At 41.2% G+C, this 57,671-nt stretch carries 53 protein-coding genes (2 of these 53 cut by a window edge); 28 read left to right on the top strand and 25 right to left on the bottom strand.

All coding sequences use genetic code 11. The features are described 5' to 3' along the window. The 5 genes in view from DCO56_RS13040 to DCO56_RS13060 are tightly spaced (at most 11 nt apart) and all read right to left on the bottom strand, a layout consistent with a single transcriptional unit that may run on beyond the window. Window positions 1–515 carry the 5' end (the start) of a glycosyltransferase family 9 protein gene (locus DCO56_RS13040; RefSeq protein WP_108634204.1) on the bottom strand. It extends 586 nt beyond the left edge of the window, so the window shows 515 of its 1,101 coding nt (coding positions 1–515); its start codon is at window positions 513–515; its stop codon lies beyond the left edge, outside the window. A 1-nt stretch (window position 516) separates the two neighbouring features. Continuing rightward, the gene (locus tag DCO56_RS13045; protein ID WP_108634205.1) at window positions 517–2,007 is read right to left on the bottom strand and encodes a PfkB family carbohydrate kinase; all 1,491 of its coding nucleotides are present in this window, start codon (window positions 2,005–2,007) and stop codon (window positions 517–519) included. Continuing rightward, complete coding sequence (locus DCO56_RS13050) at window positions 1,985–2,566, bottom strand: D-glycero-alpha-D-manno-heptose-1,7-bisphosphate 7-phosphatase (RefSeq protein WP_108634206.1); 582 nt, start codon at window positions 2,564–2,566, stop codon at window positions 1,985–1,987. Before DCO56_RS13050 ends, DCO56_RS13045 begins: the two co-directional genes overlap by 23 nt. 3 nt (window positions 2,567–2,569) lie before the next feature. Further along, window positions 2,570–4,426 carry a glycosyltransferase gene (locus DCO56_RS13055; protein ID WP_108634207.1) on the bottom strand — a complete coding sequence of 619 codons (1,857 nt, stop codon included), beginning with the start codon at window positions 4,424–4,426 and terminating at the stop codon, window positions 2,570–2,572. 11 nt (window positions 4,427–4,437) lie between these two features. Further along, complete coding sequence (locus DCO56_RS13060; protein WP_108634208.1) at window positions 4,438–5,379, bottom strand: glycosyltransferase; 942 nt, start codon at window positions 5,377–5,379, stop codon at window positions 4,438–4,440. 188 nt (window positions 5,380–5,567) lie between these two features. On the opposite strand from DCO56_RS13060, the gene DCO56_RS13065 reads away from it, so the two are divergent. Further along, window positions 5,568–7,085, top strand: a complete 1,518-nt coding sequence (locus DCO56_RS13065) for an MFS transporter (protein ID WP_245935835.1) — start codon at window positions 5,568–5,570, stop codon at window positions 7,083–7,085. A 36-nt stretch (window positions 7,086–7,121) separates the two neighbouring features. Here the strand turns inward: DCO56_RS13065 and DCO56_RS13070 are convergent, their stop codons facing one another. Next, the gene (locus DCO56_RS13070; protein WP_108634209.1) at window positions 7,122–7,856 is read right to left on the bottom strand and encodes a metallophosphoesterase family protein; all 735 of its coding nucleotides are present in this window, start codon (window positions 7,854–7,856) and stop codon (window positions 7,122–7,124) included. Window positions 7,857–7,858: 2 nt separating this feature from the next. Further along, window positions 7,859–8,602, bottom strand: a complete 744-nt coding sequence (locus DCO56_RS13075; RefSeq protein WP_108634545.1) for a hypothetical protein — start codon at window positions 8,600–8,602, stop codon at window positions 7,859–7,861. Between the two features lie 240 nt (window positions 8,603–8,842). Between DCO56_RS13075 and DCO56_RS13080 the strand changes: the two genes are divergently transcribed. From DCO56_RS13080 to DCO56_RS13100, 5 genes are all read left to right on the top strand, one after another. Continuing rightward, window positions 8,843–9,328 (top strand): DUF421 domain-containing protein, encoded by a 486-nt coding sequence (locus DCO56_RS13080; protein WP_108634210.1) that lies wholly within the window; start codon window positions 8,843–8,845, stop codon window positions 9,326–9,328. Window positions 9,329–9,351: 23 nt separating this feature from the next. Continuing rightward, window positions 9,352–10,023, top strand: a complete 672-nt coding sequence (locus tag DCO56_RS13085; protein ID WP_108634211.1) for a DUF6766 family protein — start codon at window positions 9,352–9,354, stop codon at window positions 10,021–10,023. 43 nt (window positions 10,024–10,066) lie between these two features. Further along, window positions 10,067–10,312 carry a hypothetical protein gene (locus tag DCO56_RS13090; protein ID WP_108634212.1) on the top strand — a complete coding sequence of 82 codons (246 nt, stop codon included), beginning with the start codon at window positions 10,067–10,069 and terminating at the stop codon, window positions 10,310–10,312. Window positions 10,313–10,428: 116 nt separating this feature from the next. Continuing rightward, entirely contained in the window at window positions 10,429–10,635 is a 207-nt protein-coding gene (locus DCO56_RS13095) for a hypothetical protein (RefSeq protein ID WP_108634213.1), read from the top strand. A gap of 18 nt (window positions 10,636–10,653) precedes the next feature. Continuing rightward, window positions 10,654–12,810 carry a mechanosensitive ion channel family protein gene (locus tag DCO56_RS13100; protein WP_108634214.1) on the top strand — a complete coding sequence of 719 codons (2,157 nt, stop codon included), beginning with the start codon at window positions 10,654–10,656 and terminating at the stop codon, window positions 12,808–12,810. A 21-nt stretch (window positions 12,811–12,831) separates the two neighbouring features. Here DCO56_RS13100 and DCO56_RS13105 read toward each other — a convergent pair whose 3' ends face one another. Together DCO56_RS13105 and DCO56_RS13110 are read right to left on the bottom strand one after the other, a co-directional pair. Continuing rightward, on the bottom strand, window positions 12,832–13,335 hold the full coding sequence (locus DCO56_RS13105) for a hypothetical protein (RefSeq protein ID WP_108634215.1): 504 nt from the start codon (window positions 13,333–13,335) through the stop codon (window positions 12,832–12,834). 73 nt (window positions 13,336–13,408) lie between these two features. Then, window positions 13,409–14,023, bottom strand: coding sequence for a DUF4142 domain-containing protein (locus DCO56_RS13110; protein WP_108634216.1), 615 nt, complete (start codon window positions 14,021–14,023; stop codon window positions 13,409–13,411). 355 nt (window positions 14,024–14,378) lie between these two features. Between DCO56_RS13110 and DCO56_RS13115 the strand changes: the two genes are divergently transcribed. Beyond that, entirely contained in the window at window positions 14,379–15,035 is a 657-nt protein-coding gene (locus DCO56_RS13115) for a response regulator transcription factor (RefSeq protein WP_108634217.1), read from the top strand. An 86-nt stretch (window positions 15,036–15,121) separates the two neighbouring features. Here the strand turns inward: DCO56_RS13115 and DCO56_RS13120 are convergent, their stop codons facing one another. Further along, on the bottom strand, window positions 15,122–15,439 hold the full coding sequence (locus DCO56_RS13120; RefSeq protein ID WP_108634218.1) for a hypothetical protein: 318 nt from the start codon (window positions 15,437–15,439) through the stop codon (window positions 15,122–15,124). Window positions 15,440–15,695: 256 nt separating this feature from the next. On the opposite strand from DCO56_RS13120, the gene DCO56_RS13125 reads away from it, so the two are divergent. After that, a complete protein-coding gene (locus DCO56_RS13125; RefSeq protein ID WP_108634219.1) occupies window positions 15,696–15,926 on the top strand; it encodes a hypothetical protein in 231 nt (76 codons plus the stop codon). A 209-nt stretch (window positions 15,927–16,135) separates the two neighbouring features. Here the strand turns inward: DCO56_RS13125 and DCO56_RS13130 are convergent, their stop codons facing one another. Further along, on the bottom strand, window positions 16,136–16,618 hold the full coding sequence (locus DCO56_RS13130) for a low affinity iron permease family protein (protein ID WP_108634546.1): 483 nt from the start codon (window positions 16,616–16,618) through the stop codon (window positions 16,136–16,138). Between the two features lie 57 nt (window positions 16,619–16,675). After that, window positions 16,676–17,449 (bottom strand): SDR family oxidoreductase, encoded by a 774-nt coding sequence (locus DCO56_RS13135; RefSeq protein WP_108634220.1) that lies wholly within the window; start codon window positions 17,447–17,449, stop codon window positions 16,676–16,678. A gap of 212 nt (window positions 17,450–17,661) precedes the next feature. Between DCO56_RS13135 and DCO56_RS13140 the strand changes: the two genes are divergently transcribed. Beyond that, window positions 17,662–19,176 (top strand): FAD-dependent oxidoreductase, encoded by a 1,515-nt coding sequence (locus DCO56_RS13140; RefSeq protein WP_108634221.1) that lies wholly within the window; start codon window positions 17,662–17,664, stop codon window positions 19,174–19,176. Between the two features lie 48 nt (window positions 19,177–19,224). Here DCO56_RS13140 and DCO56_RS13145 read toward each other — a convergent pair whose 3' ends face one another. Beyond that, on the bottom strand, window positions 19,225–20,091 hold the full coding sequence (locus DCO56_RS13145) for an AraC family transcriptional regulator (protein WP_108634222.1): 867 nt from the start codon (window positions 20,089–20,091) through the stop codon (window positions 19,225–19,227). 185 nt (window positions 20,092–20,276) lie between these two features. Between DCO56_RS13145 and DCO56_RS13150 the strand changes: the two genes are divergently transcribed. The 10 genes from DCO56_RS13150 (at window position 20,277) to DCO56_RS13195 (ending at window position 35,248) form a co-directional block, all read left to right on the top strand. Then, window positions 20,277–20,714 (top strand): L-rhamnose mutarotase, encoded by a 438-nt coding sequence (locus DCO56_RS13150; protein ID WP_108634223.1) that lies wholly within the window; start codon window positions 20,277–20,279, stop codon window positions 20,712–20,714. Between the two features lie 39 nt (window positions 20,715–20,753). Further along, entirely contained in the window at window positions 20,754–21,803 is a 1,050-nt protein-coding gene (locus DCO56_RS13155) for an alpha-L-fucosidase (RefSeq protein ID WP_219929386.1), read from the top strand. Window positions 21,804–21,841: 38 nt separating this feature from the next. Beyond that, a complete protein-coding gene (locus DCO56_RS13160) occupies window positions 21,842–23,062 on the top strand; it encodes an enolase C-terminal domain-like protein (protein ID WP_108634224.1) in 1,221 nt (406 codons plus the stop codon). A gap of 9 nt (window positions 23,063–23,071) precedes the next feature. Beyond that, window positions 23,072–24,712, top strand: a complete 1,641-nt coding sequence (locus tag DCO56_RS13165; protein WP_108634225.1) for a sodium:solute symporter — start codon at window positions 23,072–23,074, stop codon at window positions 24,710–24,712. Between the two features lie 60 nt (window positions 24,713–24,772). Continuing rightward, window positions 24,773–25,543 (top strand): SDR family NAD(P)-dependent oxidoreductase, encoded by a 771-nt coding sequence (locus DCO56_RS13170; RefSeq protein WP_108634226.1) that lies wholly within the window; start codon window positions 24,773–24,775, stop codon window positions 25,541–25,543. A 90-nt stretch (window positions 25,544–25,633) separates the two neighbouring features. Then, complete coding sequence (locus DCO56_RS13175) at window positions 25,634–26,800, top strand: alpha-hydroxy acid oxidase (protein WP_108634227.1); 1,167 nt, start codon at window positions 25,634–25,636, stop codon at window positions 26,798–26,800. A 248-nt stretch (window positions 26,801–27,048) separates the two neighbouring features. Next, on the top strand, window positions 27,049–27,378 hold the full coding sequence (locus DCO56_RS13180) for a DUF6660 family protein (protein ID WP_108634228.1): 330 nt from the start codon (window positions 27,049–27,051) through the stop codon (window positions 27,376–27,378). Window positions 27,379–27,523: 145 nt separating this feature from the next. Continuing rightward, window positions 27,524–31,855 carry a CusA/CzcA family heavy metal efflux RND transporter gene (locus DCO56_RS13185; RefSeq protein WP_108634229.1) on the top strand — a complete coding sequence of 1,444 codons (4,332 nt, stop codon included), beginning with the start codon at window positions 27,524–27,526 and terminating at the stop codon, window positions 31,853–31,855. Window positions 31,856–31,862: 7 nt separating this feature from the next. After that, entirely contained in the window at window positions 31,863–33,176 is a 1,314-nt protein-coding gene (locus DCO56_RS13190) for an efflux RND transporter periplasmic adaptor subunit (protein WP_108634230.1), read from the top strand. A 38-nt stretch (window positions 33,177–33,214) separates the two neighbouring features. Beyond that, window positions 33,215–35,248, top strand: a complete 2,034-nt coding sequence (locus tag DCO56_RS13195; protein ID WP_108634231.1) for a heavy metal translocating P-type ATPase — start codon at window positions 33,215–33,217, stop codon at window positions 35,246–35,248. Between the two features lie 550 nt (window positions 35,249–35,798). On the opposite strand, the gene DCO56_RS13200 is transcribed toward DCO56_RS13195, so the two are convergent. The 3 genes from DCO56_RS13200 to DCO56_RS13215 form a co-directional block, all read right to left on the bottom strand. Then, window positions 35,799–36,086, bottom strand: coding sequence for a hypothetical protein (locus tag DCO56_RS13200; protein ID WP_104381859.1), 288 nt, complete (start codon window positions 36,084–36,086; stop codon window positions 35,799–35,801). A 303-nt stretch (window positions 36,087–36,389) separates the two neighbouring features. Then, window positions 36,390–36,719 carry a DMT family transporter gene (locus tag DCO56_RS13210; RefSeq protein WP_108634233.1) on the bottom strand — a complete coding sequence of 110 codons (330 nt, stop codon included), beginning with the start codon at window positions 36,717–36,719 and terminating at the stop codon, window positions 36,390–36,392. Between the two features lie 232 nt (window positions 36,720–36,951). Continuing rightward, window positions 36,952–37,941, bottom strand: coding sequence for a GlxA family transcriptional regulator (locus tag DCO56_RS13215; protein ID WP_108634234.1), 990 nt, complete (start codon window positions 37,939–37,941; stop codon window positions 36,952–36,954). Window positions 37,942–38,134: 193 nt separating this feature from the next. On the opposite strand from DCO56_RS13215, the gene DCO56_RS13220 reads away from it, so the two are divergent. Beyond that, the gene (locus DCO56_RS13220) at window positions 38,135–39,061 is read left to right on the top strand and encodes an SRPBCC family protein (protein ID WP_219929387.1); all 927 of its coding nucleotides are present in this window, start codon (window positions 38,135–38,137) and stop codon (window positions 39,059–39,061) included. An 86-nt stretch (window positions 39,062–39,147) separates the two neighbouring features. On the opposite strand, the gene DCO56_RS13225 is transcribed toward DCO56_RS13220, so the two are convergent. The 4 genes from DCO56_RS13225 to DCO56_RS13240 all read right to left on the bottom strand — a co-directional run bounded on the left by DCO56_RS13225 (window position 39,148) and on the right by DCO56_RS13240 (window position 41,902). Then, window positions 39,148–39,393 (bottom strand): DUF389 domain-containing protein, encoded by a 246-nt coding sequence (locus DCO56_RS13225; protein WP_245935836.1) that lies wholly within the window; start codon window positions 39,391–39,393, stop codon window positions 39,148–39,150. Between the two features lie 141 nt (window positions 39,394–39,534). After that, on the bottom strand, window positions 39,535–40,770 hold the full coding sequence (locus DCO56_RS13230) for a TCR/Tet family MFS transporter (protein WP_219929388.1): 1,236 nt from the start codon (window positions 40,768–40,770) through the stop codon (window positions 39,535–39,537). 164 nt (window positions 40,771–40,934) lie between these two features. Beyond that, window positions 40,935–41,402, bottom strand: coding sequence for an OsmC family protein (locus DCO56_RS13235; RefSeq protein WP_108634235.1), 468 nt, complete (start codon window positions 41,400–41,402; stop codon window positions 40,935–40,937). Between the two features lie 47 nt (window positions 41,403–41,449). After that, window positions 41,450–41,902 (bottom strand): DinB family protein, encoded by a 453-nt coding sequence (locus tag DCO56_RS13240; RefSeq protein ID WP_108634236.1) that lies wholly within the window; start codon window positions 41,900–41,902, stop codon window positions 41,450–41,452. Window positions 41,903–42,077: 175 nt separating this feature from the next. Between DCO56_RS13240 and DCO56_RS29295 the strand changes: the two genes are divergently transcribed. The 3 genes from DCO56_RS29295 (at window position 42,078) to DCO56_RS13250 (ending at window position 44,087) form a co-directional block, all read left to right on the top strand. Beyond that, the gene (locus DCO56_RS29295; RefSeq protein ID WP_181390544.1) at window positions 42,078–42,239 is read left to right on the top strand and encodes a hypothetical protein; all 162 of its coding nucleotides are present in this window, start codon (window positions 42,078–42,080) and stop codon (window positions 42,237–42,239) included. Window positions 42,240–42,361: 122 nt separating this feature from the next. Beyond that, window positions 42,362–42,937 (top strand): hypothetical protein, encoded by a 576-nt coding sequence (locus DCO56_RS13245; RefSeq protein ID WP_146191058.1) that lies wholly within the window; start codon window positions 42,362–42,364, stop codon window positions 42,935–42,937. Between the two features lie 499 nt (window positions 42,938–43,436). After that, window positions 43,437–44,087: a DedA family protein gene (locus DCO56_RS13250; protein ID WP_108634238.1), complete on the top strand. Its 651-nt coding sequence runs from the start codon at window positions 43,437–43,439 to the stop codon at window positions 44,085–44,087. Window positions 44,088–44,161: 74 nt separating this feature from the next. On the opposite strand, the gene DCO56_RS13255 is transcribed toward DCO56_RS13250, so the two are convergent. Next, a complete protein-coding gene (locus DCO56_RS13255; RefSeq protein ID WP_108634239.1) occupies window positions 44,162–44,572 on the bottom strand; it encodes a DUF6157 family protein in 411 nt (136 codons plus the stop codon). A 1,016-nt stretch (window positions 44,573–45,588) separates the two neighbouring features. Between DCO56_RS13255 and DCO56_RS13260 the strand changes: the two genes are divergently transcribed. The 3 genes from DCO56_RS13260 to DCO56_RS13270 all read left to right on the top strand — a co-directional run bounded on the left by DCO56_RS13260 (window position 45,589) and on the right by DCO56_RS13270 (window position 49,252). Next, complete coding sequence (locus tag DCO56_RS13260) at window positions 45,589–46,863, top strand: aminotransferase class I/II-fold pyridoxal phosphate-dependent enzyme (RefSeq protein ID WP_108634240.1); 1,275 nt, start codon at window positions 45,589–45,591, stop codon at window positions 46,861–46,863. An 85-nt stretch (window positions 46,864–46,948) separates the two neighbouring features. Continuing rightward, window positions 46,949–47,596 (top strand): TetR/AcrR family transcriptional regulator, encoded by a 648-nt coding sequence (locus DCO56_RS13265; protein ID WP_108634241.1) that lies wholly within the window; start codon window positions 46,949–46,951, stop codon window positions 47,594–47,596. Between the two features lie 471 nt (window positions 47,597–48,067). Continuing rightward, window positions 48,068–49,252, top strand: coding sequence for a metallophosphoesterase (locus DCO56_RS13270; RefSeq protein ID WP_108634242.1), 1,185 nt, complete (start codon window positions 48,068–48,070; stop codon window positions 49,250–49,252). 476 nt (window positions 49,253–49,728) lie between these two features. Here the strand turns inward: DCO56_RS13270 and DCO56_RS13275 are convergent, their stop codons facing one another. From DCO56_RS13275 to DCO56_RS13290, 4 genes are all read right to left on the bottom strand, one after another. After that, complete coding sequence (locus DCO56_RS13275) at window positions 49,729–50,289, bottom strand: dihydrofolate reductase family protein (protein ID WP_108634243.1); 561 nt, start codon at window positions 50,287–50,289, stop codon at window positions 49,729–49,731. 60 nt (window positions 50,290–50,349) lie between these two features. After that, complete coding sequence (locus DCO56_RS13280; protein ID WP_108634244.1) at window positions 50,350–50,934, bottom strand: hypothetical protein; 585 nt, start codon at window positions 50,932–50,934, stop codon at window positions 50,350–50,352. A gap of 303 nt (window positions 50,935–51,237) precedes the next feature. Next, on the bottom strand, window positions 51,238–52,332 hold the full coding sequence (locus tag DCO56_RS13285) for a DNA alkylation repair protein (protein WP_108634245.1): 1,095 nt from the start codon (window positions 52,330–52,332) through the stop codon (window positions 51,238–51,240). A 160-nt stretch (window positions 52,333–52,492) separates the two neighbouring features. After that, window positions 52,493–52,912 (bottom strand): MarR family winged helix-turn-helix transcriptional regulator, encoded by a 420-nt coding sequence (locus tag DCO56_RS13290; RefSeq protein WP_108634246.1) that lies wholly within the window; start codon window positions 52,910–52,912, stop codon window positions 52,493–52,495. A 75-nt stretch (window positions 52,913–52,987) separates the two neighbouring features. Between DCO56_RS13290 and DCO56_RS13295 the strand changes: the two genes are divergently transcribed. Both DCO56_RS13295 and DCO56_RS13300 read left to right on the top strand, forming a co-directional pair. Then, entirely contained in the window at window positions 52,988–55,243 is a 2,256-nt protein-coding gene (locus tag DCO56_RS13295; RefSeq protein ID WP_108634247.1) for an ATP-binding cassette domain-containing protein, read from the top strand. Window positions 55,244–55,409: 166 nt separating this feature from the next. After that, window positions 55,410–57,671 carry the 5' portion of a heavy metal translocating P-type ATPase gene (locus DCO56_RS13300; protein WP_108634248.1) on the top strand. The gene runs 156 nt beyond the window's last position, so the window shows 2,262 of its 2,418 coding nt (coding positions 1–2,262); it begins with the start codon at window positions 55,410–55,412; its stop codon lies beyond the right edge, outside the window.

Raw genomic sequence — 57,671 nt, forward strand, 5'->3', positions numbered from 1 at the left:
TTTAAATCAGGCAACCGATTGGTATGCGATGAGATCCCTAAATGGGTTAAAAGCCCCAGATCTCGTATAATTTGATGCTGCACCTGAAATAGTGGTTCCTGGTCTGGCACCCAATCAGTGAGTAGGGAATAGGGGTTCTCCCGCATATAAGCTGCCCGTTTGGGAATGCCCGCCATATATGCAAGAAAGATAGCTGCCATGGGGTTTTGACTATAAACATTAAAAATCAGGCAGCCGTCAAAATGCAGGGCTTTGATGACGTGAATAAGGGCTTCGGTACTTGCTGCTGAATCTTGATCCGCCAGTTTCATCCAAGGGGCATCGTATTGGATATAGTCATCTATAGTCCCCAGATAGGGTATAATCGGAATGGCCATTTTTGAGGCAAGCAACGTAATTTTGCAGAATGGCATTTGATGTTTTATTTCCTGCAGCGCTGCATTGTTCATAATAAGATCACCCATATTATCGAGGCGAATGACCAACAGGTTTCTACAATCTTTCCACTGTCCCATATTAACTTATTTTCTTTAATACTTGCTTATTTTCCTGTACGCGCTGGATGATTTTGGTTGTTGACTGTTGGTGAACATGTTCAACATACACCAGCTTGGTACCCAAAGTGTCTAGCAATCCCTTTTCGGGTATGTCTTCATCTCGGTAAGCTTCGCCCTTTACAAACACATGTGGTCTTACTTTTTCTAACAGTGGGATTGGATTATCCGATCCTGCATCCCCAAAAGGGACCACATAATCCACGGCTCCCAGTGCGCAAAGTACCTCAATGCGATCCTCCAGCCTGTTCACCGGGCGCGAAGCTCCTTTCAATCGGCTAATACTATTATCCGTATTGATCCCTACAATAAGAATGTCCCCCATTGTTTTTGCCTTGCCCAAATAATGGGCATGCCCAGCGTGGAAAATATCAAAACAGCCATTCGTAAAAACCAAGCGATGTCCTTTCCGAAGCCTATCGCATAGTGCTTCTAATTCGTTCAAATCAGCAACAACTTTATTGTCTGATTCGCTGATCTTATGAGCCAGCTCCTGGCAGCTACAAGATGCAGTTCCACTTTTCGCTATTCCAATATGTGCTGCTTTGATACTCAGGTCAATAGCGCTGTCCTGATCAAGCCCATTAAAATAGGCGAGACAGAGCGCAGTCAGAAATGTATCGCCCGCACCCGAAAAATTACCTTCTTTTAACTCAGGCACAGTATAGTGGATAGGGGGATCGTTCCTTTTAAAGAGCACAACACCATCTTTGTCTAACGTAAGGGCTACCCAATGTGCATTAGCGAGTTCAGCTAACTGCTGCGACCATTGCATCCCCTGATGTACGCGATCTTCATCCTCGTGCTGGCCTAATATCTGGCGTGCCTCTTCATAGTTAGGTTTGATCAGATCCGGACGAAGGCAACTGTATTTTCGGTAATCTTTGCTATCCACCACAATTATTTTAGGATGCAGTTGTTGCTCCTGATAAAGCATCTGAATTAATTTGTCCGGAATGCTCCCCTTATCATAATCTGCAACGAAAATAATATCAACTGACTGAAGGGCATCTTTAATCGCCAGAAGGTAAAGTTGCAGCATATCATCGTCAAAACTGTATTTTTGACCGATATCATAACGTAGCAAACATTGCTGCTCCCTGCGCAGTCTTGTCTTGGTAAGTGTCTGGCAATTTTTACTATACAAAATTCCAGTGGTTTCTATTCCTTTTTGCTGCAACTCATCGGCAATAAGCACTGCATTAGCATCGTCTCCAAGTACGGTAACGACAGATACCATCGCCCCCATGTTGTGCAGATTAACAATGACATTTCCGGCTCCACCTAGGCAATGCACTGCGGTCTTTACATCAAGTACCGGAACGCCTACGTCTGGTGCAAGCCTTTTGCATTCACCGTCCAGATAGATATCCAGCATACAATCCCCAAGAACCAAAACCTTTGGTTTGTTAAATCCATTTTTTATCAATTCATTTAATCTCGTATCCTTCATAATGTCTGTTTTTTAATGCGATAAGCTGATTGAGCTCAAGGAAATCGTCAAGAACAAAATCGGGTGTAAATTTGGGATTGCTAATCTGGTCGTCTAAACGTTCTCTTTTGCTTCTATCCACCAGAATGGTTTGGCAGCCAGCTGCTCGTCCTGCGGCTACATCATTGAGAATATCACCGATCATCCAGGATTTTTTAAGGTCAATATGGAGTTCGCTCGCTGCTTTATAAAGTAAACCGGGCAGTGGTTTACGGCAGTTGCATTGCGCCTCTGCCGGTATATCCGAATGCGGACAGTAATAAATCCCGTCCAAGATGATATGTTCGGTTTTCAGCTGATCCCGTAGTTCTGAAAACGCGATTTCCAGGTCTGCTGCGGTAAAATACCGTTTGGCAATGCCAGATTGGTTGCTGATGACGACTAATTTATAACCTCTTTTTTGCAGTAGCCGGAGCGCAGGAAAAATATCAGGGTAACATTTGATACGTGCAGGATCAACGTTATAAGGCACATCCTTGATGAGCGTTCCGTCTTTATCCAGAAATATTGCTTTATCCATTGTTTATGCGATCAGTTTTTTGTGAACGATATGATGTTGCTTGGAAATGGAACCCATGTTCATCTGTTGCTCGACAAGGGCACACAGCTGATGGATGATATGGAGCTGTACCTCCTGAATGCGTGCGGTATTCTCGGAGGGGACAATCAGATTGTATTCGCCATAGGCTGTGGCCTGCCCACCATCTTTTCCGAGAAGGTTGACACAGGTAATGTTCATCTTATTGGCCTCTTTAAGCGCATTGATAATATTTGCCGATTTTCCGCTGGTGCTCAGACAGATGAGCATGTCGCCCGACTGTCCCAATGCTTGAACTTGCCGTGAAAAGATGCTGTCGTAACCGAAATCATTTGCCCATGCGGTCAGGACCGAAGAGTCCGTATTCAAGGAAATAACTGGATACCCGGGCCGATGGGGAATTTCAAAACGACCGATCAATTCCGCCGCGAAATGTTGGCTTTCAGCGGCGCTTCCGCCGTTACCACAGATCATGATCTTTTTGCCATGACGTAAGACATCCACCATTTTGTAAGCCAGTCTGGCAATCCCTCCAGCCAAAACTTCGGCAGCCAGTTCAAAGGTTCGGGAGGAGCCCATAAAAGTATCCTTAATCTGCTCAATCGCTTCTTTTTCTCGCTGCATGGGTATACATTGCTCATACACTTGGGCAATACTTTCACTGATTTTGTTCCAGGTAAAGCTTCGCACATGTTTCAGTGCATTGACTGCAAATCTGATACGTTTTCGCTCGTCAGTAATTAAATCCACTATCGCAGCGGAAAGCTGTTGCGGTTGCTGGGGCGGTACCAGGATTCCGGTTTCGCCATTGCGTACGGTGAATGAAATGCCCCCGACGTCTGCACCGATCACGGGCGTACCGCAAGCCATGGACTCTAAAGGAGTGATACCAAAAGGTTCGTACCAGGGCGTGGTAATAAACAATTCACTTGCGGCATAATAATATTTGAGCGTATCACGTGTTTTCTGACCAGTGAAAATCACCTTGTCGCTTACATTCAGCGCGTTACAAAGGTGTTCAAGACGCACAAATTCTGCGTGATCATCCTCGGCCTGAAGGTTCCCGCCAACAACCAGCAACCTTAATTCGGGGAGTAAGTGCTGTGCATGGGAAAAGGCTTCTATAACATTGTCGATGCCCTTGCGTTTCACCATACGCCCAAGCTGTAAAATATAGGTAAATGCTGGATCGAGCCCCAACTTTTCTTTTGCTTCTGTTCGGTCTAAGGGGTGGAAGTCCTTGGGGTTATAACCACATGGGATAATTTCTATTTTGTCCTGTGGGGCCTGATAATGTTGAATTAGATCCTTTAGATCATTTGGGCATTCAGCAATAATACGCTCAGCCTGCCAAATGATATCTTTTTCGATTTGTTCCCGTACTTTAGGAAACTTATCTGAACAACCCTGATGTAATCGACGGACAGCACCTAGGGCATGAAAAGTTATAACAAAAGGTATTTTAAGTTGTTTTTTTAACGTCATTGCTACCATCCCCGAAAGCCAAAAATGGGCATGGACCAAGTGATAGCTGAGCTCGTTACATTGGATAAAGTTGACCATTGCAGAACTGAATTCGTCCATGTACCCATAGAGTTCCTCTTTCGGAAGTATACGGACTGGACCAGCTTCCACATGTATCACACGAATTAGCGGTTTCCAATACACAATCTGCTCCTGCTCCTCGCTTTCCTTTCGTGTATAGATATCGACCTGATAGCCCTGCAAAGCAAGTTGAACGGCAACCTCCGCAACATAAACATTTTGCCCACCACTATCTTTACCACCTAAAGTGGCCAGTGGAGAGGCATGATCACTGATAAAAGCTATTTTCTTTTGCATGATATTTTGAGTTAATTAATTTTTTGATGAATGAGATAAGTCCATTGTTGTGCGAAACGCTGGATATCAAAAAGTTCAGCGGCCTTCTGCCTGGCCTGTTCACCTAAGTGCTGCGCATGCGTTGGACTGTCAAGCAGCATTTTCATTTTTTCAACCAAGGCGTCAATGTCCAAACCTATATATCCCGTTTTGCCATTTTCGATAATTGTTGACAGTTCAGTTGTCGCCAGACCAACGATGGGCAAGCCTACCATCATTGCTTCGCAGATTGCCAGTCCAAGACTTGTGTATCGGATTGGATTGAAAAAGAAACGGTAGTCCTTAATGAACTCAGGAAGTTCGGGATGCAGTACCTCCCCAATGCCCCAAGGTTCATTTCCCATGCCGATCAGATCCAACGGCACCTGTTTTTGAACGCGCTCAAATAAGTCACTGCCCAGCATGCGACCGCGGGATGGAAGGTTGTTCACAACCACAATCCCCCTGTCGAGAAGCCCTGTATATTTAACGCCATGCACATCGACACCATGCGTGATGACCCGTACGTCCGGAAGATCCGTTTTCCACATCAATTTATTGAAATGCGTCACATGTACCAATGTTACTGCGGGATTGGTCACGGGATGCACCTCGTCACAGGGCTGCTGCCAGGGTGGGTCATGCTCAATGTAAATACCGGGGAGTTGACGCTGCTCGGACGATAGGATATCATATTGATCCTGAAGATAATTTTCATCACATTGAAAGAGTATAAGGTCGAATTCAAGATTCCGTACTTCGCTTGCTGGAATCTCGATCACATTTTCTCCAAAAGGGAAGGTGCTACCTCTGCCGACATATCTGGGGCCGTGTTCTGGCGTATAGGGGACATAAAGAATGTAATCCCCCTGAGATAAATAGTATAAATAGGAGCCATGGATGTGCCAAGTGAGGACGCGTGGTTTGTGTGCCATAATTTTCTTGTTTAATAAAAAATAAAAGATCAACCATACTATAGAGGTCAGGTTCGTCCCTGCTATAAGCGTAATCAACTTATCTTTTGATTAATGAACTGCTGACGGAGGCAGTTGGTTGAATGGACTAATACCCTTTTAAAGGAATGAAATACTTTATCTTGCGTATAAAAACTATATTTTAACTTTTGAGCAACCAAACTATGCGGGCAGGCGTTACATCAGAAAACCCTATGGACATCAAGCCCAAGTTGCATCTGGAACCAGCAGAAATTAATAGAAGTCTGCGCATGGTCATTATTGATGGCTTGTGTTCTGAAGTGGTTGTCTGTTTGAGCAGTGGCGCGATTTTAGTCGGCGCGGCACTGCTGCTCGGAGCAAGCAACTTCCAGATTGGCTTACTTGCCTCTTTCCCTACACTCTGTAACTTGGCGCAACTGCTCACCATTCTATTGATACAACGTTACCCTAACAGAAAGTTAATTACGGTCTTAGCGGTATTTCTGGCAAAGATGCCGCTGTTGATTATCGGAATTGTGTTATGGAGAAATACCCAGCTATCTTTTAGTATCCTGCTGGTTTTTATGTTTATTCATTATTTTTTGAGTGCAATTGGTGGGGCTGGCTGGAATGCCTGGATTAAGGATCTTGTTCCCGAACAACAGTTGGGAACTTATTTTTCCAAACGCACACGGCTTATGCAGCTAACAAATATTGCTGTAAGTCTGGCTGTGGCAGCATTGGTTGATTATTATACCAAATACAAGGGGGATGAATTACCCAATCTGTATGGTATTTATTTTTTTGCTGCCGGTCTGATAGGCGCAATTGGCGCGTTCTTTCTCATACAGGCCAGCGAGCCTAAACAAGAAATATCTGGCGGGAATTTAGGCCGATTATTACTCGAGCCACTAAAAAATACAAACTTTAAAAATCTGCTTATCTTTAATGCCGCCTGGGTACTGGCCATCAACTTAGCGATTCCCTTTTTCACGGTGTTTATGCTCCAAACCTTGGGGCTGTCGATGAAAGTTGTTATTTTGTTGACCGTGGTCAGTCAGATAGCCAGTGTTGCAGGTCTTCCTTTATGGGGCAAATTATCGGATCGGTATAGTAATAAAAGTATAATTTACCTTACGGCACCAATCTATATCTGCTGTATTCTTTTATGGATATTTGTTGGCATTTATTCCCGGGCACTACCCAATCTGATTCTTTTGGTCGTCCTCCATATCATGACTGGGATTTCGACGGGAGGCATCAATTTGGCGCTCACAAACATTGGCTTGAAACTCGCACCAAAAACGGATGCCATTATATATATCACTGTAAAGAATATGGTAGCCTCATTTTTTACTGCACTTGGGCCTATATTAGGTGGTTTACTGGTAGACTACTTCGCAACACGAGAACTGCAGATCAGCATTTCCTGGAAGAGTCCGAATTTGGAATCTGTTGCAAAATTGATTTATCTGCATGAATGGAATTTTCTCTTTCTACTGGCTTCAATACTGTCTTTTTTTTCACTTCGCTGGCTTGGCAAAGTCCAGGAAAACGGGGAAGTAAGTCACCAATTGGTAAAGCGCATTATGAAAAAGCGGTTTCGGGCCGGGTTAAAGGAGCGTCTGCTTGTGGGGAATATTATTACTTTACATGCGCAATTAAAACAGATTTTGAAACGAAAAGAGCTACCCACCAAGGAATAAGTCACGACAAGATAATCACCCAAAGTGAGCACCTCACTAGATATCGATAAGGGCAAAACTGGTATCATCGCCATGATGCGCCTTCAAAACGGGAACGGCCACATTGTAAATGGGGATGCCTGCCGGCGACTGCGCTTTAAATTTGCCCGCATGAGCATGCCCATGGAATGCGGCTGTAACATTTCGGCGCTGAATAGGTTCCATCAGATGTGTTGAGCCCAAAAAAGGATAAATCTCTTTGGGTTCGCCCACTACGGTATCCGCTATGGGGGCGTAATGGAGCAAGGCCACTTTTTTTATGTCTGTATATTCCTGCTCTAGCCTAGCAAGAGCCCGATCCAATAGGAGGGATTCATTAACTGCTTCCTGAACAAAACTTTTCATTGCATCTTCGCCAAACATCGAGAGCATATAGCGGTCAAACCCCCCGCCAAAACCCTTGACGCCAGCAAAACCGATATCTGCTACGACAATAGCCTCCCCATCCAGGACGGTGACTTTGCTATCGGTTAGAATCTGACGAATCTGCTTTTGACGGCCCTTTTCATAATCATGATTCCCAAGGACCGCAATCACCGGAATTTGTAAGTGTTTTAATTCCGTGACGAGCATTTCCGCTTCTTCTTCATCTCCGGTATCTGTCAGATCGCCACATAATAGCAGGACTTTGGCTTTGGGAGAGATTTCCTCAAATATAGTTTTCCATTTTCCCTGTTGGCTCTGATTCATATGAATATCACCTATTGCCGCAATTGTTGTTTTCCTTGCCATCGCTATACAGTTTTTATAGTATATGATTTATAATCCCATTCTTTAATATCAATTTGATATTGCGTTTGATCGATCATCGGGCCCAAGCACACTTTTTCGAGACAGGGGGGAAGTTCATACTGTTCCTGTGCGCGTTTGATCAACTCGTCAAACAGATCCCGTGGAATGATCTCGCGATAATCATGTGGATAAGTAAACTGGAATATAATCAGCTGCGCCAATAAAAGATGCCAATGTTGGTCCATGCGCATCAATAAATGATTCCAGTCAAATTGTTTTCCATAGCGGAGCCACAAATGATTAATGTCAGCGCTATCATGACGTTCCCTATTCTGTACATATAATTTGCACCAGACAAGTTCTTCTGCCGGAACATAACGTACGGGCGTGTCAAATAATATGCCTTCGGGCGCACGATCGTACCAATCCTGTTCAATGGTGCAATTATGATTGACACTGTCGAATATAATATCAATAAAATAAGGTGCTTTATGGATTTTGGCAAGCCACCGGACATCGGTCAATTCAGTCTGGTAACCATTGGCTGCGAAATGTTTCAGGATCGCGGGATACGCACTGCTCTTACAAAAAATATCGAGATCTTTAGTGGGCCGAATAATCCCCGTATAATGAAACATAGCCAGTGCACCACCAACCATAAATGAGCTGCCGCTGGTATGTAGCAGCTGTAACGTATCCTTAAAAAATGAAATGCACTCTTCAGGGGGATTATCAAGATCGATCATAGTATCGTTTTTATTTTTACATAAAACAGCCTTAAAATCGTAGTAGTTTGGATTCAGCAGGTGAAAACGTATTCCCCACATTTAGCTCAGGTATAAGTACTTGATTTCCATTCTTAGGCAAACCGCTTCAACGCTTGGAGACGTTCTATTCAAAGCAAAAGGAGCTGTTTGTTCACAAAGGATTTAACCACAAACAGTTTACCTCTTGTTTATCGGACAATTAAACTAAACTTAAAAATCATGGAAAGTTTATTCGGCTCGGGAGAGGATCTCTCGATGATTCAGATAGGAATCCGCGCATTCATCATGTTCATGGTTGCCCTTTTTTTAGTTCGTTTGGGTGGAATCAGGATGTTGGGCAGAAAATCAGGAGTTGATTTTGTTATTATAATCATGTTGGGCGCGGTATTGGCACGGGGGATTGTAGGGGCTTCACCTTTTATGTCGACCGTATTTGCAGGAGCTGTAATGATTATGATCAATAAGATCTTGGTGCAAGTATCAGCTCGCCTTCCTTATTTAGGTAATCTCGTCAAAGGAAAACCCGCTGTATTATATAAAAATGATCAGATTCAATGGGATCAGATGGATCGATTAGGAGTCAGTCGAACAGATCTATTGACGAGCTTGCGCCTGGAAACCCACAGTATACATCTCGATGAAGTTGATATCGCACTCATGGAACCCAATGGCCGGATCAGCTTTACCCTGAAAACAAAAGCATAATATTTTATGATAAAATAACAGTTATGAAAACAAAAGAATCTTATTCCTTTTTATACCGGAATGGTTTGAGCCTGGTATTCTTAACCCTTTTTATTTTTGCACTCGGCATGCAATTTATCACAGGTTGGAAGGTGCACAACGAGGAATTACAACAAGCGGAGCAAGTACCCTTGACATTAGTTTCCTACCTCAGAACCGGACATTTTATTTCGGCCACTTTTGAAAATTTTGAAAGTGAATTTTTACAGATGGCGCTCTATGTCATGCTTACCGTGGGATTGCGCCAATGGGGATCCGCTGAATCAAAAAAACTGGATGAACCCGAGGAGGTGGATCGTGATCCAAAGCCGAGCCCGGATGCACCTTATCCTGTTCAAAAGGGAGGATGGTTGCTGCGTATATACAGTTCTTCTTTGTTTATTTGCTTTGCGCTGCTTTTCCTGATCAGCTGGGCCGCACATTTCTATGGAAGCTGGCGCCAGCATAATGTGGAACAATCACTCGATGGTTTGCCGCCTGATGCTGCATTAGCTTATCTGCTGATGCCTGAATTTTGGTTTGAGACGTTTCAAAACTGGCAGAGTGAATTTTTATCTGTACTTTCTATTGTATTTTTTACAATTTTTTTAAGGCAAAAGGGATCACCGGAATCCAAACCCGTAGATGCGCCCCATGCACAAACCGGAAAGAACTGATCTGTTAACGATTAAAAATTTATCAAAATAAATCGGACAAGAAATGAAAAAATCGAAATTAATGATAGGCGTTCTGGGTGTAGCATTCACGCTGCTTGCATGTAAGGATAGAACGAATAAAACCGCTGACGATAATGTAATCGCGACCGATAGCTCAGAGACGAGTCATGGTGTGCCGCTGGATAATATTCACCGTAGCCGCCCCGCAGATACACTTCAGGACAGTAGCGGTACCAAAGATCAGGCTGTTCCTTTGGACAATCTTGACCGGGAAAAGGACGGCGAATAAGTTTACGTAGTTCTACCTGTTATTGTTAGCAAGTACTCAAATTGGAAGTTAGGAGAACTTTTCCATTTTTGATAACGTTCAACATTCAAATAGTTTGAACACTTAAACACTTGTATATGAAAAAAATCAGTCTTTTAGTCGTATTACTTCTTGGATTGTGGGGATGCGACAACAGTAGCAATAAGGGAAATAAGGCAAACGGTTCTTATGATTCATCCATGACACCGGACGAAGGGCAGACTCCTCCAGCTGGCAGGGATACGCTTGCTTCAGATAGTACGGATAGCCTACAACGTCAGCCATCTCCGGCGAAACCACAATAGCGAGTCTGAATACAAGTTATGGTGGTTGGAAGAAGAATTCTATCAAAATGCAGCATTTGGAGGCTGGGTAGCTTCGTTTACCTGAGCCTCTTTTGTGCGCTGCTGTATGGGCAGCCGCTAGATTCAACTAAGGCTCCTTTAGATTCAGCAAGTTTAAGGGACTCGCTACCGGAGAGCCCCCTTATTACCTTAAGAAATTATGCCCATCAATGGCGGGCACAGCTGGATCGCTATTATTCCGAACTGGACAGCGTCAAGCGTACTATTGCCTGGCAGCGTCAAGAACGTAACCAATCTATTCCACTGCAGGTACAGCGCTATATCACCCGAACCATTCCACCGGTAAAGGAGCTAGGGAATAAAATCAAAAATGCACAGAAGCGAGTCATACTGCCTGACTCCATGGCTTCAGCATGGAAAGGTGTGCAAGATAGCGTAGCTACTTTAGCCACGGAGGCCGAACAGTTGCTTGTTGACTTATCCGATATGGGCGCGAAAGCAAAACAACAGCAACAGGTCGTCCGGGCAGCGCAAACAGGTACGTTTTGGTCACATTTACAAAACGTGATACGCAATAATCTCGAACAGGATGGATTATCGCTACACTATTACGATACTGCCTGGGACGGTCGATTGTTGCTGGTACTGGTGAGTCTAGCCTATTTGTATTGTTTATATCTGATGCGGCGGCGAGCCGTAGGGGCCGGGGAGGAGCTACCACTTCACCGTAATCAACCCTGGTGGATTCCCTTATTAAAATTTGCGGTTTTCTTTCTTCTTATGTTGCCCTTAACATCATTCCGCATCCCAGTGCTGGTACTCGAATTAAGCTACCTATTACTATTTATCTTTTTATATATTCTGCTTCATGTCGAACTTTCGGTCGAGAAAGTTCGTATTATGCGCTTAGTTTTCCTTTATTATATTGCCTTGTTAGTGATTCACCTGGTCGTGGGCACGGATTTGCTGACAAGGGGCATTACTGTGCTGGTGAATTTGGCTGGTCTACGTTTGGTCTGGGCTTTGGGAAAACATACCGATGAAAACAATCCTTTTGATCACCTGCATTATTTTATGCGATGGATATTGCTTTTGGTAGGCATACTAGCCATTTTATTTAACCTTTTTGGTTTTCTAAATCTAGCACGGATATGCAGTATTGCAGTAGGTATTGGCCTCCTGCAGGCTTTATCTATAAGGGCTTTTCGGGATATGTTAGCACATGATATCGTCAATTCTTATGAAAAGGCAAGCGAGGAACGTTTCATACGGCGCTTCGATAAGACGAAAATGGTCCAGACATTGGGCCGAATTGTTGGGCTTTTCGCCTTTATTCTTGTCCTGATTGTTTGGACAAATAGCCTGCACCTCACCAGTGAGGTGCGCCGCCTGTTGGATAGCCTGCTAAATAGTAGTCATAGTATAGGAAGTATAACCTACACCTATGGTGACATTCTCCTCGCAATTGCAGTAATTGCCCTCGCAAACTGGCTACAAAAGAATTTGAAAGACTTGCTGGATGACCCCAACTCCAACAAAAATCCGCGTCGGACAGCTCTTCTGCCCTTGGTCCGTGTATTTATTTTCATTGTCGGCTTTCTGATAGGTATACGGATTTTAGGGCTTAGTATGGATAAACTTACGGTAATCGTAGGAGCTTTAAGTGTTGGTATTGGTTTGGGCCTGCAAAACATTATCAATAATTTTGTATCAGGGGTTATTCTGGTTTTTGAACGGCCATTTAAAGTCGGAGATTATGTAGAGCTGGCCGATAAAAAAGGGCAAGTATTGCAGATCGGTATTCGATCCAGTATTTTGCTTACTGACCAAGGGGCACAGGTCATTATTCCAAATGGCGACCTGCTCTCCGGACGTTTGGTCAATTGGACATTCGGAGAAGCGGATATCCGCTTAAATCTACAATTAACCTTTATTACAACAAGGGCGATCGCGCAATGGAAGCAATGGCTCCATGAGATAATCCCTTCCTTTGACGAAATCGATCCGGGTATTCCACTGAAAATATTCACCAAAGATATAACAGCAGAAGCATATATCCTGTCGGTGCAGGTTGGTATTCAAAATGTACAACAGATCGAACGTTTCAGAAGTAAATTTTTGGAGACTGTTAGGATTGAAGCGATTAAATACGATACGAAAGTTAGTTCGGCCTAGCGAAACAATGCACCCTTACCATTAGCATTTTTTTTCAGACCGATAATAAAGCCATCCTTGTAGATTTTCCAGTTCCTCGGGCTTACTCAGATCAACAATTGTATTGAGTGCCAATTCGAGCGATTGTAGACTATCAGCATTGAGTTCATAAATCGGATAGAATATCGCATGTTCGTTGGGCATATCGACATTTCCCTGTAACCATTTGTAGCCTTCAGCATGAAGATTATCGATCAACGTATCGGTAATGGCATTTAGATAGCGCATCATTTTTTGTATCCATAGGCGCTCATCATCAATTTTATCTGGATAATGCTCCAGGGTAAAGTCGAGGATCAGTTGCTCCCCTTCATCGTTCATGCCCTCACGGATCATCGCAAGGCCCATACTTCTGACTTCTTCTTGATAATAATCCTCTCCATAGTTAAAACTGATTTCGCCGGCACTTGGGCTGGCTTCAATTTTCGCCCGGAGGGCCATCTGTCTATTTAAAAGTTCATGTATATAATCGAATGTCTGTTGCATAATTATTTTGTTTAAAAGGAGAGGACAAAGCCGATTGCTTTGTCCTCAACATTGGAAAGTTGGAGTATAAAAACTATTTTAAACTGGGTCTGACTGGTTTTAATTTGGTCGGACTAGGAGCGCCCGGGCTCGTATTTTTTAATGTATCTTTTGTTGTAGTATCTGCCGCTGGCTGCATAGTCTTTAGCTGATCGAGATGTTTCTGGAAAGCCGGAATTTTGTCAGTTGCAAATTTACGCAGTTCTGCGTCTGTAGTGGCGGTGCCGGTGCTGGCATCCTTAAACAGGGTAATAGCATCCTGGTGGCTTTTGGCCATCAGATCAACATAAGTACGATCAAAATTGGCTGGGTCCGCATTGTTCAACTGATCGATTAACTGCGTGTAATTTTGGTTATCGGGCGTGCTCAATTGCCAGTTTTTGTTTTTAACCAATGTTGCCAGTTCGTTTCCGGCGGCTGTATGATCATCGACGATCATTTGCGCATATTGCTTAATATTTTGATCCTGCGATTTTGTCAGCGCAATATTTGCTGCCTGGATTTCAAAGTTATTGCTTGCTGTCGCTTTACTAGCAAAGTCTATATCCCCAGTTTGTGCTTGGGTCTGACTAGTATCCTGTGCGTAAATGACCATTGTCCAGGTCATTATGGCTATACATAAGCCAACGATTCTTAAAATGATTTTCATAATGCAATTATTTAATATTTAACGATTCTCTTTGTCGCGTGTGTCGCTTTTTCTATGGCGATAATTTATAATAATATAAGTGGCTACCAGAATAAAAACAATACCAATAATAATGGATGTAAACATAAGCTCTTCCTTAAATAATGTATTGCTTTAGGAACACGGCCCAATAGACTAGCGTTTTGAAAATCATTATTTTAGGTATTTAAAGCAAAATTTGTGGCTGATACGCAGGCTTATCGTAAAAGTCCGTTTCTACTATAAAATAAATTCAAAAAAAACTATTCATCTATCAGGGTTGTTTCAGTAAAAAAACAATTTATTCATCTTAAATCACGAAGAAAAACAGATAGCTATGGCACAGTTACTTTTAGTAGACGACCATGCACTGGTACGTTCAGGTTTCCGATTAATTTTAGAGACTCAAGAAGATATAACTGTAATTGCTGAGGCAGAAAATGGTAAAAATGCCTTGGAGTATCTTGTAGATGCTCCTCAGCCGGATCTCATTCTTACAGATCTCCATATGGATAAAATGGATGGTATAAGATTTATTAAGGCAATAAAAGCACGCTATCCTGACATCAAAATTATTATATTAACCATGGATAATGATTTTCATCTCGTAGCTAATGCATTTGATCTTGGTGTTGATGGGTATCTGCTCAAAAGTTCCCACTTGGATGAGATTCTATTTGGTATCAGACAGGTTCAACGTGGCGGGCGTTATATCAGCTCCGCACTTTCTTTTGATCTGATGGATTATTCGGCTCAGCATATTCCAAAGGAGGTAAATAAAACTGACGTTATGACGAGGTATGATCTCTCTGAACGTGAACTATTGGTATTGGAACGAATTGCTGAAGGTTATACCAATGCCGAGATAGCGGATCAAATATTTTTAAGCAAACGTACTGTGGAAGGCCATCGGCAACAGTTATTGGAGAAAACAAATTCTCGTAATACAGCCGGATTGATCCGATTTGGATTTAAAACCAAACTGTTAAGTTAAGCGATTCGCTGCCTTAATGGCATTGTCAAACCAGATAAATGGGCCGGTATTGAAATTAATACGGCCCATTATGAATACCTTTTTTGTTAAATTGTTGTCTCATTTAAGTCCGAAGGGGGATTTCGAGGTTCTACGGGAACACCTTCCGCATCGTTGGCGCTTTCGTCGATTTCTTCTTCATCTAGCTCAGGAACTTCTTCCTGTTCACCAAGGTCTAATTCTTCCCCTGTGTCCAGATCCTCCTGATCGATTTCGGGTTGATCATTGGGATCATTTTCCGGTATCTCTTCTTCGGGTCGATCCGGTATATCCTCCGGAAAATCATTTGGACCACCCTGAATGACGGTGAATGCAATGATCGGTATACCTTGATACCTTTCTTGCGTAATCAGATTGCTGTTCATTTATTTTATATTAGTTTCATACGACGAACAGATCTATTCTGCAAATAGTTAGTAGAATTAGTACGATTTCGGGGACGATTAGTACGTAAAAGCAATCATTTTATACAACGCGGTTTTATCGCTTGAATATGAGGTTTTTAACTTTTATAAGGATTATATGCTTGTTTTGGAGATTTCTAATCATCTATGTGAACGAATAAACTTTTGAAGCTGTTTAGTTAAATGAACCGCTCTTTGAGCATAAACATTTAGCATTATGGCACTAACAACTGGAAACGAGGGTGAAATCACCAAAAAAATTGAAAAACAAACTTCTAAAGTCCCTTCAACGGTATTCTTAGGGGCAGCTTTACTCGCAATGGGCGTATCAGCTGCGTTAAAATGTATGATGCAAGATAAAACGGCATTGTTCGTTGGACAATGGGCTGCACCATTTTTATTATTGGGTATCTACAACAAGATCGTTAAAACTGAAGGCCACGACTAGGATCTCTGTTCTTCTAATTGAAGGAAAAGGAAACAGGATTGTCCAAATTCTTTGGACAATCCTATTTTTTTGTTTAAAACTATTGCTTAACAGATTTTTAGGCCCGCTAATTCTTTCCCGCTCTTGGGATAAAGAAATATGGATTAAGCGATAAGCTTGATAGCATACGGAATTAAATTAATTGGATTACGCATTTTTGCTCTTAAGTCCTACTGATGTTTTATCTCGGAACTACTATCTTTTCGTTTTTGACGCTGTTTATTTTTGAAATCATGGTTTTCTTGGGCTGCATCAATGGAATGTGTATGCGTTAGATCATTCTCTTTGAGGGCAAGTTTCGCGATATGCGCGTAAAACTTGGCAAGCTGGTCCAGTTCCTCCTCACTCAAATCCTCTAAACTCACCATCCGGTTGCTCGTTCCTTCATGGGAGGCAATCAACTCATTGAGTTTTAAATGGAGTGCTTTGGAATCTTTATTCTGTGATTTTTGGATTAGAAATACCATGAGAAAGGTAATAATTGTGGTACCCGTGTTGATCACCAGTTGCCAGGTTTCAGAGTAATCAAAGATAGGACCGCTTACTGCCCAGACAATAACAGTGGACGTTGCCAAAATAAATGCCGCTGAGCTTCCGGTTGCGTGTGTAGCCCAGTTTGAAAACCGTTCGAATAAATTTTTCTTTTTTTTCATGCCTTCTACTTTGATCATTTAATCATTTGATGGCGTTTATCTAGGCTTGATGCCATTTTATATAATTTGACGTAAAGGTTTTACCTGCATACTTACGACTGAGGTACGCTCAGGTTGAGATAGCATAAACACAATGGACCGGGCGATGTCCTCCGCGTATAGCATTTCCATCGATTCAATTTTTTTGCGCTGCTCTGTTGGAGAGTAGGGTTGCATGTCGGTTCCAACAGAACCTGGTTCGATAAGTGATATCTGAATGCCCTTGGGGTTAGCTTCCTTCCGCAACGATTCTGTGAAGGCTTGAATACCGCCTTTAGTACATACATAAACAGAACTTTGCGCTTCACGTATGTCTGCGCTCATAGACCCTACATTGACGATGTGCCCTGCACCCCGTGGTTCCATCCGGTACAAGGCTGCTTGAGCACAGGCAAGGTACGCAAGGACGTTGGTTCGTAAAATGTAAGCCTGATCGTTATAACTGCCATCTTTGACAGATTGAAAAGCGATCGCAGCATTATTAATAAGGATATCCAATTGATCATACATCTGGTCAAACTTTTCAAAAAGTTCTCGTATGCCATCCTCAGTGGCTAAATCAATAGCTATTCCTGTCAGTAAACCTGGGGCATTCAATTCTTCAAAATCGCGTAAGGTATCGTGGAGCTGCTGTTCATGATGACCACATATAAAAACGTCGTTGCCCAAGGCTGCTAGAAGTAGTGCCGTGGCCCTTCCAATACCGGTCGTACCTCCAGTAATCATTATCTTCTTATCCTTTACCCAGGGTGGGATAACGGAATTTACATAATCGTTAAAATTATTCGTCATGGTCCTTTAGTTTTTATCTTCCTCTTTTTGGGAAAGAACATTAGTGGTAATTGGATAGTTTGCTTCTATATACGACGACGTATTTCTTCTTTTTTTTCCGTATTTAATCTTAAAACGATTAGTTCGGGTGTTGGTTCTTATTGTACAAATCATAATTAGTAGACCACAAAGAACTGGAAACCTAAGTTCCCAGTCTTTAAAATTGAATCGATATGAAACGTGACGGTAGCAACGAGAGCTTTTGGCAAACTGTCGAAGAGCAAAATTTCTCAACGGATTTCAGCGACCTAGAATTTGATACCATTATTGTTGGGGCGGGTATCACTGGTGTGACGCTTGCAAAGGAACTTCAGGACAGAGGTCTGAAATGCTTGCTTTTGGATAAAGAAAATCCTGGTTTCGGTACCACAGGCGGCACGACTGCCCATATCAATAATTTTTACGATGCCTCGTATGATGAAATTATGCATAAATTCGGAGAAGAATCAGCACGGTTGTTAGTTAAGAGCACGAAAGACACATTAGATTATATCAAGAAAAATGTGTTGAAATATAGCATAGATTGTGATTTTAGTACATGTAATTTTTTTCTTTTTAGCGCCGAAGATAAACAAAATGAAAAGCTTGACAGCATTCTTGCTGCCCATCAGCAATTGGATGTAAAAACTACTCCAAGTGCTACACTGCCGTTCAACCTTCCTTTTGCAAAAGCTATCCGTATTGAGGGACAGGCACAATTTCATCCGCTAAAATATTTAATTCGGCTTTTGGATGCTTATAAACAAGCTGGGGGCGCAATATTGACAAACCAATCTATTGTCGAATATCAAAATCAAGAAAACGAAATTAGATTGAAAACAAGTGATGAACGCATTTTTACAGCAAAGAATATCATCTGGGCGACCCATATACCACCCGGAAAAAATAGGTTTGACTTGCTGGTGGCTCCCTATCGGAGTTATGTGCTTACGTTGAAGCTCCGGAACCCTCCAGAAATACTGGCGCAGACAGCAGATTTATATGATCCATATCATTACTTTAGATATCACCGGGATGGCGACACTTATTATCTCATCGCAGGGGGATTCGACCATAAGACCGGGGATGAAAATAATACAGAAAAACATTTTAATGATCTTAAAGAGCTGGTGGATAAACATTTTGAATACGATGAGTTAACTGCACAATGGTCTTCACAGTATTATGTTTCAGCAGATGGTTTACCCTATATTGGCCGCATGCCCCATGAGCCCAACGTCTATATCGCAACTGGCTACGGCGGAAATGGAATGACTTTCGGTTCAATGGCTTCTCTAATCATTCCTGATCTGCTCCAGGGCAAAGAAACATCTTTATCCAAATTGCTATCGCCAGCCCGCGTTAAGCCAGTTGCAAGTGCTAAAAGTGTACTCTCGGAGGGATGGAACGCTACACAGCACTTTATCATGGATAAATTGTCTGCTAATAAGATTAAAGAATTTGAAGATGTGCCGCTGCAACAGGGTAGTGTGGTGAAATATCAAGGCAAAACACTTGCCGTTTACCGTGATGAGCACGGAGATTTGTATTGCCTAAGTTCAATTTGCCCACACATGGGCTGTACAGTAAGCTGGAATGCCGCTGAAAAATCTTGGGACTGTCCCTGCCATGGATCCCGTTTTGATATTGAAGGTAAGCTATTAAATGGCCCTGCGGTTTCGGGCCTTTCGCGCGTAGACACATACTGATTTTTTGTTCAGCAGAGCATTATACATTAATGAAAGTCATCTTTTTTCCTAGGTCTGTATTTGCGCTCTATACATACTCGGTGTAAGTCCTTTAATAGATCTAAAGATCTTATTAAAATTAGAAAGGCAATTGAAACCACAGGCAAAAGCAATGTTGGTAATCTGTAATTTGTTTTCAGCAATCAGTCGACATGATTCACTGATACGTACTTCGTTGACAAATTGCACAAAGGTTTTTTGTGTACGGGATTTAAAATACCGGCAGAAGGAGTGCTTGGACATATTTGCCAAAGTCGCAGCCTCACCCAACGAAATTTCTTTTGTAAAGTTATTGAATACGAACTTAAAAATCCGGTCAATTTTATCATTATCCATCGAACTATAGTTGTGTGTATACCCCGGGCTGGAGAGACATTTATATTCATCAGTTGTAATCAGCAATTCGATAATCTCAAGAAGTAAAATTGTTTTTTGAATGCCATAATTGATATGGATCATCTGTTCCAGTTTGCGTTTCAGTTGTTCTTTCGTCTCGCCCTGAAATAAAAGCCCCCGTTTGGATGCGCTAAGAAATGCCTCTATTTTGTGCGTTTTAAAAAGATGTCCCAATACCTCAACCATTAATTTAGGTTCGATATAAAGCGCCATTGAACGCGACACCTGTACCGAATCCCTATCCGAGCGATCATTATGCCATACATGGGGCAGGTCAGGCCCTAAAAAAGTCAATTCATCGGTAGAATAGCTGTCTATACTATCACCTATAATTCGCTTGCCTTCACTTTGCACAATGTAGGTCATCTGACAAGCACGATGGAAATGGAATTCGGTGGAAAAAGATGGCTGACAAACTTCCTTCGTTGCGAATGTCGCTATCTCTGATCCCTCTAATATTTTCGTGAAAACGGGTTTCATTTACTTGGTTATTATTGTTTAAAGGAATTTAAATATAGACTATTTTATCTCTAATATAAAATACGAGGTCAAATACCGCTAATATAGTGTCAATATTGAGCAATCCAGGCACAGTTTTATTATTTCCAGAATTGTAGTTTAGCAGATGTAAATAAAAGTAGCATTAATAACTAAAACACCTAAATATGCCATCGAAGATTTTTTTTCCTGTGAGGCTTTTTGTGCTGTTACATACAATCACATTTTTAGCTGTGGGCTGCGGAAGACAGGGGAAGCCTGAATCGGTCAGGCGCTATGCCTCCATTACAGGGTTAAAAACAGATAGATTGGGCTATTACAAAAAACTGCATGCCCAAGCATGGCCAAGTGTGCTCCAGAAAATTAAGGAATGCCATATTCGTAACTATTCTATTTTCTTGAAAGAAGTAAACGGACAACATTATCTATTCAGCTATTTTGAATATACCGGAACAGATTTTTCGGCCGATATGAAACGAATGGCATCGGATCCTGAAACACAACGCTGGTGGAAAGAAACAGACCCCTGTCAAATGCCACTCCCGGAAGCCCACGCAAAAGGTGTTATCTGGTCCGATATGGAGGAGGTGTTCCATACGGATTGATTAAAGCAACATATTGAAATAAAAACCTATACGAAATAAATGATGAAACAGCAGTTATTATTTTGCTTAACCCTTTGCCTAATGGGCGCAAAGGTGTTTGCCCAAACAAAAGCCATTGTGCCTACAGCCGCTGATAAACCTAACCGATATCAGCAAGAGCAGATTGACCGCAAGTATGGCATGTTCATCCATTTTGGCATGAATACTTTCCATGATCAGGAATGGACGGATGGATCGAAACCTCCGGGTTCATATGCTCCTACGGCGATCGACGTAAAACAATGGGTATCAACTGCAAAAGCTGCCGGCATGAAATATATCATATTGGTCAGTAAACATCACGATGGTTTCTGTCTATGGGACAGTAAATATACAAGCTATGATGTGGCGAGCTCAGCAAATAAGACAGACGTTGTAGCGGCATTGGCAAAGGAATGCCGAAATCAGGGAATTCGTCTGGGACTTTATTATTCCCTATGGGACCGTAAACAAAATGGAAATGTAAAAGACCTGACAGCAGACAAAGCTTATAATACCTATATGCTTAACCAATTGAGCGAACTGCTCAATATCACCCAAAAATATACGGACATTGTTGAACTCTGGTTAGATGGCGGGTGGGAAAAGGAGAATTACAGGTGGCCGGCACAGGAAATCTATACTTTGGTCAAAAGTAAAGCACCTCAGTGTCAGGTCGGCATCAATTGGAGCATTGGCACCCCTGAAAATGTGGATAAGCATATGGTGCTACCGAAAGATCAGCAAAACCTATTCCCGATACGTTACTTCCCGAGCGACTTCCGTTTGGGAGACCCGTATTTACCTGCCACACCTGACCCTAAACTCTTTACCTCACAAGGTAATACATACTACATGCCATTTGAAACCACGGTGGTATTGGGAGAGCGCTGGTTTTATAACACAACAGATAAAAAACACAAAACGTTGGGAGAGCTGGAGCAAATCTACCGGACAGCAACTGCACAGGATAATATCCTGATCTTAAACGTCGGTCCAGACAGAGCTGGACGCATCAGAGAGACGGATGTTGATCTGCTACTCAAGCTAAAGGAAAAATTGAAGCTATAATTTTATCGATCCAAAAATTTCAAAAACAACGAACTAGAATGATTACAACCTATGATATCCAGGACCGCAGATTTCCTTTAGGTACCGGAGCAGGGAGCGATGCTGTACACAAAGACCCTATATATTCCTATGCCGTCACACGTTTGAAAGATGACAAGGGACGTATCGGAACCGGACTAGCTTTTACGATAGGCGCAGGAAATGAATTGGTCTGTCGGGCGGCATCTTTTTACGCCGAACGCCTCAAAGGAATGCCGATCGAAGAATTAATGGCAAATTTCGGCGCGATATTCAACACCTTGAGCAATGAACAGCAATTCCGATGGCTAGGGCCACATAAAGGTATTGTGCACCTGGCATTGGCGTCTGTCACAAACGCCTGCTTTGATTTATGGGCAAAAACGCGTGGTATTCCGCTTTGGAAACTTTTAATAGACCTTTCACCCGAAGAAATTGTCAACACGCTGGATCTTTCCTATCTGGAAGATGAGCTTACGCGGGAAGAGGCCATTACGTTAATTGCCGAAAATTGGCAAAGCCGCCAAGAAAGAATGAATATAATCGAAAAGGGCTATATCGGTTATGATACTTCTGTCGGTTGGTTTAACTATTCTGATGAACAGGTTCGTGAAAACTGTAAACGCGCAATCGCCAATGGTTTTACAGCCATGAAACTGAAAGTGGGCAGTGAAGATCCGCTCCGTGATATCAGAAGAGCACATATTGTTCGGGAGGTTGCAGGGGATCAGGCTACTGTCATGTTGGATGCAAATCAACAGTGGACGCTACCACAAGCGTTGGCAATATGTCAGGAACTCAAAGCGATGAATCCTTATTGGGTGGAGGAGCCCACCCATCCCGATGATATTGTTGCACATAAAATACTGACTGATACCATTGCGCCCATAAAGGTTGCCATGGGTGAACATGTACCCAACCGCATTGTATTCAAAAATTATCTGCAGTTGGGTGCTGCGGGTTTTGTACAGGTGGATGCAGTCCGTGTGGGTGGTGTAAGTGAGTTTATCAGTGTCAGTCTCCTCTGCCGGAAATATGGTATCCCTGTGGTTCCGCATGTGGGGGATATGGGGCAACTGCACCAGCATTTAGTACTGTTCAACCACATCAGTCTTGGTCATCAAGCATTATTCCTTGAACACATCCCACATCTAAAATCTCATTTTGCACAACCTGTGCGGATTGAGAATGGTGTTTATCGGACAGCAATGGAACCTGGAAGTAGTTGTGAGTTAATATAGCATAATAGTATGTTAGGAAATATAGATTTAGGTATTGCTATCGCTTATATCGCCCTTATTTTGATCGTGGGTATTGTTGTAGGCATAGGAGGTAACAAAAGAAGTACAGGCACGGCAGAGGGCTATTTTCTCGCTGGAAAAACCCTTCGGTGGCCAGCGATCGGACTCGCGCTGTTTGCCACCAATATATCAACTGTACACCTTGTAAGCCTGGCCCAAAGCGGATTTGATACCGGTTTGCTCAATGGTAACTTTGAGTGGATGGCAGCATTTACATTGATCCTGTTAGCCCTGTTCTTCGTACCATTTTACCTCAAATCCGGCGTAGCAACTCTCCCGGATTTTTTAGAAAGACGGTATGACCGTTCCAGTAGGGACTGGTTGACTTTCATCTCCATTATATCTGCAATCGTGATCCATATCGCCTTCTCTATGCTAGCGGGCGGCATTGTACTGAAGACACTTTTTGGATTCAATATGTACATGAGTATCACAGCAATATGCATAATCACGGGAATATATACGATACTTGGCGGACTACGCGCTGTAGTCGTTACAGAATCCATTCAGACAATTGTTTTATTAGCGGGGGCATTTATTATCAGTGTTGCAGCATTCCATCGTATGGGCGGCTGGATGGCCATGAAAGATGTGCTTGCAACAACCGGTGAACTTGACCGGCTGTCCATGCTCCGCGGTGCCGACGACAGTAGCGGAATGCCTTGGTATGCGGTATTCTTTGGTTATCCTATTTTGGGGATCTGGTATTGGTGCGCCGATCAAACCATTGTTCAACGTGTATTGGGGGCAAAAGACGAGAACCATGGTCGTGTCGGCGCCCTGTTCTGTGGTTTTCTAAAAATTTTACCCGTCTTTATATTCGTACTACCCGGACTGTTTGCTTATACCCTATTTAAAAGTGGACAGCTCGATCTTCATAGCTTGGGGGTAGATGCTGCAGGCAACGTGAATTCCAAAGGAATATATACATTGATGATAACGCAATTGTTACCTTCAGGTCTGATCGGTGTACTTGTAGCAGCGCTGCTGTCCGGTCTGATGAGCCAGATTTCGGGCGCGCTCAACTCTATCTCGACCATGGTTAGTTATGATATCTTCAAACAGCGGAAACCGGAGGCTACAGACAAACAGCTGATTCGTATCGGAAAAATATCCGCTGTGATTGCCATGGTTTTTTCTTTGTGCCTATTGCCGTTATTGGACAAGTATGAAAGCATTTTTAATGGTATCAATGATGTGATCGCCCATATCGCCCCTCCAATAACCTGTGTTTTTCTTTTGGGGGTATTCTGGCGGAAAGCCTCTGCGGTATCTGCAAAAATGACTTTATGGATCGGATCATTTTTAGGTACAGGTGTTTTTATGATCAATAAGATCTTTCCACATTCTTGGATCGGACAGACGCCATTTATGATGATGGCCTTTTATCTTTTCTTGGTCTGCATGCTTATACAAATCATCCTATCGTATCTTTATCCGGTACAGCATAGTGCTGAAAGCGAACTGCTTTACTGGAAAAGTCCATTGGAGCCCCTCCGCGGAGCAGCATGGAAAGGAATGGGGAATTACCGTGTCTTAACCGGTATATTACTTCTTATTGTCACAATGTTATATGTAATTTTCAAGTAAATGCTTACTTGTCGTATTTTAGATTCCTGAATTAATTGAATAACCTTTTATAGATTTATTTTGAACGCATTAAAGGATAAAGTGATATTGATCAGCGGTGGTACTGCTGGAATTGGTCTTTCATGTGCTCAGGCCTACGCAAAGGCAGGAGCGAAGGTTGTTTTTATTGGTCTGGAGCAAACGTCCGTTACCGCGGCAGGCGAGCTGCTGGGGGCTCCGCATTTGGGTATCTGTGCCGATATTTCCCAAGAAGAAGATGTAAAGGCAGCCCTCGATCAGACCATAGCGACTTTTGGCCGGCTGGACGCCATTCACAATAATGCAGGGCTGGCGAGTCCATCCAAACCTTTACATGACACCAGTGTACAGGAGTGGGGCAGGCTGTTTGATGTCAATGTAAAGAGTATTTTACTGACGACCAAATATGGCTTTCCCCATCTAAAGCACTCCTGCGGATGTATTTTAAATACGAGCAGTCTGGTGGGAGAGATTGGCCAGGAAAATCATGCTGCTTATGCTGCGACAAAAGGCGCTGTCAATGCGCTGACCAAAGCGATGGCAATAGATTATGCGGCGCTAGGAATAAGGGTGAATTCGGTTATGCCGGCCGCAGTCATGACCCCTATGCTTCAGCAATGGGCATCCGAGCAACCGCAGCCCGAACAGATTTTTGATTTTTTAAAAAACATACACCTTCTGGGTTATTGTCCGGAAGGGGATGTCATTGCAGATGCATGTATCTTTTTGCTGTCTGAAAGCGCCCGTTTCATCACAGGGGTGAACCTGCCTGTCAGCGGTGGCGCTGAGCTCGGCTACCGACGGAATACTTAGGATATTATTGGATAAATATCAAACTATTTTCAAATTATATAGTATATTTGGCGCGCAGATAATTCACTGCCAATATTTAATACATCAATCATGAGCCAAAAATTTACATACAATACGCGCTATCCTGCTGTTGAAGATCTAAGAAAACAGGCAAAGAAAAGAATCCCAAAATTTGCATTTGACTATTTAATAGGAGGTGCTAACGAAGAGCTGAATCTCGCCCGGAATGAAAATGATTTTGATCATATTTTATTAAAGCCACAATATCTTCAAGCGAGCGATGAAATTGATATGTCCGTAGAGCTCTTTGGCCGCCGATATAGTGCTCCGTTTGGGGTTTCGCCAATCGGTCTGCAGGGCTTGATGTGGCCCAACGCACCCGAAATTTTGGCCAAAGCAGCCGCAGAAAATGATATCCCTTATATTTTGAGCACAGTGTCAACAAGCAGTATCGAGCGTATCGCTGAAGTATCGCAGGGCAAAGCCTGGTTTCAACTTTATCACCCAACAGAAAATAAGTTGCGCGACGATATCCTAAGACGTCTGACGGAAGTGGAATGCCCTGTACTTGTGGTTCTGGTCGATGTTCCTGCCTTTGGACTTCGGTATAAAGAGATTAAAAGCGGTTTGTCCATGCCGCCAAAGATGAATATTGCAAATATTCTACAGACATTTGCCTGTCCAACCTGGGGTATTGAAACCCTCAGACATGGCATCCCGTCTTTTGCAACGTTAAAGCCTTATATGGAAAAGGGTCTGGACCTTGCCCAACTGGGGCAGTTTATGAACAAAACCTTTACCGGAAAAGTAGATGTCGAAAAAATCAAAGCCATTCGCAACTTATGGAAAGGACCACTGGTATTAAAGGGAATTGCAACCGACGAGGATATGCAGGCTGCCATCGCACTCGGGGTAGATGGTGTCATCGTTTCCAACCATGGCGGAAGACAGCTTGATGCCAGTGAATCATCCATCAATTCATTGATTCATCTTGCAGGCAATCCGGAATATAAAAACAAAATCAAGATTATGCTGGATGGTGGTATCCGCTCCGGTGTAGACCTAGCCCGTGCACATGCTGTTGGGTCCGAATTCAATTTCATGGGAAGACCATTTATGTATGGTGTTGGTGCCCTAGGGAACGCAGGCGGTGAACATACGATCAATATGTTCAAGGCACACCTGTTTCAAGTGATGAAACAGCTCAGCATTTCAAAAATAAGCGAATTCCCAAAACGTTTGCAGAAGGTATTATAACCACTTTTTACAATCAATAAAAGGCCGAATTAAACACCATTGTCTCTGTTTAATTCGGCCTTTTTGCATACCGATAGTGCTGATATTTATTACCAGTCTATTGTACGGTTGTCATTGTCGCCAGGCCCCATTGTTCACTGAAGCAAGACCACTGTTATAGTCTTTAGGCTTATGGGCGCCGACAACGAAATATGCTATTATGATAAAAGAGTAAATTTTTAAAATATTTTTCTAAATTTGTATAACAAATGAGGTTAGCTGTTATCATACTGATCACCTATATTTTGGGACTTTCCTTTGTCCCATGCAGTGATGCGAATATTCGCACCGAGGGAGCAGCTATGGAAACACAATTGAACGAATCGCATAATCATAGTGAAGATACCACGGATGCATGTTCAATTTTTTGCTATTGCAACTGCTGCAGTGGAAATATTACGATATTTGAATATCAGTTACCAAAAATTGCGGGTATTCCGATTTCGATTTATTTTGACAATCGCATGCCGCTTTTAGACACACCCATTCTATCGAACTACTTCGGAACTATCTGGCAACCGCCCAAGGTAGATGCTTAATTTTAATTTTTATTAGCCTTCGGTAAACATTATTGGAAAATTTTTTTTCTAATCAGTGCTGGCCGTGGGAATTAGCTGTAGCATAATGCTACATGGAAATAGGATATTCTATATATCTATTATTTAAGCATTAATCAAGTATATTGTGTTAGATAGTATAATTAAATTTAGCATCAAGAATAAGATCATTATCGCCTTAATGACCTTGTTACTTATTATATGGGGCGGCTGGAGTGCAACAAAGCTGCCCATAGACGCCGTTCCCGACATTACCAATAATCAAGTACAAATTTTTACTTCCTGTCCTACCTTGGCAGGTCAGGAAGTCGAACAATTGGTTACTTTTCCGATTGAACAGAGTATCGCTACGGTACCAAAGATCGAGGAAATCAGAAGTATATCACGTTTTGGACTTTCTGTGATTACTGTTGTTTTTGAAGAAGATGTAGACATTTACTTTGCACGGCAACTGATCAGCGAACGTCTAAAAGAAGCCGTAGACCAAATTCCTCAAGGTATTGGCAGGCCAGAGCTGGCCCCCGTTAGTACGGGCCTAGGCGAGGTATACCAATACATTATTCACCCCAAGAAGGGCAGCGAAAGCAAATATAATGCAAAGGATCTGCGGACAATGCAGGACTGGATCGTGGCCCGTCAGCTCTATGGCACCCCGGGTATTGCTGAGGTAAATAGTTTTGGCGGCGAATTGAAACAATATGAGGTAGCTGTTGACCCTAATCGTCTCAGAGCGATGAATATCAGCATACCGGAAATTTTTTCCGCGCTGGAGAAGAATAATCAAAATACCGGTGGCGCTTATATTGACAAAAAGCCCAACGCCTATTTCATTCGTGGCATCGGGCTGGCAACATCGTTGGAAGATGTAAAAAATATCGCAATCAAAAAATCGGGTGCTGTTCCAATTTATGTCAAAGATGTCGCCGATGTACGTTTTGGACATGCTGTCCGGTACGGCGCCCTAACCTATAACGGCGAAGTAGACGCCGTAGGCGGTGTGGTGATGATGTTAAAGGGTGAAAATAGCAATGAAGTCGTCAAACGTGTGAAGGAGAAATTACCTACTATCCAAAAATCCCTACCCAATGATGTGGTCATTGAGCCCTACCTGGATCGTACAGATCTGGTCAACCGGGCAATAGGCACTGTAGAAAAGAACCTCATAGAAGGAGCATTGATCGTCATCTTTGTATTGGTGTTATTTTTAGGTAATCTCCGTGCAGGCCTCATCGTGGCCTCGGCCATTCCTTTATCACTGCTCTTTGCATTAGGGCTAATGAATGTGTTTGGTGTGAGCGCCAATTTAATGAGCTTGGGCGCCATAGACTTTGGACTTATTGTCGATGGTGCAGTCATTATTGTTGAAGCAACGCTCCATCACCTGGGGCTACGCAAGTCTACCGAAAAGCTTACACAGTCCGAAATGGACCATGAGGTGTTTGAATCGGCGTCAAAAATACGGACAAGTGCCGCTTTTGGCGAGATTATCATCCTGATCGTTTATATCCCGATATTGACATTAGTGGGTGTGGAAGGAAAGATGTTCCGTCCAATGGCGCAGACAGTCGGTTTCGCGATATTTGGCGCATTGATCCTTTCGCTGACCTATATTCCAATGATGTGTGCCCTATTCCTGCCTAAAAAGCATCATGATAAGAATACTTTCAGTGATCGCCTGATCGAAAAACTTCAACATATGTATGCACCGTTGCTGCAGAAGGCAATCCGCTTTAAATACATCATTGTCAGTTTGGCGGTAGCCTTCTTTGCGTTATCGGTTTTCTTCTTTAAAAACATGGGTGGAGAATTTATCCCACAATTACAGGAAGGGGATTATGCCTTTCACTGTATATTGCCTCAGGGGAGCTCGCTTTCACAAAGTATAGAAACTTCGATGCAAGCTTCCCGGATCATTAAGGAGTTTGAAGAAGTTAAAATGGTTGTGGGAAAAACGGGAGCTGCGGAGGTACCGACAGATCCTATGCCGCCAGAAGCGACGGATCTGATGGTGGTCCTCAAACCACAGAAAGAATGGAAATCAGGGCGGAGCTATAGCGATCTTGGAGCTGCTATCCTTGAAAAACTAGAGGTAATACCGGGTGTCTTCTTTGAGAAGAACCAACCTATTCAAATGCGTTTCAATGAACTGATGACGGGAATCCGTCAGGATGTGGCCGTGAAAATTTTCGGCGAAAACATTGACTCGCTGGCTTCTTACGCCAATATCGTCGCCGCACAGATTCAATCTGTTAAAGGAGCTACTTCTCCTCAAGTGGAGCGGGTATCCGGACTTCCACAGATCAATATTGTTTATGACCGTACACGTATTGCCAATTATGGACTGACTATTCAGGAAGTAAATGATGTGGTAAGTACAGCTTTTGCCGGTAAAAGTACAGGCCAGATCTACGAAAACGAACGTCGTTTTGATCTTGTCGTGCGTCTGGACACGACACATCGCAATAGTATAGATGATGTACGTAATCTGATGATTCCAACAGACACCGGCATCCAGATCCCACTCTCACAGGTAGCAGCGATTGACTACAAGCTTGGTCCAGCACAGATCAGCAGAGAGGCTGGTAAACGTCGGATCGTCATCGGCTTTAACGTTGTTGGAAGAGATGTTGAAAGTGTGGTCAAGGATATTCAGCAACAGCTCTCAACAAAGGTTAAGTTACCGGCAGGCTATTACTTCACGTATGGAGGTCAGTTTGAGAACTTGCAGAAAGCGAGTGCACGTCTAATGATTGCCGTACCGGTTTCGTTATTACTAATCTTTATGTTACTATATTTCACATTCCATTCGTTTAAGCAAGCAACGCTGATCTTTACAGCCATCCCGATGAGTGCAATTGGCGGTGTCTTTGCGCTGATGCTGCGTGGTATGCCTTTTAGTATCAGTGCCGGGATTGGTTTCATTGCCCTTTTTGGCGTTGCCGTACTGAATGGCATTGTTCTGATCGGTACCTTCAATCAATTGAAGAAAGATGGCATGGATGACATTTTTCAGCGCGTCAGAGAGGGGACACTCACCCGGCTACGTCCTGTACTGATGACAGCCACCGTAGCTTCGTTAGGCTTTCTACCGATGGCAATCAGCACAAGTGCCGGTGCGGAGGTGCAAAAACCATTGGCTACAGTCGTTATCGGCGGACTGGTGACAGCAACCTTCTTAACCTTATTTGTACTGCCACTATTGTATATCATTTTTAACTCAAAAAGGAATATGAAAAAAGGAAATGCAGGCAAAGCCATTGCAACAGTATTGGTTTTCTTATTTTCTGCATCTGGATTTAAGGCCTTTTCACAGGAACGGATCGGGATCGATCAGGCGATCAGTACCGCGCTAAAAAACAACCGCCAATTTCAGGTTAATGAGGCTGAAATTGCTGGGGCGACCTATACGGTCAAAACAGCCAATGAAATCCCAAAAACGGGTGTCTTTGTGGAAAACGAAGATTATCGGCCCAGTGATAAAACAGGGATCATGAAAATCGGAATCACACAGAGTATTGCATGGCCTGGACTCTATTCTGCCCGCAAGGAATATTTTAAACAACAGCTAAAGTATGCTAACCTGAACACGGATGTGCTCAATGCGAATATCAAGAAAGACGTACGCACAGCATATTACCAACTTTGGTACCTTCAGGACAGACAAAAGCTTTATGTGAACCTGGACAGTATCTATTCGGCGATGTTCAAGGCGACTGAGCTTCGCTTTAAAACCGGTGATGTTGCCGCCCTGGATAAAATAGCCGCAGAAACGAAATTAAAGGAATTACAGGCGCAGCTGTTGCAGAATAAAAAGGATATACTGGTTCAACAACAACAATTGATGATGCTCCTGAACCGCAACGACTGGTTATTGCCTGTGGAGCGGCCGCTGGAAAAGGTCGAAATGGACGCGGACCTACAAAATCCTTCAGCGGACCCCTCACATCCTGTTTTAGCACTGCAACAACAGAATGTCAATATTGCATCATCTAATATTAGGGTTCAGAAAAATATAAATAAGCCAGAATTTTCAGGTAGATTCTTCTCGCAACGTCTTTGGGGAGCAAAAGATCCTTTTACCGGTTTCTCCGTATCGGCATCCTTCCCCGTATTTGGGCTCGGTGCTTACAAGAGCAAGGTGAAAGCTGCAAATGCTGAAATGGAGGCACAACAAAGACAACTGGAGTATGACACACAAGTGTTTCAGACGGAAAAGGGAAACGCGCTGGCCAACATTGAGAAAAACAGTGCATTATTACAGTTTTATGAGTCTTCTGGTCTTCAGCAGGCGGATGCCATCATTAAGGCGGCGAGCCTCGGTTATAGAACCGGAGAAATAAGTTTTGCAGAGATGAGCCAGTTTTTAAGTCAGGCGATCGGTATCAGACAAAATTACTTAGATGTGCTCAATCAATACAATCAATCGGCAATACAATACAATTACTTCAATAATAAATAAGTCAACAATGAAAGTTATCATAAAAATATTCTTTGCACTAGCGATTTCATCGGTTTTATATAGCTGTGGATCAGATTCAAAAGGCGCTGGCAAGCCCCAGGGAAAGGAGGAAGGGAAGGGAGCCGCCGAAGAAGGCCATGAGGAGGGGCCAGTGACGGTCGCTGCGCTAAGTGAGCAACAGATCAAAGCCGTGGGAATTGTCTTCGGAAGCATTGAAGAAAAAGAATTGACAGCAACTATCAAAGCCAACGGCTTACTCAGCGTGCCCAACAACAATAAAGCCAATGCGACAAGCTTATATGGTGGTGTAATTAAGACTTTAAATGTGCAACTAGGTGACATCGTGCGCAAAGGCCAGGTTATAGCAACAATTACGAATCCGCAATTTATTCAGCTTCAGGAAGAATATGTCGCTCTGGCAAGCAAAATTACGCTTGCAGAACAGGAGATGGCAAGACAGCAAGAGCTCAATGAGGGCAATGCCGGGGCGAGAAAGAACTTGCAATCGGCGACAGCAGAGTTTAATAGTCTTCGCGCCAGAAAGGCATCCCTGCAACAGCAGATTCAGTTAATGGGTATCAATCCAAACAGTGTCAATCTTTCCAACCTGCGCTCGTCACTTGTGGTTACAAGTCCAATTAATGGTACTGTAAGCAATGTTTTCGCAAAAATAGGCAGTTACGTAGATGTTTCGTCTCCGGTTATTGAGATTGTGGACAACAGCCTGTTACATCTCGATCTACAAGTCTTTGAAAAGGATCTTCCGATGATCAAAATCGGACAGATCATTAATTTTCAGCTAACGAATAATCCGGATAAAACCTATGCGGCTAAAGTCTTTACGATCGGATCTTCCTTTGAGAATGACAGCAAAACAATCGCCGTGCATAGTACCGTGATCGGCAGTAAGATTGGTCTGATAGACGGAATGAACATCACTGGGATGATCGGAATAAATAATGTGACGACTCCGGCTGTTCCCAATGACGCGATTGTAGAGGCTGATGGTAAGTTCTATATTTTCGTAGAGACAAGTAAGCAGCCCGAAGAGCATGAAGAAGGACACGATGATCATGGTCATGCGCATGATGAAGGCGAAGCAAAACATGAACATAAAAATGAGCAGGAAGCCGCTAAGCATGCCACAGATCAGGGTAAAAATATAAATTTTGAAAAAATTGAAGTTCAAAAAGGTGTCTCGGCAATGGGGTATACAGCAATTACACCTGTACAGGAAATCCCTGCACAGACTAGAATTGTAGTAAAAAGCGCATTTTTTATCAATGCGAAGATGAGCAATACCGGCGGACATGAACATTAACTATTCGCTCTTTTTTATGCGTAAAATCATGGCAAGTTATGGAACACAAGCATATTTATGATGCACAAGGTAAACAGCTTTGTTGTACACAAACCGAAAAAGTTTATAATCAGGCAGGCGCACAACGTTTAATACGGGGCGCGCCTGCCCAGAATCAGGCGCATAATCACAGTGATGATGATGATGGTCATGATCATTCAGTGGCGGAAGGCAATACATTGCAGCTCTTTCTGCCAGCAATTATTTCATTTGTACTGCTGAGTGCAGCTATCGCAATGGACAACTGGGTGCCTCAGGCCTGGTTCAAGGGCTGGATCCGGGTATGTTGGTATGTCGTCGCATATATTCCTGTTGGATTTCCCGTAATTAAAGATGCGCTGAAAAGCATCAGCAAAGGGGAAGTATTCTCCGAATTCTTACTGATGAGCATTGCTACCCTGGGAGCATTTGCAATAAAAGAATTTCCCGAAGGGGTTGCCGTCATGCTTTTCTACGCAGTAGGCGAGGTGTTTCAGACGCTGGCTGTCAGCCGTGCCAAGAGCAATATTAAAACGCTCCTGGATCAGCGCCCGGATGAGGTGACCGTTGTTGAAGCAAACAGCAGCCGGGTGATCAAAGCTGAGGCTGCAACAATAGGTGATGTTATCCAGCTGAAGCCCGGGGAGAAGTTGGGCTTGGATGGGGAACTTATCTCCGATACCGCTTCCTTCAACACGGCGGCCTTGACGGGAGAAAGTAAACCTGACACAAAGACCAAAGGTGAAGTTGTGTTGGCAGGAATGATCAACATGAATACCGTGAGTCTGGTAAAGGTGACAACAGCATACCAAGACAGTAAATTGAGCAAAATCCTTGAGCTTGTACAGAATGCAACCTCGCAGAAGGCGCCTACGGAACTCTTTATTCGGAAATTTGCGAAAATCTATACGCCGATTGTGGTGCTTTTGGCGATAGCGATCTGTCTGCTGCCTTACTTTTTTGTCGGACAATACGTATTTAGCGATTGGCTTTATCGAGCGCTTGTATTTCTCGTGATTTCCTGTCCATGTGCCTTAGTCATCTCGATTCCATTGGGTTATTTTGGTGGCATAGGTGCTGCGAGTAGAAACGGTATCCTGTTCAAGGGAAGTAACTTTCTGGATGCGATGGCAGCGATACAGAATGTTGTCATGGATAAAACCGGTACGATGACCGAAGGGGTTTTCAAAGTGCAGGAAGTTCGTTTAGAACCAGATTTTGATGAAGCGACAATCCTCAGATTGGTCAATAAAATCGAAAGTCATAGCAGTCATCCCGTAGCAACAGCAATCAGGGAATATGTGGGTGAGGTCGATGAATCTGTAAATTTGACTGATGTCGAAGAAATACCGGGACATGGACTGAAGGGTAGTGTGGACGGCAAGGTATTTTTGGTTGGAAACTTTAAGCTTTTGGACAAGTTTAATATCAGCTATACCATCGATCCCAATACAATCGTTTATACCACAATAGCCATTGCATTGGATAGTCGCTTCGTTGGATTTATTACCATTGCAGATAGTATCAAAGAAGATTCTGCACAGACCATACAACTTTTGCATAAGTTAGGAGTGAAAGCGACTATGCTAAGTGGTGATAAGGGGACGGTCGTCGCTTATGTAGCGAAGGAATTGGGTATTGATAAAGCCTATGGAGATCTTCTTCCGGAAGATAAAGTAAATAAAGTCAAAGAGATAAAATCTATTGGTGAAAGTGTGGCTTTCGTTGGTGATGGCGTCAATGATGCCCCCGTAGTGGCTTTGAGTGATGTTGGTATAGCCATGGGGGGACTGGGCAGTGATGCAACCATCGAAACCGCCGATGTAGTTATACAAGATGACAAACCATCTAAGATACCAATGGCAATTAATATTGGTAAACAGACCAAAAAAGTGGTTTACCAAAATATAAGATTGGCATTTGTAGTCAAAGGAGTGGTTTTGATCCTTGGCGCCGGAGGATTAGCTACGATGTGGGAAGCCGTGTTTGCGGATGTTGGTGTTTCTCTTATCGCGATACTGAACGCGATCCGGATCCAGAAAATGAAGTTCTAAATCAATTTTTAGTTAGGATGTGCTTACCCTTCAAGTTGAAATATTGGAAGGGTAGGCATAATAAGTTTGGAATAAAGGCTGTAAGGTCATTTTAATAAACTTTTTATACACTAATTTCTGGTAAAAGAGCTCATGGTCAGCTGTGATTCGGGTATCTTACTGGATTTGGTCGAACCTGGGTGCAGCTTTCGTCTTACCAGCTTCGGACTGTGTCCACTATGAATCCGACGTGAGTCCGTGGTGAGTCCGAGTTAAACACGGTCTGATGGCAGTATGACTATGTGTTCATTATGATCTTATATCGACTGAGGGTTGAAGAAGGCCATATCCTACCCCGAATCGAAGCCAAACATATGCCGAATGAATGGTAAAACACGGACATCGTTCCGAAGTCTAAAAGAATAGCATGTTAATCATTTAAAATGTATTATATATAAATGTAATTATATAGCTATTAAATATAATAAAATGGAAAAATTGGATTTATCGATATATAAGTGTAGATTTTATATATTTTTTAAGGGGTTGCTGAATTGAAAAGAGCTAATATTTATTTTGCCACGAGTTTCTCATAGAGTGGCCAGAGCTCCGCTAGGTCATCATCCGATTGCGCTTCTGGATAGTGTTCATCATGAAGATTGCGGATTTCAACACCCTGTCCCTGATCATTTACCACAACCGCGGCCCGAAGTTCGTCAGTTCCATCATAATAAATGCCCACACCGACAAGCTCGTCATTGAGAATAATTTCACTGACAATATACTTTCTTGCAGCCTTACCTTTGTGGGTACTATGACCACTAGAAATCGTGTTTCCTTTGTTATAATTTCTTTCCATAAGCATAGAACACTGGAAACATCAATTTGTTGTATTTTTTAGCTATTTTCTGCCTTCCGATCGGATTGCAGTTTCTATATTGAACCTTGGTTATCTGGCAACAGCGCCTGATGATGAGAATAATCTGGAAATCACCACTCAAGAAACAAATAGCGATCTTATTCCATTATCGGATGCCATTCAGGCGTTAAGATTTATTATCTCGACATCAAAAGCAAGTTGTGTGAAAGAGATTCATATGCCGGCAATGAATGACAAGAACGTGTAATAATACCGCCGCAGGAGATGTAGATCTCTACTGTTCTAATGGCCAGTTACAAACTTTAATCCAAGAATAGAGGCGATTAGCGTACCGATAAAAAATAGACGCCAGAAGCTTACGGGGTCTTTAAATACAAGGATTCCAATGATGACTGTGCCGACAGCTCCGATACCCGTCCATATTGCATAAGCGGTTCCTAAGGGGAGTCCCTGTACGGATTTGATCAATAAAACCATACTGACGATGAGACATAATACGAAGATACCGTACCAGGCATAGATAGCATTGCCTGATACCTCTTTTGTTTTTCCCAGACTGTAGGTGTATCCTACCTCAAACAATCCGGCGATGATTAAAATTACCCAATTCATATTTTATTCTTTTATACAAAGATCAGTAATGATATCTTTTTAACATTTTACAAATGTTAAAAAACAAGGGGCTAATGATATTGATTTATATTCCTGGTATCCTGCATTATATGATCAACGATAACTAATATTATCTTAAGGATAAGTATAAGTAGTTTCGTAGAACTTGGCTTTAATTTTTATGGCAGTAAATAATTTTTACCAAAACATTACGAATGCGGGGCAAAAATCATTATTTCACTGCAGATTTGTTATACTTGTTGCGATAGGCCAAAGGAGAGAGGCCGGTAACTTTACGAAATATTTCCCTAAAGGCTTTTGAATCGGAATAGCCTACTTTATACATGACTTCGTTCACTGTTTTTCCAGAGATTTCCAGTTCTTTTTTTGCAGATTCGATTTTGACACGTTGTAGATATTCAATCGGTGTATTACCGGTCGCTTTTATAAATCGCCGGTCGAAATTCCGTCGGCCTACGGTAAATCGTTCTGAAAGTTGTTGAATGGAAATCTTCTCAGCGAAATTATGCTCAATATACTCCTGAGCTTTGATGATCATTTCATCTCCATGCCTTTTTTGACCATTAAAGATAACGAAATCAGATTGTTGTTGTCGGTCAAGGTCAATCTGGAATATCTTGGAACAATAGATTGCTGTGGGCCGATCATAATACTTTTCAACCAGATAAATGAGCAAGTGTAAAAATGAATATCCACCACCGTTGGTACAAATACCTTCTTCATCTGTTATAATGCTGTCAGTCTTCATGGTGACACCTGGAAATAACTGCTTGAAATTTGTTTCAGCACTCCAATGGATTGAGCAGTTTTTGTTTTCCAACAGACCGGTAGAGGCAAGTATATAGGCTCCAGTACACATGCTGGCGACATTGGCACCATGGGTATATTGATTGCGTATCCAGTCAAGAAAAGGGGTGTTTTTGGTATCTAACATTGTAAAGTTCGGGGCGACGGCAGGAATTACGATCAAGTCGGTCTTGATGATGTCAGTAATTTCTTTCTGCGGCATCACAGCAAGTAAGCCATTCAAGAAAACAGACTGTTTTGAAAGACCAACCAGTTCAATTTTAAACATCGTCTTATCATGATGCTGATGGTAGTACCTATTGGCTTCGGTAAAGATATGATAGGTACCAACAATGCATGACAGTGTATTGGGGCCAGTCTGAACCTCGGGGACCAAAATTGTTAGGTGTTTCATCTTTCTTGGTTTAACATTGATTAATATGATTGATGATCTATACTCAAATATAAGAAAATGTGTTGTCCAAATCAACCGTTCACAATGTCTATTTGGCACCCTGTTTTAGATTTAAAATGTCGATATCTTTGATTTATATATGGCAGGTTTGATGTTTAAGTAATTGAAAAAATAAATACTAACAAAAAAATAGATGATGGAAAAACTTGATTTTACAACAGAAATAATCGTTGCAGCAAAGCCCCATGAGGTATTTGAAGCGATTAAGGATGTGCGAGGCTGGTGGTCTCAAAACATTGAAGGATCTACAGACGCATTGAATGAGGTGTTTGCTTATCATTATCAGGATATACATCAATGTGAGCTAAAGATCACCGAGATACAACCCAATGTTAGGATTGTATGGCAGGTATTGACGAATAATTTTAAATTTGGAGTAGATAAGCAGGAGTGGGTAGGAAGCCATGTAATATTTGATATTATTGATCTCGGCGATAAGACACAAGTAAAATTCACCCATCGGGGATTAACTCCCGATATGGAATGTTATGAAGTCTGCCATGCTGCATGGACCTATTACATCCACGAAAGTCTGAATCAATTCATTATGAACGGACAAGGCTTGGCGACTCCAAAAGAAAGTCCCATAGCGACGCCTAAAATTAGTGAAGAATTACTTCCGGAACAAGCAGGTAAGAGCATATACCACAGATTATTAATCAAGGTTTCGGTCGAAAAAGTTTACCGGGCAATTACTACACAGGAAGGCTTGGCGGGCTGGTGGACACCTGACACCAATGCTGTCGCGGCAGTTGGCAGCGTCTTGCGTTTTGGTTTCGGTCCGGACTACTTCAAGGAAATGGAAGTTCTTGCATTACGTCCTTATTCACTTGTCGTATGGAAATGTAAGGCAGGTTATGAAGAATGGATTGGCACAACATTGACTTTTGAATTGACACCCCATCAGAAGGGCTGCACCTTATTATTCCATCATGACGGCTGGGCTAATTTTAGCGGAGAATTTGCTTCCTGTAGTTATGATTGGGCATTATTCTTTCGAAGTTTAAAATTCTTCTGTGAAACAGGAAAGGGATTTCCATACCCTGACTTCAATGTATAGCGACCAGATGCATTATTGAGTAGCCTATGTAGCTTGGTTATCTTCCGTGCGTCGACTATTTGATCCTTCGATCTATAAGCTCAAGGCTATCCTTTGGAAAATGTTTTTTTAACCAAAGGCGTAATTTTAATTGTTGTACGGGAGATCAACATGGCACCTATAATGACCGCCGTTGAATTCACATTGAGGCCAACCGAGGCAATAACAATGGCACAGGCCAAAATCCATGCATTGGCTCCACGGAATGAAATATTGTTGATGACATTCTCAAGTACAGCCTCTTTACGCTCTTCGCCCGGATGTAAATCAAAAAATCGAATTATTTTATTCATATGGATCGTTTCTTTCTATACGAATATACACAAGAGAAATCATTATTCTTAAATGAGAGATTTTACTGACTTAAAATAATAAAATAAGTAACGTTACATACAGGTATACTTGGCACACTCTTGTTAAAATGTCCCTGCAGCTTAACCTCCAAGTCGTTCCTTAGTCTTACGTCTAAAAGCTGAATACACAATAATCACACTAATAGTCATTAAAATAAACGCCAGAAAAAACGGGGCTCCGGAGAATTTAAAGGGTGCCTTATCGTGTGTAAAATAGTAAAACAAATTGGTCATCATCGGCGGACCTATAATGGATGTCGCACTCATTAAACTGGTTAATGCACCTTGAAGTTCCCCCTGTTCATTTGATGGAACATTTTTGGTAATTACAGACTGTAGTGCCGGACCACAAATCCCGCCCAGGCAGTAGGGGATCAGGAAGACAAACATCATCCAGCCCTGATTGGCAAATGCAAACAGCAATAGTCCTAAGGCGTAAAATATCAATCCATAATAAATGCTTTTTTGTTCACCGAGTTTTGGTGTTGTCCAGCGTATCAGAACGCCCTGAACCAAGCCTATCAATAGACCAATAACACCAAGAGAGATACCGACCATTCTTTCTGTCCAGTCAAATTTATACATGGTGAAAAAGTTCCAGTTGCTCTGTACAGCGTGACCCGCGATATAGATCAATATCAAAGCTACAATTAAGCCGGAAATTTCAGGATGTTTTCCTAAGAATCGAAATGACCCGATCGGGTTGGCACGCTTCCAGTCAAATGCACGTCGCCTATCTTTATCCAAGCTTTCAGGAAGAATAAAATATCCGTAAAGAAAGTTCAATAAACATAATCCCGCAGCAGCGTAAAAAGGAACCCTTGCGCCATAATGTCCGAGTAATCCGCCGATTACAGGCCCAATAATAAAGCCCAATCCAAAAGCGGCCCCAATGAGCCCAAAATTTTTCGCCCGGTCTTCATCCGTAGAGATATCCGCAATATAAGCACTGGCTGTTGTAAAACTTGCGCCCGTTACCCCAGCAATCACCCGTCCTAAAAATAACCAGCCAATCGAGGGAGCAAGGGCGAGAAATATATAGTCCACCGCAAAACCGAATAAGGAAATTAAAATAATCGGTCTTCGTCCATATTTATCGCTCAGATTTCCCACCACCGGTGAAAATATAAATTGAGTGAACGCATAAGCAAAACCAAGCCAGCCACCATACTTTGCGGCCTCACTGATATCACTGTGGATAAGTTCCTCAATAAGCTTGGGAACAACAGGAATAATGATACCCCATCCTGTGATGTCAATAAGTAGAGTAATAAATATAAAGCCTATGGCGGCCTTCTTTTTCGAGCTGTCAATCATGGCCTAAAAATAAAAAAAACCTGAAAAAAATTCGCCTGAATTTTAAAAACTTAATTTTTGATAAACTATCAGCTCAAAAGAGAAAGTCAATTGATAAAAGATCGAACTGGATACAATCTGTTTCAGTCGTGCTGAGAAACGAATTCTCCAAAACAGTTTTTTTGTCAGGAGACAGAACAAACTGCATGATGTCGTACGGGAAAATTACAGGAATTGGCTATAAAACAAAGCCGATTCGCTTCATGATGTAATGATAACGCCAAAACGATCTTTGCCGGATCAGATATACTGACCTCTGGATATAGATCAACCTGAACAAACCGACCGCTACCGTCGGGACTGGTTTCTAAAACTGCCTCGGCATTGTCGGTATAGGAAATTACTTCAATGTTATTTTTAGAACAGACATATAGGTAAGACATCATGTGGCAAGAGACGAGACTACTCAGCAGCAGATCCTCAGGATTATATAATGTCGGATCACCCTTAAAGGCCTTTGCTGCAGAAAGCTGTAAATCCGTTTTGCCCTGGATAGAAATCCGGTGACTCTTAGGATATAACTTTGCGCCTGATGCAGGCTGTTGTTGATGAAACCATCTTAAAGTAGCCTTAAAATAATGTTTGAAAGCCATGCTATGAAAATTTTGGGTATTATTAGTTTCTATTGCTGGAGTTAAGTTTATGTCCGAACGAAAGAAATGTAATCGGTATTGATGGGATCAAGTCCATTCCTTCGCATTTCCACAGCGATTTGTGCTCGATGATATGTACCGTGATTAAATACATGTAACAGAATATCTCCAAAAGAGTTTTGGAACTGCTCATTCTTGGTATTGGCATAGTTTACGATTTCCATGATCTTGCACTCATCAGCGTAGACCTTTTCTGTAAACCCCGAAGAAGCTAACTGATGATATTGTTCACAGGTTAACAGGCTGTGTTCATCCCATACCCCTACAGGAGGTTTTTCGCCATTCAGCCGGTATAGCCATATCAACTGTGCATTCATAATATGACTTAATAAGCGTAAACAGCCCGCAGGAATACGTTCAGCGTCCTGTTTCATTTTTTCGATCAGCAAATTATTCGCCCAATCGTTATATAACCATAATTGTACTAGCGAATTTGACATTGCGAATTACTTAGTTTGAGCATTAAATATACACAAGAATATGCAAGTAAATACAGTTGCGCTGATTAATTTTGTGACAAACCTGTTATCTATATCCCTTCGAATATCATTTTTTAGACGGGAAGTATGCTAAAAAAATTCAGGAAATACAACGGACGGAGCGGTTGGCAGGTAGATGAATAGTTATATCCAGGAATATGCTTATCGAACCGGCCTGGGATGGGAGATCTTTGCGATGACGGGAACTTTGGTAATCGGAATTACGTTATTGACAGTAGGCTATCAGTCTATACACGCTTCTCTTGCTAATCCAGTAGATTCCTTGCGGGATGAGTGATAAATGAAATGATTATCTTTACAGCTCGTTGAATCAACATGGAAAATAAAAGAGTTTATAGAATCATAGCTTACAATATTTTATACGTAGCCTTCAATCTTTTCATGTATTATCTGTTAAACATGAAGGAAACCGGATTAAGCTTTTGTGTAATTGGCACCGTGCTGATCAATGTGTATTATTTCATGAGCTGGTTTGAGGATACTAGAAAAAAGAAGTTTATACAACGTTATGAAATTATTCATCAGCGTGCGTTAAGTAAAACCACAATAAATTATAAAGTAACATTTACGGTAAGCCCAAATATATTATTTACGCTTATTTTTGGTTTGGTCATTTGCTTTTCCGCGATTGGTATACTTCGTGAGCAGTCAATTGCTGGTATTTTTGTCCTCTTTATTGGTATAAAGTTTACTTTGATGCCACTCAAAGAGAAAACAACAATCAGATTAGCCCCTAACGGGATATGGACAAGCGACTACCAGTTTATCTTTATCAATGATATTCAGGAAATTTGTTTTAAGCGTTATCTTGGAAAAAATAGTTCCAAAATGAGTATGAAGATTAAAGACCCAACATTGTATGGGATGAAGGATCCCTATTTATCTGTACCAATCGGTGGGCTTAATCAAGTTACGCAAATGATCCCTATCGTAAAAAGGCTATTTTCAGATACACGGATACTTCAGGACATTTAGTTATTGATTAAATTGCAACAAATCTACTATTTTAGTAATATATTGATTAATAAACCTAAAGATTTCCTTAGATGATGCCGCGCGGAAAGAAGCCTGGATTAAGGCTCTCACATAAGACAAGCTGCTATGGCCACAGGTCTCATCAGGTTTGGGAGGGTGGGACAGAGGTCCTGACGGTAAATAATCGCACGAAATCTAAGGGGCGAAGATCTGCAAAATAAATTGAAAACAATCTTCACCCTACAAGCAATTCAGTAATATCCCTATCGTCTGTCAAAAATGTCAGCAAATTGTGTTTTTTTTTGGCCATGCTATATTGTTCCAAAAATAAGTGTAAAAAATTGCTTGCAATTGCGGCTGATTTTCTATCTTGCGCCTTTAATTAAAGATCACATAGCTTTAGGATATTTGGACTGTAATCCAATTTGATCGGTGCAGCGTACTTTAAATTTGGAGTGAAAGCAGATTGTTTTGTATTTGATATTATTCGACTTATTTGATGGATGTTTTTTTTGAATTTTTAAATAACCTCACAAATCCGGACTGGATTGTTAACCATGGAGGTTTATATCTGCTGTTGTTTATTATTTTTGCCGAGACAGGTATCCTCATTGGATTTTTCCTTCCGGGTGATCCGATTCTTTTCATTGCTGGGATGATTGTTTCTAACATGACAATTCCGCCATCAGAACAAATACCGACATTGCTTTATTGGATTGTACTCGTGTCATTGGCCGCAATTCTGGGTAATTTTGTGGGCTACTGGTGCGGAAAGGTCTTTGGAAAAAGGATAATGAGTATGGAAGATAGCTGGTTCTTCAAGAAAAGTTATATCTATAAAGCACAGGAGTTTTACGAAAAAAGAGGTGGTGGTGCTATTGTTCTTGCAAGGTTTCTTCCTGTTGTTCGAACTTTTGCACCGATCGTTGCGGGCATCGTTGGCATGGAGTTCAAAAAATTTGTATTGTACAACGTGATTGGAGCAATTGTCTGGTCAGGAAGCCTAGTTACTCTCGGTTACTTGTTAGGTGAGAATCTTTGGGTAAAAGAAAATCTAGAGCTCGTCATTATCGTTATTGTTCTGATTGCGACAGCACCGGTCATTATAAAAGCTTTTGCATCGAAAGATAAGGCAAAAATTATTCAATAAGATCTGATCAAATATTTAGTCAGAAACGGCCCCCATCTTTTATATGTCCTAACAGACATTACAAACGAAAAGGATTATCTATTTGATTTCATGGCTTTTACTTTTTTAATTTTAGTATCATTCAGAAAATTGAGGTATTCCTTTGTTTCCATTCCATAGAGAGCTACTTTCCCTTCATGATCACTATGGATGCCAAAGCCATACTTTTTCGTAAGAGGGGAAGCACGCAGGCAGGCTTGTCCTTTTGAAAAGAATATCCTCCTCGCTTCTTCATATACCTCCTCAGTAAGAGTGTTACGCTCCGCATAAATTTTAAAAAGTAACTCATCGGAAGTATATTTATAGGGAAATTGTGAAATAATTTCATATTGAATTTCTGCTATAGTCTTTCTATCCCTTTTTGGAGGTATATTCCCTTTAGAAACTCCTGTATCTTCTGCGACTTCTATAAATGTGTCAATGTAGTTTGTCGTATGGATTTTCATACCATTAGTTGATTGTTATGTCAATAAATATAAAATCTAAATATCTGAAAGACCAACGCAAAATAGATATTCCTAGTGATTTGCCAAAATATCTAAAGAAATTATTATCCATATTCTCACTAATTTCACCTGTGTTTTAAATATTTTTTTCACAGAAAAGAAATATTTTGGGGTATTTTTCTTACATTTACAGCACTATTACGGAGCACCCTACAGTATACCTATCATAAATGGCTACAAATCAATAGATAAGTAGCCATTTTTCTTTTCATAGCCTATAAATACCTTGGCGTAAACTATATCGTTAATTACTTTAAAATATAGCATAAAGTAACAATTAGTGCCCCCAAAGGTTGACATCCTTCAAATTTATAATAATAATTTACAATATTCCTTGTTTTGAGAAAATTTATTATTCAATATATCTAAGATCCACTATTTTCTTACAGGGATGAAAAATATAATAACTATAGTTTTAAAGAGGAAATAGCAGTTAGCAATGTTTGCTGTATATGGGCTCCATGGCTCGAATTACACATTTTTATTATTTTTTTTTAATTTTACCCCATAAGGGAAAATTATTTTTCTATATTTGTATATCATTGAGGCGTTCTTCACTTATTCAGCTCTTATAAACTGCTAAGTGAGCTTATAAGGATGTATTTGTCCTATAAAAATGTAGATATGATATGTATACTGTAGGTAGGTGTATAATATAACAGGGGTAGCTGTAGGGGCTACCCTCTGTTGTTTTTAACAACTTCTTTTTAATACAATGACGTAACTCAACCGCCCTCCGTTGAAGTTAAAGCTTTTGTTAATGTACGTTTTTTTTTTTGTCATTTATTAATATAATCCTCACTGTACATATACCAATAGCCAACACGAGATTAACATTGTCCTATACCTTGGAAAGGTCCGTCAGGAAATTTTTGTAAACGAATGTTTAGTAAGATGAGCAATCTAATTTTTACTTTATATTTATGGTATTATTATGAATACCTAACAAAATATCTATGGAAACTAACCAACAAATTGATTTTGCGACAGCAAGTTTTAAAGAATTTGAAAATATTGCTGGTTTTGATATGATGGATACTGCAAAGTATTTCGATTCCTATATAAATTACATGAAAGAAAATGAGCATCTTAACTTTAGGTTTATAACGCAAGGATGTGGGCCGACGGCTATTGTAACTTCTCCATTTTTAGCTAAACCGACTGAATGCATAAGTCTTGTATCAAACGATTATCTTAATTTTTCTCAACATCCCAAAGTGAAAGCTGCTGCAATAGCTGGAATTGAAAAATATGGTACGGGAGCGGGAGCGTCTCCGTTAATCGGAGGACATCATGAATATCATGTGGCTTTAGAACGGAAGCTGTGTGAATTTTTCAATCGTCCTGAGGGATCGAGTATAGTTTTTACAACGGGGTATACTGCAAATAGCTCGACCTTACTAAGTTTATTGAAGCAAGAAGACTGCGCTATTGTTGACATGGAAGTACACGCAAGTGTATATGAAGGTTTGCCAAATACAAATGTCAAGCGATTTCCACATAATAGCATGATTCATCTTGAACGTGCATTAGTTGAGGCGCAAAGCAAATTTAGAACCAAATTAGTTATCATTGATGGTGTATATTCTCAGAACGGGGATTTGGCGAAAATGGACGAGATTTATGCGTTGACAAAAAAATATGGCGCATATTTAATGGTCGATGATGCTCATGGTATAGGTGTAATGGGTGATCGTGGCAGGGGTGCTATTGAAATCTACAACCTGTTGGATAAGGTGGATATTATTGCAGGCACCTTGAGTAAAGCGTTGGGTCATATTGGAGGTTTTATCATTTCAACTCCGGAGATCATTAATTACCTTCGTTATCAATCCAGACAACAGGTATTCTCATCTACGTCAACTCCAGCAAGTTTTGGCTTATTAAAAGCAATTGATCTAATTGACGAAGAGCCCTTTTGGCGCAACAGACTCAAAGAAAATGTCCGCTATTTTAAAGAAGGGCTACTGTCACTCGGCGCAGATATCGGAACATCATCCTCTCCAATTATTCCGATAAAAATTGGCGATCCTATTCGAACCGCCCAGATATCGCGGATGTTGTTACAAAGTGGGGTCTATGCCAATTGTATCGTGTATCCCGGTGTAGCAAAAAAGGATGCCCGTATTCGTACAAGCCTAATGGCTACACATACAAAAGAACACTTGGATAAGGTATTAAATGTATTGGACGACATCGGCAAAGCCGTAAGTTTAAAAAAATCAAGATAAAGAAATTATATAATTTTTTATTATTTATTATATTGATCTGAATCATTAATTTTAGAAACTCAGATCAATACCATATCGACAACAGATGCGCAAAACTTATAAAGGAGAAAAGAACGATAAAGAACGTACCATGAACAAACTTATTTTGTCTGTAGGCAAAGTACTTAGAGATAAAGGGTACACAGGATTGACAATAGCAAATATTTCTAAAACTGCTGGTGTTGACAGGAAACTCATTTCACTTTATTTTGGTTCGATTGACAATTTAGTGGAAACATACATCAGAAGTAAAGATTATTGGGTATCTGCGACTCTCGGTGCTGTTGAATACTTCGGTACAGCACCAAAAGAAGGATCAAAAGGTTTTTTGGAATCGTTGTTATTAAACCAAATGGACAGTTTTTTGAAGAATACTGAAATGCAAAAAGCAGTTCTATGGCAAATAAGTGAGAAATCTGAGATTATGTCTCAGATTACCAGAGAACGTGAAAAGATGAGCGCGTTGTTTTTTGCATTTGCTGATCAGGAAATGAAGGATAAAAATGTTGATTTAAGGGCTATTAGTAGTATTTTAACCGCAGGAATTTATTATTTAGTGTTACATTCAATAAATACGGATAGCACCTTTTGTGAAATTGAATTAAATGAAGACGGATTAAACAGAATACGTAATGCGGTTAAAACAATTCTCTCCTGGGCATATGGAGAGCAGACAACAGAAGCTTCATCCTGAGAACAATCCACTTAAATAAACTTGTTTCTTAAATATAATGCTATGGTACAACAGAGCAAATTACTGAGAATGGACAGTATTGATATCGTCGTAGAATCGCGCGACAAAGCCATTTTATTTTTCACGGAACTCGGCCTAAAGCTTAAAGGACGTAGTATACTCTGCCACATCTGACCACTGGAACGCCAGCCAATGATCAATTATTTCTTAATCATACTGGCTATTATAAATATTTATCAGGAAATGAATTTCTATAAAATATCAATTGCAAAGTTGTTATAAGGAATCGCTCTTTTTTCTTAATCCAGTACTATTGCAGCGCATGTCAATTTGTCAATTATCCCATAAGAATCAGGTGATTACAGCACCAATTGTCACACAGAAATCAAGATCTCATGCAAGAAGCCATTCATTTTCTATCTGGCTATTTTTGGCATATCTTTCGCCAGCTTAGCTTCAAACGATTCAAAAATGGCAAAGAGACTGTTGTTTATATTCATGGTATTTATACTTGGCGATATTTATTTTTTTCAAGCATTTACTACTGTTTTTCATACTCCTTTTTTACACAACGCATATTGGTGTATAGATTTGTCATTGCTCATTGGTGTCGCAACACTGATTTTTTTCCAACGGCAGGGTAAGGATATTCAGCGGCAGGCAGGTGATTTAATTACCTTTTTTTTAATTGTGTTTATACCGAAACTAGTGGCCTTGCCAATTTTATTGACTGAAGATTTACTGCGTATGGCACGGGGCTTTCCACCTCGAAATATATATCTAAGCGAATTTGTTCTTATATGTGCGGCCCTGATCGTACTTGTTATCGCTTTCGGTCTTACAAGAGGAAGACATTATTATCGGGTCAGGAAAGAAATCTTAAGTTTTCCGGATCTGCCAGATGCATTCGACGGGTTTAAAATCACACAAATTTCAGATATTCATTCCGGCAGTTTATCCGACGTTGATGGTGTTCGCAAGGGAATAGCCTTGGCAAACGCACAAAACAGTGATCTCTTACTGTTTACAGGAGATCTTGTTAATAACAAAGCTGCCGAGATGGAAGCATGGATTTCAGATTTTACACTTCTAAAGGCACCATTTGGTAAATTTTCGGTACTTGGGAACCACGATTACGGAGATTATACCCGATGGGATAATGCCGAATTGAAGGCATCCAATCTCGACAGATTGAAAGAAATTCATCAGGAAATGGGATTTAAGCTCTTGCTGAATGAATCTATCAAAATTCAAAACAAGGGAGCGAGCATCGCATTGATCGGTGTGGAAAACTGGGGAAAGGGTGGTTTTCATCAATACGGAGACCTCGGTAAAGCAACGTCCGCTTTACCAGCTGAATCCTTTAAAATATTGATGTCACATGATCCTTCACATTGGGACAGGGTCACCCTGACGCATGATCAACATGTACATCTGACACTAGCCGGACATACACACGGCATGCAATTTGGAATCGAGCTCTTTGGGTTTAAATGGAGTCCGATCCAATATTTTTACGAACAGTGGGCCGGATTATATCAAAAACAGGGTAAATATCTGTATGTTAACCGTGGTTTTGGCTATCATGGACTAAAGGGTAGAATCGGCGTATGGCCAGAGATCACTGTCATTACGCTTAAAAAGTCTGTTTCTTAGTTTTTATACCAATGGCCCAAATGTCCAAAACAGTTAATGCCTCTTTTAACTACTCAATTTTTAACATTCACACGCCTCTCTTTTCCTTCGATCGTACGCACAAAGGACTGCGGGCTATATGCGCCTGGACTTTTATTGACTGGCCTAATGAATCAGATATGAATTGGTATTTATACGATTCTTGCACAGGTCGTCATTAGTACTACCACACATAATACCAATAGGACAATAACTGTTGTAGTATAAGGTGTTCTTCTCATGATCTTTTTTTTATTTATTACTTATAAATTTTAGTTGGCAAAAGTCATGCCCCAATATAAAAGTGAGTCTATCGGTAGCCAAAACTGTAGTTTGAAGACTACAAACCCTTGGGATGGTATTTTTAAATAGCTCCGGTCATCATGGATATCCACGGTCTTTGAGTCGTGTCGTTTTTTCTAAAGGTATTGAGAAAATTAAGCTGGACCAGCTAACGCTCAGTTTTGTTCACGGCTTTCTGGTTTATAATAAATGAGTAATGCTCCGCCATTAAAAGTTTTTGTTTTCAGGTGCTTGAGCACTATCCGCTGGTTTAGGTTCATAAATAGCGGTAAACCGCCTCCAACTATAACAGGATGGATGCAAATTTGGTATTCATCTATCAGATCGCAATTTGTTAATGCCACGATTAAACTTGGGCTACCTACCAAAATATCCTTGCCAGATAGTTGTTTTAACGCCATAACTTCATCCAACATATTTCGGTGCGCTAACCTAGCGCTACTCCAATCCACGTTATTAAGAGTTCTCGAAAACACGATTTTTGATATTCTGTCCATAGCATGGGCAAATTCATCCATGGATCTGTTACCACTAGGCTTTGTCAAAAATGGGCGCCAATATTCCATAAGCTGATAGGTTATCCGGCCATATAGTATGGTGTCAGCCTCAGATAATAAGCTTGTATAGTGCGCATGAATTTCATCATCTGCAACCACTGAATTATGGTCACAAAAACCATCCAAGCTCATATTAATTGCCGCAATTACTTTTCTCATATCTTGCTTATATCGGTGTGCAACTTGAATTTACGAAAAAAAATCGCGAAACAGCGTATACTATTCGTCGATAATTGTAAGGTTGCCAACAACTTCAAATGTTGCCACATGGTAATCATCGGCAAAAAACAAGCTATTAATATAATGCTGGATAGGATAGAAGAGGTCTAGCGGGATGCCCTTATAGAAAGTTTTGAAATCATTTGGAATAGAGTAAAAATGACTGTACTTTCCTTTTCCAAGACTAATACCGCCAATTTTTTTCAGGTAACCCGTAATTCTGTGTTGATAGGAATTTGAGAACTTTTCACTTGTTTCCACAAAATAATCCTCAATATAAAAGTTTCTGATATCTTTTAGTTTGATCGGAGAAGTTTTATCAGGTTTTATCCTACGGGAATAGGATATATCCGTTAAAATACAGCTCGCTTTCTGAACTGTAGAAACATCGATAAAATAGTCTCCATCAACCAGTAGATGTTTGCTATCCTTATAGATTCCCAGGATCATCTCATTGATTTCCCTATCGGAATAGTCCATTATATTTGAAGATCTCCCAAACTTTTCGAATTGCAGTCCGCTATCTTTAACATTTTTCCTGATTTTATTTAGCTCATATTGCTGAAAAGTTCTTATTTTTTCCATTTCTGTTGCTCATTATATTTGGCACGTTAAAGATAATTTTAAAACTTCGCTTTCAGTCTCTTTATCAGGATCTAATTGCAATTTGAATCGAATCTAATTTAACACTAAGATAATTTTAATGAACATTCCCTCAGCCACTTTTTTTACTCGCGAATACTGACTTTGTTGATCGGAAGACGATTAACAAAGTCAGTATTCGCATAATATAATAGAAATACTTGATCATTTTCATATAGGTTTCGATACTTATGCATGCATGCATTCATTCGTACCAAGCATACTTTGCTGCTCCTAATGCAAAGCTTATATCAGTTCAAAATCTGTCATCAATGTTTCCTCTCCATTGACAATAATGGAAATTTTGTGTCTACCCGTGTAAAATTTTCGTGTGGTAATCACTTTAAATGATTGGTTTCGTTGGATCCGATTAATTTCAGATCCCTGGTAGATTCGCTCACTAATTTTGAATACTTTGCGTGACAATAAGCCATTTGATTTTTGGTAATACAGCCCATACTCCAGGCGGAGTGCTTTGGGCTGCGGCTGAGCATTTTCAATCTGAAAAGAGAAACTGACCTGCCCACCAATTTTTACGACCGGGGTTTCAATGTATAAATCGGTGATCTTGAAATCTGTGGCATCCAAACCATAATAGTGCAGAATATCGGGATGCCCTCGCTTGAGCAATGTACGGCTAGCATGTTTGATAATTGCGTCCGTATCTCTACTAATCCCTTTCCAATGCCGGGCTATGTCCAATAAAATAACCGGATGGTCTTTCGAGATATCATTTAAATTATTGGCGACACTTCTTCTTACACTTTCAGAAACATCATTTTTTAACAAGTTCAGAATGGGTAAAATTGGCGCCGGATCTTGCTTCAAAAAGGGGATAGCCATTGCCCAGGGCAATCGTGGGCGAATACCCTCACTTGCTAAACGACGAACCGCCGCATGCGGACTTCCAGCCCATTTTTCCATAACAGCGATCATCCGCTCTCTGTATTTGATAATAAAGGGACGAACCGCAAATTCACAGGTTATGAAGGTGGTAACTAATTCAAATGACCGTACCGCCAATTCAAAATGGTCAATGCCGTAAGTCTCAATATAGTCGGGAAAAATAATATATTCGAGACCAGCAGAATGGCCTGTGGCAATGAAATTTTTGACAACCTGATTGATCAATTCAACCGCTTCCTCAAAATCGGGTGGCATAAACTCATGTAGGGTCTGCGTGCTGTGTTTTGTCCGTTCCTTCCATTCCAAATCATTAAAATTAGTGCTAAAAATCCGCTTGATAAATTGTTTGCCATCGAAATCAGGCTTTATACCGCTAAACTGATCTGCTAGTTGTTGGTAGAAGCTGATGGAATAGATATCCTTAATAAGACTCATAAATACGCGCTATATAGTTTAAATATATATATCCTGAATTGCCAGGCCGTCTCCAAATAAGTTGGAATTTCATTGTATAAAAATTTTATTGCTAAACAAAGTTAGATCATAGAACTGACAGCAGAATGTCAACATAAAAAGATTATGATTTAACCTCGTTCTACTTTACAACTTGTATGACGCGCTGCAAAAGTAGCGTAAGTGTTTTCAATTCATTATCTGTCAACGATTTTGAAACTTTCTTTGCAATATTCTCCCTAAAATTTTCCGAATTATCGATGATATACTTGCCTTCGTCGGTCGCCCTTAGATCAAAAAATCTACGGTCTGTCCTGGACTGCTGCTGCTCGATAAGCTTATTTTCAACCAAAAATTTAAGCTGTTTGGAAATAGCAGCCTGACTGATTTGAAACGCTTCAGCAATCTGTTTTCCAGTTACCTGACGGTTTCTATATATATACTCAATAATATTATAATGCGTAGCAGTTACACCATGCACATTGCCCTTATTCATGTGTGCCAATATATAGCAATGTAAGTCTGTAAAGACATGATAGAAATCAATTTCGTTCTCATTCATAAAACAATACATTAGTTAACTTTGTTAAATAATATACTTAACTTAGTTAAGCAATAAATACCAAAGATAATTAAAATGGAGCATATCGTTGTTATAAATGCCAAGCAGAACAATCTAAAAAATATTTCGCTTAATATTCCCAAAAGACAGATTACAGTTTTCACAGGTGTATCCGGTTCGGGCAAATCGTCCTTGGTGTTTGGAACTATCGGAGCAGAAGCCCAACGTCAGTTTAATGAAACTCAAACGAGCTTTATCAGAAATCGATTACAACATATCGGGGTACCAGAAGTGGATAAAATTGACTATTTAAATGTCCCCATTATCATCAATCAAAAAAGGCTAGGTGGGAACGCCCGTTCTACTGTAGGCACCGCAACAGATGTTTATAGCTCATTGAGGTTACTTTTTTCTAGAATGGGAACACCTTTCGTGGGCTATTCCAATGTGTTTTCATTTAATAATCCACAGGGGATGTGCAAGGGATGCGAAGGTCTTGGTTTTGTGCAGGCCATAGATTTCGGGCAGCTCTTGGATAAGGAAAAATCCCTAAATGAGGGTGCAATCAAATTTCCGACATTTCAGCCCGGTGGATGGCGCTTAACCCGATATACACTATCGGGGTACTTTGACAACAATAAGAAATTAAAAGATTACGACGAGAGGGAATGGCAGATGCTCTTAAATGCGACGGAACATAAACCCAAACATCCTGATAGACAATGGGGGAAAACTGTAAAATATGAAGGAATAATCCCCCGCATTGAAAAGGCATTCCTAAAGAAAGATTCGAAAGAGCATGTCGCACGGAAAGAAGTCCTCAAGAAGATCATTACCACGGCGGACTGCCCTGTATGTAATGGTAAAAGGCTGAATAAAAAGGTGCTATCCTGTAAAATATCAGGAAAAAGTATAGCCGATTGTGCGTCGCTCGCAATAGATGAGCTTCTCGATTTCATAAACACCATAAGATCAAACACCTATGAGGTATTATTAAACGAACTGATTAGAAAATTACAACATATTGTTGATATAGGCTTGCAATATTTGACGTTGGAACGACGCACAGACACCTTGTCCGGTGGGGAATCCCAACGCATCAAGATGGTACGAAATCTCGGCAATAGTTTAACCGATTTGCTTTATATTTTCGATGAACCGAGCATAGGGCTGCATCCCAAAGACCTCCAAAATATTGCTGCTATTATCCAACAGATTAAAGCAAAAGGAAATACTGTGTTAATTGTTGAACATGATCCGGATCTGATCAAAATTGCGGATTGGGTTGTTGATATGGGGCCCGGATCCGGAAAAGCGGGCGGCGAAGTTGTATACCAGGGAAAATTTGACACACTTCCAGATTCAAAAGGGAAAACAGGAACCTATTTTGTAGGTCATTTTGACTTCAATAGAAGCCCTCGCCAAGCGAAAGGTTATCTGGAGATAAGACAGGCAGACTTACATAATTTGAAAAACATCAATGTTAACATACCAAAACAGGTTCTATCTGTTGTTACAGGCGTTGCTGGTTCGGGTAAAAGTACCCTAATCAACAAGGTTTTGCCAACATTTTACCCTGAAGTTATTGTAGTCGATCAGACCTTATTCGCCGCTAATGTGCGTTCAAATTTACTTACTTATCTAAATTTATCGGATGTAATTCGAAGGCTCTTTTCGAAAGCCAATAACGTTTCTGAGAAACTATTTAGTAGAAATAGTCTTGGCGCCTGCGAAAATTGCAAAGGATTGGGTATTGAGAAGATTGATCTTGCTTTTATGGAAGATATTGAGCAGGCCTGCGAACTTTGTGGTGGTTCGGGCTTTACGCCTAAAATTCTAAATTACCATTATAAAGGTAAAAATATAGTTGATATTATGAATATGACAGTGATGGAGGCCGTCAGCTTTTTCCCCGAAGAGCCATTTTATTCCGCCTTTGATTTATTATCCAAACTTGGCCTTGGTTATCTTAGCCTAGGACAGCGGCTGGATAGTTTTTCAGGTGGCGAAAGGCAACGACTGAAACTTACACGCGAACTCCATCAAAGCAATGGTATTATTGTCCTTGATGAACCGAGCACCGGATTGCATCCGACTGATACGGAAAAGCTATTGAACTTTATAGATATCCTTGTAAAAAATAAGAATACGGTTATAGTGATCGAACATAACCTGGATGTAATCGCGCAGGCAGACTGGGTAATAGACATTGGCCCAGGGGCAGGTAAATATGGAGGTGAACTACTTTTTGAAGGGACAGTGGCCAATCTATTAAAAGACAAAAGGTCGTCAACAGCAGAATATTTGCGGCAACATTTAAAAATGACATGATATACTTGCTTATTGCTCCGGCACCTTGTTGCACTTAAATTGTGCTTTCAAATATTGAAATTTCCTGGTCAAACAGGCCATAATCTTACAAATCAATCCCATAATTCCATAAAGATTTCAGAGCAGTTTGTGCGCACATTTGTATTGTAAGATTAAACATACAGATATGGCTACAAATAATTATAAAGAGACAATTTACATTCCCTTGGAAGATGTCGAAAGCGAACATTGCGCATTAATTGTTGAAAAAGAACTGGCCCTGGTGAAAGGGATTGAGAGCCACAACGTAGAATTAAATAACCGTAGGGCAGCTATTACTGTCAAGGACAACCAAGTTGTTGCCGCTGCTGTAAAAGCTGTCAAAGACCTTGGTTATGGCGTATCTACGATAACAAAGACTTTTCCGGTATTGGGAATGACCTGTGCTTCCTGTGCAAGCAGCGCCGAGAGTATGGTTAAATACGAGCAGGGGGTAGTTAATGCTTCCGTAAATTTTGCCACCGGAAATTTGACTGTCGAATATCTTCCAAATATAACCGATGCTACGAAAATCCAGAAAGCTGTTCAAGCTGGCGGCTATGATTTATTGGTAGAGGACGAAGCCACACAACAAGAAACCTTGGAGTCCATTCACGCTGAAAAATTCAGAACGCTCAAAACCAAAACTGTGTGGGCTGTCATCCTGTCCCTACCAGTGGTGGTAATTGGCATGTTCTTTATGGATATGCCTTATGCGAACCCGATTATGTGGTTCTTTGCAACACCTGTCGTACTCTGGCTGGGAAAAGACTTTTTTACCAATGCATGGAAACAAGCAAAACATGGTTCAGCCAATATGGATACCCTGGTCGCTTTAAGTACTGGGATCGCTTATATATTTAGTGTTTTCAATATGCTGTTTGCCAATTTTTGGCATCAACGCGGCTTGCATGCGCATGTCTATTTTGAAGCTGCCGCTGTGGTGATTGCTTTTATTTTGCTCGGGAAATTGCTGGAAGAGAAAGCCAAAGGCAATACCTCATCAGCTATAAAAAAGCTGATGGGCTTGCAACCTAAGACAGTGATGGTAATACAAGCAGATGGATCTGAAAGACAGGTTGCTATAGCAGCGGTCAATGTTGGCGATATCATTCAGGTAAAACCGGGTGAAAAAATTGCTGTTGACGGGATGGTCATATCGGGCGATTCCTACGTGGATGAAAGCATGTTGAGTGGTGAACCTGTACCTGTTCTGAAAAAAGAAAATGAAAAAGTTTTTGCCGGTACGATCAATCAAAAAGGCAGCTTCCAGTTTCGCGCCGTAAAAGTGGGTAAGGAGACCATGCTAGCTCAGATCATCAAAATGGTTCAGGACGCCCAGGGTAGTAAAGCTCCCGTACAAAAAATGGTTGATAAAATTGCCGGTGTATTTGTTCCGGTGGTCATCGGCATTGCACTATTCACCTTTGCCATGTGGCTTATTTTGGGTGGGGATAACGGCTTGGTACAAGGTTTGTTGGCCGCTGTTACCGTACTAGTTATCGCCTGTCCCTGCGCACTTGGCCTAGCAACACCTACCGCAATCATGGTTGGCGTAGGAAAAGGGGCGGAGCATGGTATCTTGATCAAAGATGCGGAAAGCCTTGAGCTTGCCAAACGCGTCAATGCGATCGTATTGGATAAAACCGGAACAATAACGGAAGGAAAACCACGGGTAACGGGTATACAATGGTTAAACGATGATGATGCCACAAATGGTATCTTATTGAATATTGAGAAACAGTCAGAACATCCGCTGGCGGAGGCAGTAGTCAATCATTTGGAAGGTGTAAGCATTACGCCGATAGCTGCATTCGATAGCATAACAGGCAAAGGAGCAAAAGCGAATTATGGACCGGAAACTTATTATGTAGGAAATAAGAAACTGCTGATGGAAAATGGGATCAGCGTAGCGGCAGAATTGCAGCGTCAGGCAGACCAATGGAGTGAAGAGTCCAAAACTGTTATCTGGTTCGCAAATAGCACAAATACACTTGCGGTAATTGCAATTTCCGATAAAATCAAAGAAACCTCCGTGTTGGCCATTCAAGAAATGCAGGCCATGGGTATTGAACTTTATATGCTGACGGGTGATAATGAATCTACTGCTAAAGCGATTGCCGAACAAACCGGTATTAAACACTACAAAGCGGAAGTCATGCCACAACACAAAGCTGACTTTGTAAAAGAGCTTCAACAACAGGGAAAAGTGGTGGCCATGGTTGGCGACGGTATTAATGACAGCACCGCGCTGGCAACGGCTGACGTCAGCATAGCGATGGGTAAAGGAAGCGATATTGCTATGGATGTGGCAAAAATGACCATCATCTCCTCGGATCTAACTAAAATACCCCAGGCAATCCGGCTGTCAAAACAAACGGTGACCACGATCAAACAAAATTTATTCTGG

It is taken from the genome of Sphingobacterium athyrii, from assembly GCF_003071065.1.
GTDB lineage: Bacteria > Bacteroidota > Bacteroidia > Sphingobacteriales > Sphingobacteriaceae > Sphingobacterium > Sphingobacterium athyrii.

Excerpts from the sequence above, each read along its gene's own strand:
- DCO56_RS13045 (WP_108634205.1), bottom strand. The coding sequence starts at position 2,007 with ATGAAGGATACGAGATTAAATGAATTGATAAAAAATGGATTTAACAAA.
- DCO56_RS13050 (WP_108634206.1), bottom strand. The coding sequence starts at position 2,566 with ATGGATAAAGCAATATTTCTGGATAAAGACGGAACGCTCATCAAGGAT.
- DCO56_RS13055 (WP_108634207.1), bottom strand. The coding sequence starts at position 4,426 with ATGCAAAAGAAAATAGCTTTTATCAGTGATCATGCCTCTCCACTGGCC.
- DCO56_RS13060 (WP_108634208.1), bottom strand. The coding sequence starts at position 5,379 with ATGGCACACAAACCACGCGTCCTCACTTGGCACATCCATGGCTCCTAT.
- DCO56_RS13070 (WP_108634209.1), bottom strand. The coding sequence starts at position 7,856 with ATGGCAAGGAAAACAACAATTGCGGCAATAGGTGATATTCATATGAAT.
- DCO56_RS13075 (WP_108634545.1), bottom strand. The coding sequence starts at position 8,602 with ATGATCGATCTTGATAATCCCCCTGAAGAGTGCATTTCATTTTTTAAG.
- DCO56_RS13080 (WP_108634210.1), top strand. The coding sequence starts at position 8,843 with ATGGAAAGTTTATTCGGCTCGGGAGAGGATCTCTCGATGATTCAGATA.
- DCO56_RS13085 (WP_108634211.1), top strand. The coding sequence starts at position 9,352 with ATGAAAACAAAAGAATCTTATTCCTTTTTATACCGGAATGGTTTGAGC.
- DCO56_RS13090 (WP_108634212.1), top strand. The coding sequence starts at position 10,067 with ATGAAAAAATCGAAATTAATGATAGGCGTTCTGGGTGTAGCATTCACG.
- DCO56_RS13095 (WP_108634213.1), top strand. The coding sequence starts at position 10,429 with ATGAAAAAAATCAGTCTTTTAGTCGTATTACTTCTTGGATTGTGGGGA.
- DCO56_RS13100 (WP_108634214.1), top strand. The coding sequence starts at position 10,654 with ATGGTGGTTGGAAGAAGAATTCTATCAAAATGCAGCATTTGGAGGCTG.
- DCO56_RS13105 (WP_108634215.1), bottom strand. The coding sequence starts at position 13,335 with ATGCAACAGACATTCGATTATATACATGAACTTTTAAATAGACAGATG.
- DCO56_RS13110 (WP_108634216.1), bottom strand. The coding sequence starts at position 14,023 with ATGAAAATCATTTTAAGAATCGTTGGCTTATGTATAGCCATAATGACC.
- DCO56_RS13115 (WP_108634217.1), top strand. The coding sequence starts at position 14,379 with ATGGCACAGTTACTTTTAGTAGACGACCATGCACTGGTACGTTCAGGT.
- DCO56_RS13120 (WP_108634218.1), bottom strand. The coding sequence starts at position 15,439 with ATGAACAGCAATCTGATTACGCAAGAAAGGTATCAAGGTATACCGATC.
- DCO56_RS13125 (WP_108634219.1), top strand. The coding sequence starts at position 15,696 with ATGGCACTAACAACTGGAAACGAGGGTGAAATCACCAAAAAAATTGAA.
- DCO56_RS13130 (WP_108634546.1), bottom strand. The coding sequence starts at position 16,618 with ATGAAAAAAAAGAAAAATTTATTCGAACGGTTTTCAAACTGGGCTACA.
- DCO56_RS13135 (WP_108634220.1), bottom strand. The coding sequence starts at position 17,449 with ATGACGAATAATTTTAACGATTATGTAAATTCCGTTATCCCACCCTGG.
- DCO56_RS13140 (WP_108634221.1), top strand. The coding sequence starts at position 17,662 with ATGAAACGTGACGGTAGCAACGAGAGCTTTTGGCAAACTGTCGAAGAG.
- DCO56_RS13145 (WP_108634222.1), bottom strand. The coding sequence starts at position 20,091 with ATGAAACCCGTTTTCACGAAAATATTAGAGGGATCAGAGATAGCGACA.
- DCO56_RS13150 (WP_108634223.1), top strand. The coding sequence starts at position 20,277 with ATGCCATCGAAGATTTTTTTTCCTGTGAGGCTTTTTGTGCTGTTACAT.
- DCO56_RS13155 (WP_219929386.1), top strand. The coding sequence starts at position 20,754 with ATGATGAAACAGCAGTTATTATTTTGCTTAACCCTTTGCCTAATGGGC.
- DCO56_RS13160 (WP_108634224.1), top strand. The coding sequence starts at position 21,842 with ATGATTACAACCTATGATATCCAGGACCGCAGATTTCCTTTAGGTACC.
- DCO56_RS13165 (WP_108634225.1), top strand. The coding sequence starts at position 23,072 with ATGTTAGGAAATATAGATTTAGGTATTGCTATCGCTTATATCGCCCTT.
- DCO56_RS13175 (WP_108634227.1), top strand. The coding sequence starts at position 25,634 with ATGAGCCAAAAATTTACATACAATACGCGCTATCCTGCTGTTGAAGAT.
- DCO56_RS13180 (WP_108634228.1), top strand. The coding sequence starts at position 27,049 with ATGAGGTTAGCTGTTATCATACTGATCACCTATATTTTGGGACTTTCC.
- DCO56_RS13190 (WP_108634230.1), top strand. The coding sequence starts at position 31,863 with ATGAAAGTTATCATAAAAATATTCTTTGCACTAGCGATTTCATCGGTT.
- DCO56_RS13195 (WP_108634231.1), top strand. The coding sequence starts at position 33,215 with ATGGAACACAAGCATATTTATGATGCACAAGGTAAACAGCTTTGTTGT.
- DCO56_RS13200 (WP_104381859.1), bottom strand. The coding sequence starts at position 36,086 with ATGGAAAGAAATTATAACAAAGGAAACACGATTTCTAGTGGTCATAGT.
- DCO56_RS13210 (WP_108634233.1), bottom strand. The coding sequence starts at position 36,719 with ATGAATTGGGTAATTTTAATCATCGCCGGATTGTTTGAGGTAGGATAC.
- DCO56_RS13215 (WP_108634234.1), bottom strand. The coding sequence starts at position 37,941 with ATGAAACACCTAACAATTTTGGTCCCCGAGGTTCAGACTGGCCCCAAT.
- DCO56_RS13220 (WP_219929387.1), top strand. The coding sequence starts at position 38,135 with ATGATGGAAAAACTTGATTTTACAACAGAAATAATCGTTGCAGCAAAG.
- DCO56_RS13225 (WP_245935836.1), bottom strand. The coding sequence starts at position 39,393 with ATGAATAAAATAATTCGATTTTTTGATTTACATCCGGGCGAAGAGCGT.
- DCO56_RS13230 (WP_219929388.1), bottom strand. The coding sequence starts at position 40,770 with ATGATTGACAGCTCGAAAAAGAAGGCCGCCATAGGCTTTATATTTATT.
- DCO56_RS13235 (WP_108634235.1), bottom strand. The coding sequence starts at position 41,402 with ATGGCTTTCAAACATTATTTTAAGGCTACTTTAAGATGGTTTCATCAA.
- DCO56_RS13240 (WP_108634236.1), bottom strand. The coding sequence starts at position 41,902 with ATGTCAAATTCGCTAGTACAATTATGGTTATATAACGATTGGGCGAAT.
- DCO56_RS29295 (WP_181390544.1), top strand. The coding sequence starts at position 42,078 with ATGAATAGTTATATCCAGGAATATGCTTATCGAACCGGCCTGGGATGG.
- DCO56_RS13245 (WP_146191058.1), top strand. The coding sequence starts at position 42,362 with ATGAAGGAAACCGGATTAAGCTTTTGTGTAATTGGCACCGTGCTGATC.
- DCO56_RS13250 (WP_108634238.1), top strand. The coding sequence starts at position 43,437 with ATGGATGTTTTTTTTGAATTTTTAAATAACCTCACAAATCCGGACTGG.
- DCO56_RS13255 (WP_108634239.1), bottom strand. The coding sequence starts at position 44,572 with ATGAAAATCCATACGACAAACTACATTGACACATTTATAGAAGTCGCA.
- DCO56_RS13260 (WP_108634240.1), top strand. The coding sequence starts at position 45,589 with ATGGAAACTAACCAACAAATTGATTTTGCGACAGCAAGTTTTAAAGAA.
- DCO56_RS13265 (WP_108634241.1), top strand. The coding sequence starts at position 46,949 with ATGCGCAAAACTTATAAAGGAGAAAAGAACGATAAAGAACGTACCATG.
- DCO56_RS13270 (WP_108634242.1), top strand. The coding sequence starts at position 48,068 with ATGGCAAAGAGACTGTTGTTTATATTCATGGTATTTATACTTGGCGAT.
- DCO56_RS13275 (WP_108634243.1), bottom strand. The coding sequence starts at position 50,289 with ATGAGAAAAGTAATTGCGGCAATTAATATGAGCTTGGATGGTTTTTGT.
- DCO56_RS13280 (WP_108634244.1), bottom strand. The coding sequence starts at position 50,934 with ATGGAAAAAATAAGAACTTTTCAGCAATATGAGCTAAATAAAATCAGG.
- DCO56_RS13285 (WP_108634245.1), bottom strand. The coding sequence starts at position 52,332 with ATGAGTCTTATTAAGGATATCTATTCCATCAGCTTCTACCAACAACTA.
- DCO56_RS13290 (WP_108634246.1), bottom strand. The coding sequence starts at position 52,912 with ATGAATGAGAACGAAATTGATTTCTATCATGTCTTTACAGACTTACAT.
- DCO56_RS13295 (WP_108634247.1), top strand. The coding sequence starts at position 52,988 with ATGGAGCATATCGTTGTTATAAATGCCAAGCAGAACAATCTAAAAAAT.